We start from the raw sequence: 57,671 nt of genomic DNA, 5'->3' as shown, positions 1-57,671 counted from the left end.
GCAGTATTTGGATGGTCGGCGTGAAATGATGCAGTGGTATGCTGACCATATCGATAGTCTGAGTCGTGGCAAATAAAACGGTATAAAACAGGACGCTCAACCTTCATGGTTGAGCGCCCTTCATTTCATAGCAGTGCTTTAACTCCCCATCAAATACCACCACTGCATTTCATTTTAAATAAACTGATATTTTATTTAATTTGCCATGCGCAATTCATAACGTAAAACCTCGCTATAAATCCTTTAGGTCTGTCTCCTGAATCTTGTATGGCAATTCGCATTTTACTCACCCCATACAGGAAACTGACCCGATGAAAAGATTTCTCATGTTTGTCTTACTGGCAGCACTGCCTTTTCTCGTTGAGCGCTTGCTGGCACTGATTCATCTCATTGTGCTCTCAGTTCTGGCGCAATAACCGCCCTACACGCCTCCGGTGACGCCGGGCGGCTCAATCCCAATACATATTTAACTCAACAAAGGTGCAAAATGCGCATTTATATCGACGACGGTTCGACCCACATCAAAATGCTATGGGAGCTGCATGGCAAAACATTTACCCACATCAGCCCCAACAGCTTCAAACGCGGATGGTCAGCCACGTTTGGCAGCGGTAAGCCGTTTAACTACACTGCTGGCAAAGAAAAATACTCGTTTGACCTCATTTCCCCCGATACTCTTACCACCAGTAATATCGCATGGCAGTACAGCCCTCTCAATGTGGTGGCTGTGCATCATGCTCTGCTGACCAGCGGTCTTGCGCCACAGTGCGTGGATATCGTGGTGACACTACCACTGGCGGAGTTCTACGACGAAGATGCTCAGTACCGGCTTGATAACATTGAGCGTAAGAAACAGAACCTGCTGCAACCGGTGGTGCTGAATAGCGGTCACATCTTTACCATCACCCGCGTTACCGTGCGCCCGGAGTCCATTCCTGCCGGTATAGCGCTGTGCGATCAACTCTCGTCTTCCAACTCGGTGCTGATTGTAGATCTCGGCGGAACGACGCTGGACATATCACAGGTGGCGGGCCAGATGTCTTCAGTCTCGCGTATCTACGGCGATCCGGCGTTAGGTGTGTCTCTGGTGACCGATGAAGTGCAACAGGCATTGCGTAAGGCCGGTATGGCGCTGTCCCGCTACAACGTGGATCGGTTGATAATCAAACGGTTTGACGATATGTACCTAGCGAACAATATCAACGATCCGCGTGCTGTCGATGACATAAAGCAGGCAATCCACAGCGGTATTGCACGATACCGTGCGCGGGTGCTGGAAGCGATTGATCGCTTTAAAGGCTACACCCATGTTGCGGTCGTTGGCGGCGGAGCCTGCATGCTGGCCGATGACATTCGTACTCATGTTAACCTGCGCGAAGATCGTTTCTTTGTTGCACAGGATCCGCAGTTCGCGCTGGTACATGGTTTGAAAGCTATTGGCTGATAGAGGTAGTAATGAATAGAAGAAAAGTACTGATTTATCTGCGCCCTGCAACACATGCCAGCGAGCGCTTTGCAGATGCGCGTATTGAGTCGCATCACCGGGGCGATCGCGGTGAGTTATCACGAACGGCGTTACTTGCAGGTATTGCGCTGGGAGAAATTGACAGCCGGTTGCCGTCGGTACTGGCGGCACTGCTGGCTGACAACACAAGCGCAGAAACCTTGCGTACCATGCTGTCGTCGTTTCTGAACATCCATCCGGGTTCTGCTTCGTCTGCAGCAGTGACGGTTACTGAATCGCCACCTGCAGTAACAGAGCAGCCTACCAGCAGTGTTTCGGCAAAGAATCTGGCGGGCTCTCTGCCTGAATAACTTTACTGTTGATGTTATATCGCCACACCACCAAAGATAAAAAACAGGACGCTCAGCCTTCATGGCCGGGCGTCCTTTTATCGTTATATTTTTTATTTACTTCGACCTGTCGTCTCCCTTAAGCATCTAACTGCATAAAGGAAGAGAAAAATCACTTCATACGATCACGAAGAATCGACAGCGCCATATCAAGCATATTGCTGCCGCCCAGTTGGTGCGCTTCAGGAGACAAATGCTGCAACACAGCTGGAAGATGAGTGCCAATCCAGCCCATCACGTCTTCCTGAGAAATCCCCATACGCTGTGCAAGCGAAGACAGCTCATCGGCGCTGAACACACTGCTGATATGCTCAGGGGTAAGATTTTCAGCCGTCAGCCCCCCTTTTTCCAGCGTCTTAAAGCGAGCCAGCAGCGCCGGAAATCCACCCTCATCCTGTACCCACGACAGGAAAGCCATCAGATTTGGATGTACATCCGTTCCCTGGAAAAAACGGCCCAGAATATTGTTCAGAATACCCATGTTATCTCCCCCCGTTATTCAGTCAGCCATTGGGCTACGCCACCATGGCGCGAACAAGAGCCACTGTGCTGCTTGCTATGACTGAAAGAACCGTCTTTACACCGTGCTGTTGCACCCGGCTCAACCGTGTTTGGCACCGCTGCGGGTACTGACTTTGGTTCTTTTGTCGGAGTCGGAACAGGGGCTGGCTTTTGCTCAGGAACCGGCTGCAGGTTCTGTTTTTTCACGAACCGACCGGTTTTATCCCGAACAGCCGCCGGAGCCGTATCCGTTGGCTGAGTAATGCTATCATCAACCTTTGGTTTACGGAGGCGTGGAGCTTTCTTTGGGGCAGGAGCATCTGTAGTCTGCTGAACATCAACTACAGATTGTTCATCTTTCTTTGCCGGGGACGCTGCCATCGTCACGGTGCTAAAAATGAAACTGCTGACAATAAGCGAAACAGGTAATATGCGCATAGCTAAATTTCTCCGTTATACAAATGGACAAATAAGCCTTAGCAACGGGAGATGCTTTCTGGCAATAAATGCACAGTATTTTAAGGAATTATTTCCCCTGATGTGCCTTACCAAATATCTTCTGTGTCAGTGTGTTTTCTTTTTTTTCTGGAGTTCGTGGATAAAAGCGATCTTTGTAACACTGCCGTTCCTTAGAATCACAATGCACCCCGTTACTGAACGTATATTCGCTCAAATCGACGCTGACACCATCACCGAAGGACTTCTGCAGGTTATCCTCTGCGGTTTTCCCCAGATACAACGCCGTCAGGCCCATCGCAATCCCCTGGTTATCAACGCAATACCCGGCTTTTTTATCACACACAACGCCGCTCGCCGGAGAGTAAATATCCGCAGCCAGTGCTGTTGTTGACATACCCAGCAATACAGCCATCACCAGTAATTTTTTCACAATTCATCCTTTATTAACAAAAAGTTGCACACCCGAAACCACATACCTGATATGGTGCATATTCGCACGGTGATCGATCGCCAATTCGCACCATAGTCGATCATGATTTCGCGGGAATACGCAATTTGGTTTAGCACAGGGAGCATGGTGATAACAATTTATCGCAACCACCGGGAATGCGTCCGCTGACTTTACAACCACTCGCTACCGTCCTGATAACAGAAAAAAGACAAAAGCGAGGATGAAGAATGCGGCGTCATCGGCCATTTCTTTTTTTACTGTTACTCGGGTACCAGGCATCGGTACTGGCATCACCGGTCAGCCATACCCGGCCACATCAGCCGGTACACAAAAAATCGCATGCCCGTATTGCGACCAGACCAATGCCCCATTCTCCCGTTAAACCTGCGCGGACCCGAGTCATCAATACACTGATGGCTCAACTGGGGAAGCCCTACCGCTGGGGTGGAATATCTCCGGAAACCGGTTTTGACTGCAGTGGACTGGTTTACTACGCCTGGCGCAAAAACTTCAATACCCGGCTCCCGAGAACCGCTGAAGGCATGTACAGCATGGCGCAGGCACACCCAGTCCAGTTTCAGCATCTGGAGCCGGGCGATATGGTCTTTTTCGCCATGAAGGGCGGTGATGTTGACCATGTTGGCGTTTATCTGGGGAACGGGCACTTTATTGAGGCACCACACACCGGCCAGAATGTAAAGATTGTTAGTCTGGAACAGGATAACTACCGCCGCCATTACCGGGGAGCCCGGCGACTGCCTGTACCAGGAACTGGTCCGGAAGAAAGTTAACCGAATAATTCAGTCACCACCAGGATCGAAGATCGCAAAGGAGAATCACGTTGTATAAAATAACTGCGACGATTATTAAACCGGGAAACCCTCACGTCACCTGGACCCGCTTTTCACCGAAAAAATTAACACTGGCGCAGTGCGAGTCAATATTTTACGTACCGAAAGAAACGGGAAGATCATTTGGTGAAAGAATCAAAGTGGAAAACTTTCTCTGCGAAAAAATCGACGAATAAAAAAACGGTGGCATTATGAATAACATTCCAGCAATACACACTCTATTCCTTCTCACCCTATGCTGTACAAGAATTACTTCCGTTTCGGCTGAGCCAGCAAAGCCACTCCTTTCTCTCAGCAAATGCCCGTCAGGTTATTTCACCGTGATAACCGGTAATTATAACAAAGTCCCCGAACAACAATGTTTATCTGAAACGCCGGAGACCATTTCTGTCTCTGTTGATGCCACATTTTCCATTACCCTGCCCGCAAATCCAACAACCGGTGCTACGTGGGGGTTAAGGCATATGCCTGATTCAGTGATGCTGTTGTCTGCTGGATACTCACCCTCACCAACAAGTAGCTCTGAAGTAGTCGGCAGTGGCGGTGAATTTTCTTAGACCTTCAAAGTGATGGCCCAAAGCAACGGAACAATCAACCTGGACTATGGACGCACCAGGGAAAAAGAAGCATGGTCAACGCGAATCATAAACCTGCAACCCCAGTAAAATCAGCTCTATTCTGGCAATAGTTGATAAACGACATATCCCTCGTCATCAGGCAACCGTTCAGCGTGTAGATTACATTGAGCCAGCAGTGCAGGAATGCCGCTGATATCGCCGGTAAGCCGTAACGCCATCGGCTTGATAAGTTCGCCCTTTTCGATGAACACCTGATGCAGATCGTCTTTTGGCGTATAGATCGCACAGACATTACCCGCTAATTTGGCTTTTTCTTCCCATTCTTTGGCGGACACCAGCCAGTCTACCCAGCCTATCGTCCGAAGTGTGTCGATCATGTACGTAAAGCGAAACAACGTGCTCTGCTGCGTGAGTTCGCCTGAACTGGCTAGCCAGATATACTCCACTTTGCTGTAAAGCCTCGCTGATGCCCCGTAACGCTTACCCTGTTCCTGCAGCCAGATGATGTCCTGCGCTAACATTCGGGGAAACAGTTTACGCTTCTGCGCCGTCAGCAGCCATTGCATGATGAACATGTGCGTCTGCAGGGCAGAAAGCGCTCTCCTTTCCTGTCTGGCAAGACCAACAGCGATCAGAATACATAATGCAAGGTGCGCCAGCCCTTAAGTCGGCCGTTTGGGGGAATACTGGGAAAATCGTTATCCGTGTAACGTCTAACTATTAATCAATCGCCATTACCCCTGCGATTCACACAATTTAGTGGCGATTCGAAATGATTAGAACATCCCTAATCGTTATAATGCAGGACTAATTATGAGCCTTTGGCTACCAGAAATGTATTAAAACCGGAGTTTTACCATGACAAGCACCCAACAACGCGCCGCACTGCAACGCCAGATCTGGCAGATTGCCAACGATGTACGCGGTGCAGTGGATGGCTGGGATTTTAAACAATACGTTTTAGGCGCTCTGTTTTACCGCTTCATCAGCGAGAATTTTGCCAATTACATTGAAGGTGGAGATGACAGTGTCAAGTATGCAACGCTCCCCCGGAGCGTCATTACCCCAGAAATCAAAGACGATGCCATTAAAACCAAAGGCTATTTCATCTACCCAGACGATTTGTTTGTTAACATCGCGGCTGGTGCTAGTACTAACGAAAAATTAAATACCGATTTGGCTGACATCTTCTCGGCTATTGAAATGTCCGCCAGTGGATACCCTTCCGAGAATGATATCAAGGGTTTGTTTGCTGATTTTGACACTACCAGTAACCGGCTCGGCAATACAGTAAAAGATAAAAATACACGCCTGGCGGCGGTGCTCAAAGGGGTGGCAGAATTAGATTTTGGCGATTTTGAGGGTAGTCACATCGATCTTTTCGGTGATGCCTACGAGTTTCTTATCTCCAACTATGCCGCCAATGCAGGCAAATCCGGCGGTGAGTTTTTTACCCCGCAACACGTGTCCAAGCTGATTGCGCAACTGGCCATGCACAAGCAAACCAGCGTCAACAAGATTTATGACCCGGCGTGTGGTTCTGGCTCGCTGCTGCTGCAAGCCAAAAAACACTTTGACGCCCACATTATTGAAGATGGTTTTTGGGGGCAGGAACTCAACCACACCACCTACAACCTGGCGCGGATGAACATGTTCTTGCACAACATCAACTATGACAAGTTCAATATCCAGCTCGGTGATACGCTGCGTAATCCGCATTTTGGCGATGACAAACCTTTTGATGCCATCGTCTCTAACCCACCTTACTCGGTGAAATGGATAGGCTCAGACGATCCCACTCTGATCAACGATGACCGTTTTGCCCCGGCAGGGGTGTTAGCGCCCAAATCCAAAGCCGACTTCGCTTTTGTGCTGCATGCGCTCAGTTACCTTTCCAGCAAAGGGCGCGCAGCCATTGTCTGCTTCCCCGGCATTTTCTACCGGGGTGGCACCGAGCAGAAAATTCGCCAGTATCTGGTGGATAACAACTACGTCGAAACCGTGATTTCACTCGCGCCTAACCTGTTTTTTGGCACCACCATCGCCGTGAATATTCTGGTGCTGTCCAAACACAAAACTGACATGACCACCCAGTTTATCGACGCCAGCGGGCTGTTTAAGAAGGAAACCAATAACAATACTCTCACTGAGAAGCATATTGAGCAAATCATGCAGGTATTCGATAGCAAGGCAGACGTTAATCATTTTGCCAAATCGGTAAATTTTGAAGATATTAAGGTCAATGATTACAATCTGTCGGTAAGTAGCTATATCGAAGCCAAAGACAACCGCGAAGTAGTCGATATCACTGCGCTCAATGCCGACCTGAAAATCACAGCCTCTAAAATCGACCAGTTACGAGCGGATATTGATGCCATTGTGGCGGTGATTGAAGGTAAGGAGCTGAAGGCATGAGCGAGATGAGCTTTATGGAAAGGCTGCTTAGTGGTATCGAAGTAAAATGGAAACCATTGAAAGAAGTAGCTGAAATTCGTAGTGGTTGGGGGTTCCCCAATATCTATCAAGGGCAATCTGAAGGTATTTATCCATTCTATAAAGTCAGCGACATGAATATCGCTGGTAACGAAACGGTGATGGTTGCAGCCAATAATTATGTCGATGATGTGGTAGTTAAAAAACTTGGTATTAAGCTTGCTCCTGCAGGGAGTGTTATTTTTCCTAAAATTGGTGCTGCGGTTGCTACAAATAAGAAGCGTCTATTATCAGTACCATCCGCATATGATAACAATGTTATGGGACTAATTCCGGGAGAAGAAATTAGTCCTCGATTTCTTTTTTTCTGGATGCAAACAATCAATCTGAGTTCGCTAGCACACGATTCTGGAGCAGTTCCATCTATCCGTAAAAGCGAAATGGAAGTCCTGCCGATTCCCGTTCCCCCGCTTCAAATTCAAGCTGAAATCGTCGGCATTCTGGACACTTTTACCTCTCTTACAGCCGAGCTTACAGCCGAGCTTACAGCCGAGCTTACAGCCCGTAAAAAACAATACAACTACTATCGCGACCAGTTGTTGCGTTTTAAGAAAGGGGACGTAGAGTGGAAAGCTTTGGGGGAGATTGGCGAATTTATTCGAGGAAAGCGTTTTACGAAAGCTGACTATGCCGAAGATGGTATCAGTGCTATTCACTACGGTGAGATATACACTCGGTACGGCGTCTTTACAACTCATGCGCTTTCTCAGGTCAGAAACGATATGACCAAGTCACTTCGCTATGCGGAACCAGGAGACGTGGTGATAACTGATGTTGGAGAAACCGTCGAGGATGTTGGTAAAGCCGTGGCCTGGCTTGGAGATGAAAAAGTGGCTATTCACGACCACTGTTATGCTTTCCGACATTCAATGAACCCGAAGTTTGTTTCCTATTGCATGCAAACAGCATCTTTCATTGCCGAGAAAGCAAAGTATGTGGCCAGAACCAAGGTCAATACATTATTGATTAATGGGTTTGCTAAAATCGCCATTCCTGTTCCGTATCCAAATGACCTTGAAAAATCGCTTGCCGAACAAGCCCGTATCGTCGCTATTCTGGACAAATTCGATGCCCTTACTAATTCCATCAGTGAAGGTTTACCACGTGAAATCGCATTACGCCAAAAGCAATATGAGTATTACCGTGATTTGCTGTTGAGCTTTCCCAAGCCTGAAGAGGTAGTGGCCTGATATGAGCAAGACACTAGCAGAAATCGCCCAGCAGCTTAAAGACGCCAATAAAAAGATACAGTTGATCTATGCCTTTAATGGCACGGGGAAAACACGCCTGTCGCGCGAATTTAAGCAGCTTGTTGCCCCCAGAAATGAGGGAGATGAAGTCGAACAGTCTGAGCTGTCACGCAATAAATTCCTGTATTACAACGCGTTTACTGAAGATTTATTCTATTGGGACAACGACCTGGAGCAGGATGCCGAGCCCCGGCTAAAAATCCAGCCCAATTCGTTTACCGACTGGGTGCTGAAAGATCAAGGACAAGATCGGAATATCATTGCGACCTTTCAGCGTTACACCAACGATAAGCTCACACCGCGCTTTAACGAAGAGCAAAAAGATGAAATAACAGGAGAAATCACTGTAGAAGCCTTCTCAGAAATCACGTTTTCCATTGAGCGTGGCCATGATGAACACTCAGGAAATCTGAAAATATCCAAGGGTGAGGAAAGCAATTTCATCTGGAGCATTTTCTATACGCTGATCGAACAGGTGATTGATATTCTCAATGTTGCTGAGCCCTCCGAGCGTGAAACCAACGCATTTGACCAATTGGAATATATATTTATTGACGACCCGGTCAGTTCGCTGGATGAAAACCATTTGATTGAATTGGCTGTAGATTTGGCCCAACTGATCAAGTCAAACAATTCTGATGTCAAATTCATCATAACCACTCACAATCCGCTTTTTTATAACGTTCTGCATAATGAGCTTAACAGTGACGACGGTGGTTACAAGAAAAAATGGCTTGATAAGTATCGGATGACCAAGCTTGACGACGGCACATATCAATTAGACCAACAACCCAATGACTCGCCATTCTCATATCATCTTTATTTGAAATCAGAACTCGAAAAAGCCATCGAGAGTGGTCAGTTGAGCAAGTATCACTTTAATTTTTTAAGAAATATTCTGGAAAAAACCTCCACGTTTCTTGGCTATAAGAAATGGGGGGATCTGTTGCCAAAAACGGATGACGGAAAAACCAATCCGTATGAGGCTCGGATTATTAATATCTCCAGCCACTCGAAGCATGCGGGCGAAGAAGTGGCCGATCTCACTGAAGACGACAAACGTGTTTTGCGGTATCTGGTTAATGAAATCAATACGATGTATCGCTTCCAGCAGATTGAAAACTAAAGAAAAAGATTTAGGGGTAAAGCATGTACGAATACAAGGCTGTAGCCGAAGCAAATAGCTTTATCGTTCTCGATAAATACGCCAGGGAATGGCAGCTTAATGAAAGCTACCAGAGCGAAGGTGACCTGGAACGGGAGTTCATTCAGGATTTGCACAATCAAGGCTACGAGTATGAGCCTGGTTTAAATACGCCTGAGAAGCTGCTGGCCAACGTGCGCGAGCAGTTGCAGACCCTGAACAACATGCAGTTTGCTGACGGTGAATGGATGCGGTTTGTGGAGACCTGGCTGGACAAGCCGAGCGATGGCATCGTCGATAAAACCCGCAAAATTCATAACGACTATATCCATGATTTTGTGTTTGACGATGGTCATATCCAGAACATCTACTTGGTAGACAAAAAAAACATTGCCCGTAATAAGGTTCAGGTCATCAAGCAGTTTGAGCAACAGGGTAGTCATGCCAATCGTTATGATGTCACCATTCTGGTGAATGGCTTGCCGCTGGTACAGGTGGAGCTGAAAAAGCGCGGCGTGGCGATCCGCGAAGCCTTTAATCAGGTGCATCGCTACAGCAAAGAGAGTTTTAACAGTGAACATTCCTTGTTTAAGTATTTGCAGCTGTTTGTGATTTCCAACGGCACCGATAGCCGTTATTTTGCCAATACTACCCAGCGCAACAAAAACAGCTTCGACTTCACCATGAACTGGGCGAAATCTGATAACAGCTTGCTGAAAGACCTGAAAGATTTTACCGCGACCTTTTTCCAGAAGAGCACCCTGCTCAATGTACTGCTGCATTATTCGGTGTTTGATGTGAGCGATGCACTACTGGTAATGCGCCCTTACCAGATTGCTGCTACCGAGCGTATCTTGTGGAAGATCAACAGCGCCTATCAGGCTAAAAACTGGAGCAATACGGAAAGCGGCGGTTATATCTGGCACACCACAGGTTCCGGTAAAACCTTGACCAGCTTCAAGGCGGCGCGCTTAGCCACTGAGCTGGAGTTCATCGACAAAGTTTTCTTCGTGGTGGATCGTAAAGATCTGGATTTCCAGACAATGAAGGAGTACCAGCGTTTTTCCCCGGATAGTGTGAACGGCTCTGACAGCACCGCTGGCCTCAAGCGTAATCTGGATAAAGATGACAACAAAATCATTGTCACCACCATCCAGAAGCTCAATAACCTGATGAAGAGCGAAAACGACCTGCCCATTTACTATAAACAGGTGGTGTTTATATTTGATGAATGCCACCGTAGCCAGTTTGGTGAAGCCCAGAAGAACTTAAAGAAAAAGTTTAAGAAGTTCTATCAGTTCGGCTTTACCGGCACACCAATTTTTCCCCAAAACGCTCTGGGAGCAGACACCACGGCCTGCGTGTTCGGTCGAGAGTTGCACTCTTATGTGATCACCGATGCGATTCGAGATGAAAAGGTACTCAAGTTCAAAGTGGACTACAACGATGTGCGCCCACATTTCAAAGCTATTGAAAGCGAACAGGACGAGAAAAAGCTTAGCGCGGCGGAAAACAGGCAAGCCTTATTGCATCCTATCCGTATAAAAGAAATTTCGCAGTACATCCTGAATAACTTTCGGCAAAAAACGCATCGCCTGCACGCAGGGGCAAAAGGGTTTAATGCGATGTTTGCCGTGAGCAGCGTGGATGCAGCCAAGCTGTATTACGAATCGTTCAAAGACTTGCAAAAAGACAGCGATAAGCCACTAAAAATCGCCACCATTTTCTCTTTTGTGGCCAATGAGGAACAGGATGCAGTAGGCGATATTCTGGATGAAAGTTTTGACGTATCGGCAATGAACAGCAGTGCCAAAGAGTTTTTAAGTGCTGCCATAGCTGACTACAACGCACTGTTCAAAACCAACTTCAGCGTGGAAAGCAATGGTTTTCAAAACTATTACCGAGATCTGGCCAAGCAAGTTAAGGCTAAGGAGATCGACTTACTGATTGTGGTCGGCATGTTCCTGACCGGGTTTGATGCGCCGACGCTGAACACTTTGTTTGTGGATAAAAACCTGCGCTACCACGGTTTGATGCAAGCCTATTCACGCACCAACCGTATTTTTGACGCAACCAAAACCTTCGGCAATATCGTTACCTTCCGTGACCTGGAGCAGGCGACAATTGACGCCATCACGTTGTTTGGCGATAAAAACACCAAGAACGTGGTGCTTGAGAAAAGCTACAAGGAGTATATGGAAGGCTTTACCGACGTAGTAACCGGTGAGGCAAGGCGTGGCTTTGTGGATGTGGTGACGGAGCTAGAGCAACGCTTTCCCGATCCCTCTGCCATTGAGAAAGAGTCCGACAAAAAAGCCTTTGCGAAACTCTTTGGTGAGTATTTACGCGTTGAGAACGTGCTGCAAAACTACGACGAGTTTGCCAGCCTGAAGGCCTTGCAGAACATTAACATCAATGATCCTGAGGCGGTTGAGGAGTTCAAGACCCTGCATTATTTAAGCGATGAGGATCTGGCGACGCTGCAAACAATTAAAATGCCGTCTGAACGGAAAATTCAGGACTACCGTTCAACTTATAACGATGTTCGCGACTGGCTGCGTCGGGAAAAATCTTCCGCTGAAAAAGAAAAATCGACTATTGATTGGGATGATGTTGTCTTTGAGGTAGATCTACTGAAGTCGCAAGAAATTAATCTTGATTATATTCTCGAGCTGATTTTTGAACACAATCGTAAGAATAAAAGTAAAGCAGGCTTAATTGATGAAGTTCGTCGATTAATACGTGCCAGTCTTGGGAGTCGGGCCAAAGAAAGCTTGGTCGTTGATTTTATTAATCAAACCGACCTGGACAAAATTAGTGACAAGGCCAGTATTATAGATGCCTTCTTTGCTTTTGCACAGGTAGAGCAACTACGCGAAGCACAAGAGTTAATTGGATCCGAGAATCTGAATGAAGAGGCAGCTAAACGTTATATTACCACTTCTCTTAAACGAGAGTTTGCCAGCGACAATGGTACGGAGCTTAATGCCGTTTTGCCCAAAATGAGCCCACTAAATCCCCAATACCTCACAAAAAAGCAAAGTGTTTTCCAAAAAATTGCAGCGTTTGTTGAAAAATTTAAGGGAGTGGGTGGGAAAATATAGATGCTTCAACTCATGATACAAAGTTGTGAGTTGAACAGAATGGCAAGCCTTTAAAGGGCTTGCCATTCTTATATGTTAGCTCAGACCCGATCTGACAGTGACTATCTATTCCATAGTGTCTTATGAATTTTCCCTGTCTGATGGTATTCCCCCACCAGCTCAATGAAATCTTTAAAATCCCGATTCTCTTCCACCAGACGGTTCACTGACTTCCAGTCCATGCTGGCACGTTCACGCGCCGGAATCAACGTCTGGCTATTAGAGAAATCATGCGGATCCAGGAGGAGCACACCAATACCGTGCAACGCACAGAGCATCTGAAGTTCACGCTCCACGCTACGCTGTTTATCTTCGTTAATTTCAGTCGCCACCAGATAACCGAAATGCGCCCAACTGGAATTGCTGACCGCCTGGAAGAAACATTCACGCACATTGCTACGGTTTAGCTGTTTTTTCACCTCAAAAGACCATAGCCGAGTTAAACGCCCTTCACTATGGCGAACACAGTTTTGAACCACATCGTCCCATTCTTTATCCAGGGGCTCCAGTGCAACAATATCGGGATATAGCCAGTGGTTTCCTCCCAGCCCTTTGTTATTGCTTGAGCGTTTATCGTCAATACGACGGCACAATAACCCCTCCTCCTGCGAGAGGTAATCAATCAGGATCGGATACAACGAATACTCGGTAAAGCTAACAGTTTCAACTACTGGTTCAGGGACTACGTGAGCATCCGCCTGTTCAACCACAGATTCTCCCCAATAAAACAATCGTGGTCTTGGTTTATCACGCGTCATCACCTGAGGACACATAGCTTTCGCTTTAACAGTCCGACTGCCACCAACTTCAGCGGTAATTTGGCTTAAAAAAGCTTCGTCACTGGCAAAACGTGGGTTTTTACGTTTTTCAGCCAATTCTGCACCATAATGGTCAATGATTTTTTGTGCCAATTGGCGAGCCGTAAACTGCTTATCGGGATTCGCTTGTAACACGTTGATTATCATCTGGGGACGACTTGTCATATGCCTTCCTGCTTTTGTACACACGGCTTTTCGTATCAGCTATTAAGCAATGCGTGATTACAGTTCCTGTGAATGGGCTTAGTTTACCTTTCAGAGTTAAAGACATAAAGCGCTGACTCCCGGATTATACTTGCCGCTTCAGTCAGATTCCAGTGCCCGTGCATTTCCTGAGCCAGTCCAGTTTCAGCATCTGCAACCCGGCGCGAGAAATATTATACTTAAACACTCAAAGAACCGTTAATCATCTTAGTTACTCAAAAGCTATAATACTGCCAACCATTTCATAATAATTATTTTATTTTTATAAATTTGTTCCCCTCTATTGTATGTTCAACCTCCCAACCCAACTCTCTAAGTTTATCCACAATAAACCACTGAGCCTTATGAACATCCCTAGTATTCGCGTGGTAGGAACAAAACGTTGCATAAGCATCAATTACATATGTCTTTTTTTTGTAAAAAAAATAACTCCGCAGAGGGTGTTTCCTTGATGCATATACAGGGGAGCCTACCCCCTCGAAGCGCTCACCCAACCACGATTCAAACTGATCATTTGTTAAATCATATACTCTGCCATTGAATTCAACCCAATAATGATGCTCCCCTCTCGTCCGGTGACTTCCTTTAACGACATTGATGCGAGACTTGGGTGAAAGCCATTTAAGGAACAAACCGAGATATACTGACGCTCCCTGACATGAGTTTGTTGGAAAGCTATAAAAAAATGGTATTCCCATTTTATCCAACTCATCATGCGTGTTTTCAAAAACCAGACGTAAATCTCTAGAAAACTGGATAGCTATTTCTTCCACACCCCCTCCTAACCGTTAATCATAAATAACTAAGAACTAATTTTCATTTAAAAAATCACAAAAGGTGCCAGGTGATAATAATTATTAATAAAATATATTGACTCAACGATACTCCTTATTAAAGGACGGTTCTCTGTAAAAGAAAACCGCCCTGATTCATGACTTATTTAACCAGCGTGCTGACCGCTTTTTTCTTTGCCTTTCGCACCGCTTTCTTTTTAGCATGTTTTTTGGTGGCCTTTGTGGCTTCTGACTTCACCGTGGTACTCTGCGCATACTGAATGGTCTGACTCAATGGTGATACTGGCTCTGAAGCAAAAGAACCCGCAGCGAAAAGGGACAGCGCAGCCCCCAGCAGAACAACCGATAACTTTGACATGGCAACCTCTCCGGTATTTTCAGGAAATATCCCCCCGAAAAATGGAACCGGGAGCCCCACAGAGTCAACACGGATAACCGACGCCATGTCACCCGGATTGATTTTTTATTTTTTTCTGTGATTTCATTCTGAATGCTGAGCCATCAAGCTGACGGATACCCATTTTTTCCTGCGCAACCGTGGCGGCCCTGCTAAAGGCGCTGATATTCAGTTGCTCTGAAACCGGTAGCGCAATGTTTGAATAGCACTGACGCCGCTTCTGGCTGACCCACTGCCGTTGCGCATCGGTATCGCACAGGTCCATCACCGCCAGCCAGCGGGTTGCTGCCCGTCGCCATAACCCGGCTTTCTCCAGTTTCTCAGCGACTGCATCACTGACCATATCCTGCTCTCCGTATTTCTGTTAATGATTGTTCGTCGTTCTGGTGGGACAGCCTGCCCTCCGCCAGTTGTACCAGCACCGACGGTCGCAGTGCTGAGATATTCCGGCCACTGAACCGGAATGCCCCCATATCGACCATTTTGAGGATTTCCCGCGTCACCGTTTCCGGCGTGACGCCAATGTAATTCGCGATATCGCACCGCAGCACCGGCAGGCGAAACTCCCGGCGTATGCATCCAGGATAACCATAACGAACCGCGAGGTCGTAAATAAAATGCGCCAGCTTCTCACCGGCACTCATATGGCTCAGTTGATGGAAGCGTGCCTTGTTCAGGCGTAAGTACTCACTCATCAGCTGGTAGATGTGTCGGCGTTCACCACATGCCTCCATAAACCCGCTTAATTGCGTCGCAGGCAGGCGATGAACGGCGCAGTCATCAATCACCTGTGCATATCCCCGGTGCAATTCTCCGGAAAGTTCATCCAGCCCCAGGTATTCACCGGGCAGATAAAAACCGGTGATGTGTTCATCCCCGCGTGAGTTGATAAAAAACGTTTTGACGGCCCCGAATTTAATTAGCCAGAGTCCACTGCACTTGTCACCTGTACGCCACAGGTACTTCTTTTTACCGTATTGCAGGGACGGTCTCTGCCTGATGGCATCGCTCAATGGGCTTCTGTACATACTGCTCTCCGCTGGTTTACCCAACCCGCCGAACTTTCCGGCTTCAGCGTAAAATCCAGCACGACAATATCCCGCAGCACCGGTCGAAAAATGGATTTCAGTGCATCATGGGCCGGATGTGGCAGATAGTGCTGGCGGGCCGCTTCGTCCGCAAACGTCATCAGCACACAGTGGGTATGACCCGCATTTTTACCTTCAGGGCTGTCATTGATGCCCCATTCCACGCGGGTTATCCCGGTAACCTGTCGGGGTATACGCAGGAAAGCCTGCCTGACCGCATTAATCTGCTCAGGTGAAGCCTCATCAGTGAATGTGATAAACAGAATGTGTCGAATCATTTTTGATTCCTGCAGAAACGGGGGGAAGGGTGAACAGCACATGTTCAAGGTCGTCTGGCATGACGCGAATAATGCCCTCGCCGGGAATATCGATTTCAGCAACCAGAAACAGGGACAGCGATATCATCACAGGCAGTACCAGCAGATAAAGTCCGTGCCGCCGGTCCGCGTGTTGCCTGCCCGCCATGCAACAGGCCACCATGGCAAACAGAAGAATTATCAGCCATGCTGCATCCGGGATTTTCCGTTGATTCACGGCAGTGGTCTGCTGCTGTGACCCTCTCAGCTCACTCAGGGAGGACAGCAACGGCACCATGAGCGGAGAGGTATTGCGCAGGGTCTCCGGCACAACCAGCTCCCAGAGTTGCTGCTGGCTCGTCTCCGACTGCCGGTTCCAGACCCTTCCGCCCTGCAGGGTGCTGTCCCTGAAAAAATGAATACGTGCGTCCAGATATTTTCGGAGCAGTCCCTGAGCTTTCTGCAGCGTGGGTTCCGGTAACAGCTGCGTATACTGCCAGGCTTGTTCAATGGCCTGCGCCTCCCGGACCTGCGACTGCTTCAGCATCACAAAGCCGTTTATCGCCGCCGAAAAGGCAAATCCGATAAGCAGCAGGGATAGCGCCAGCGTTCCTGCAGTGATAACAATATCATTGCCTGTACTGGCATTTCCCCGGGAATAATGACGAAGATAACGGCCAATATACGACGACATAACCAGTAATGATAACATCACCGACAGTAATAAAATATCATCGACTGCCGGGAGCATGAAGTAATATGCCATCATATTCCGACCTCACAGACCAGCCACTCTGGTTTAAAACAGTTAAAATAAAAAAATATTGCAACCCGGTTATTTAATGGATGGCAGCAGTACGTTATTGCTGATAATTTAAATGGCACTTTCAATATTCGTGGTGTATTTATTTTATCTGACAATATAAAAACGTATGGAATATGAATATTCCGTGTTCAGATTCATGTGCTGGTCGTATTATTCCTTTGTCTCCGAAGCAGTCGTCCCCGGGCCTTCTCCACCGCCCGGTTGGTCCGGTCAGGAAACAGCGTCGCCTGCTGTTCAGCAATACTCAGGTGCATATTTTTCTCCAGTAGCGCCCAGTCCTCATCGCTCCAGGGGCGAAATCCTGCCTGACTTTCACGAGATTTTTTCAGGCCGAGCCGCCTCGCCATCAACCTGACGGCAACCTCATTCCTGTCTGGCAACTGCCGCATGACTTCAATACCGACCACCGGGTATTGTGCTTTCAGAATACGAAGTTCATCTTCACGCCAGAAGCGACCGCTCTGCACGCCTAAAATGATGGCCCGTGAAAATATCGCGCTGACGCTTCTGCCCGGCAGCAGCCGGGTCAGCTCTTCAGCCTCAACCCCCTGCGAGTAGTGATGGCGGATAATCTCCATTTCCGCTTCGCTCCAGGGGCGGCTTCTCTTGCCGCGACAGCCCAGTCTGTCGGCCATCAGTCCTACCGCCCCCGGGGTACGTTTCAGAATGGTGGCAAGCTCTGCCACGGGCATTGTGCCGTAGTTATTTTCCAGAAAGGATAAATCCTTCACCGTCCACAGTAAGAAATGATTATCGGGTTGTGTTTTATCGTCGTGTGTCATGGGGTTAACTTTCCTGCCTGTACGGTCAGTGCGTAACGGTTCTGCAACTGGCGCAGATGCTGCGCGGCCTGTAGCACCGTCACAGTCTGACTGCCGTCGTTATTTTTTTGCTGTGACAGCTGGCGCAACTGCTCCTCCAGCGGCACGTTCTGGTTTAACAATTACTACTCTTCGGTTCTCTGACAAATAGGTTGGCCTGTCTGATGCCCTGATGGACAAAACCATGACACATTGCCATCCGTTACCGTAATATTACCCATGCCTGAAACCGATATTGTCTTTGGATCCAGACTATCCAGTTTCATTATGCCAGCACGAGAAAACCAGACATTGTGTCCGTCCGTTAATACATTTTCAGAAAGAAAGTGGAGTGATGCTACCTTTATCTTTTTTGTAAACAGATAACTGAGTTTCCCTGATGTGTAAAACCCATTATTATCTACAGCAAGTGGAAAAGATAAACATCTGAAGGAGTTCGGTTCCACTTCGGGTCTCTTTTTCCTTTCATAATACCACTTACCATCAATTTTTGCCCATCCGTAACTGCTTGTACATGTCTGAACACTTTTATGGTATGGGATTATTACATCATCCATCGCTGAGAAATAATAGTTTAATTTATCTTTTGCCTGATTGTTAGATAAGGCCACAAACGTTCTTACATCCGCTCCTTTGATAATATTCCCGTCTGCAGTAAAGACAACTTTATTATCGGTATAGTAAGGATGCTTTAATGATCTGAAGGTATTTTTATTGACTGGAAAACTCATTTCCTTGCAGTTAACCCATGATTTACCCTCGGTCAGTAAAAATAAATTATCAAAGTGAGCGTTGTCAGGATCGAATGATGCCGGAAGTCGGGTAGCATTACAGAAATAGTGTCCGCCGGACTGAATGACATGGGTATAATCACCACTGTAAATAACATTAAAGCTGTCTGTTTTTGCCCCCTCCAGTTTTTCCGGTTCCGCATTACTGTCCAGTTGATAAGTCAGTATATTGTTAATGGCTTTATACGGATACGAAATGGCATGAGCCTGTAGGGCAAATATCATAGAAAAAAAATATAAAAGTAGTTGAAAATACTCTTTTGGAAAAAAGCATAAATACATCCTGTTAAAATATTAATAAACACCTGATAATTATGTTCAAGAAGCAAACAAAAATTGATCATTCATTATCTGATGAAGGATCAATAACATTGAAATTTTTACATAATTACTGCATCGTTTTTTCAAGATCCTGCCAAAGCGCACTCGCCGTTTCCTGGTATCCGTCAGAAGTTAAATGAACCAGGTCAGGCCGCGCTTTCCCCTTGTCAGCCCAGCGCTCTATAGAACAATCTCCTCCCATAAAGGCAAACCAGTCCCAGAACAGCGTATGTTCGGACGCAGCCACTTTTTTCTGAACCTCAATGATCGTCTTTAACACCGGCGACTGACGGGCTGAACAACCTGATGCACTTTTGTTCATGATGCTGCTTCCTGGTCCTACAAGCAGTATCGCCGCATCTGGAACAGCCTGACGAATTTTTCTGATCTGCCTGAGCAGCGTTTGCTGATATTCCTCTGCTGACATTGAAATATTAAATGCTTCGTTAGTACCGAAGGCGAGAATAACCAGATCAGGCGTCAGATTGCTTAGCGTTCCGGGCCAGTCTGAGGCCCATTTATCAAGCATCGAGATCTGAGCCCCATTGATACCAAGCGCACTGACAATCACACCGCCTGAATGACGGGATGTCAGCCAGAATCCAGCCAGTTGAGTGCCATTTCCTTTCATTGAAACTGCAAATGCATCGGCAACCGGCACCGCACGGGATAACGTCCATCTCCCCTGGGTACCGGACAGGGTTACTGTCTCTCCCCCCAGTTGCAACATTGCATCTCCCGTTGAACGGTACAGTGCCCGGGCCTGAAGCTCCGTTTCTCCGTCAGAAATGGTGATACGTTCTGAGTTGTTTACCGATGTCGGCGTTGCAATGTTTCCTCCGAGCGTAAATGCCGGATCTTTTGTTTTTCGACTGGTTTCCAGTTGCCAGCCACTTGCTTTGCTGTAATTTACATGGCTGTACCGATTTCCCGGAACTCTCATCGGGCTGATGAATCCCGGTCCACCATTCCCATAATGACGCTGATACAGGCTTCGAAGTTGGCCTGAAAGAAAATCAGCAGCTGTATGTGAGTCACCAATGACAATAATGTGGGTTGTTTCAGTATTACTTCGTTTTAGTTTTTCTGACAAGTCAGTAAGTTGTTTTTCACCATAGTTGATCATCCGTCCATTTGTCCCTGTTTCGAAAGAGGTGACCCGGCGGTCAGGATTGCCTGTACTCTGGCAGGAGGTGATTACCGTGGCTGCCACACATAATGCAAGCAGGCAGGGAATAAAAATACGTTTATCTTTCATCAGTTGACAGACCTTCTTGCTGTTCAAAATGAATGTGGGAAACAATAGCTTGTGCAATCAGATTCTCTCCGGCAGGGGTATAATGAATACCATCATCAGCCCGTACCCGTGTCATTTTTCCACGAAGTAAAATATCAGGAGCGTAAATATCAGGGCTATAATTAAATATGTCATTCACATCAACGAGGAGACCACCATATTTTTGAACTTCAGAAGAATACAAAGTGTTCAGATATTTCATGCCATGACTCAGTTTTGACTTCCTCATTGAAGGAGGCATAACCCAGATCACCGGAATATGATATGCCTTCGTCAAATCCAGGATCTGATCTATACGACCACGGTAAACCCGCTCCCAGTCATCACTTTCAAATTTAAGAAAAGGTTTTCCTTTTCCGGCAGGCATATCCCAGGGATCATTAGGACCAAGGAAAACGACCAGTAGACCAATCGATGGGGTCTGACGCAGTGTTTCTGCGGTCGTTGCAGGCCAGTTATAGAAGCCTGGGTATGCAAGACCAGTACTACGACGACTCAGGTTGATCCCGGTGACCTGATGTTTCTCCCGTATAATTTTCAGCACTCTCGGCGCAACACCTTCCATCATGGAATCACCAATCAGCAGTACTTTTTCGGAGCTGCCCAGAATAGCTTTATGCATTCCGTCAGTGCCACTTTCATAAAGAGGTCCTTCAACCCCAACTGTCTCTCCTCTGTCTGGCGAGGTGGATGCCGGAATTCCGGCCAGTATGTATGACTGATTATTCGAATCGTGTGCTCCGGTGACTCGTCGGCTCAGTTGCAGTAGTCCAGACGGTTCCTGAGAAAGGGGGAACGATAATGTATCCCTGGAGCTATGCTCTGCGGGAACCACAGATAAATCATTCTCTGATACTGAGGTATCCTGCTCCTTGTTGTTGTTTTGTCCCTGATTTTCATTGTGCAGGGCACTGATAAACGTATGCTCAGAAAGCGTGGCAGCATTCATTAGTACTGCCCCCTCGCGCCAGTAACCTGTGGTGACTGTGTCCCATGGGGCATCCTGATGAAAATGAAGTGTCCAGTACTGACTGAGGTTTTGCTGATATAACCAACACAAACTGATAAAAGTTACACTCACGACAATAATAATCTGCAACGAACGGCTCAGTATATTTTGATAATCAGAAGCTTGCATAAATAAATCCGGGAATACCTGAAGGAGAAATAAAAAAAGTTATAGCCAGTACTGGCACAATGATCAGTGGTAGTGCATACCAGGGTAACCCGCCAATAATGATCCCAGTCTGTTTTCTCACATTAACCAGGACTGGATAAAAAATAATGAGCGAGACAAATGCCAGAAGTGCTGACAATGTGCTGGTAGTCGGCATCGTATGCCATGCCGACAGAATGTTGTCACAGATAAGTAACGCATCGTTTATGGATGATGCCCTGAAAAATACCCACGCCAGACAGACAAAAAGAAAGGTCATCAGGCGTGCGAGAGCTGCTGGGAGCATAAAACCGGTTCTTTCTGAAACGTAGCGCCGCCAGAGGTTATTCACTACCATACCAGAACCATGCAACGCCCCCCAGATAATAAACGTCAACCCGGCACCATGCCAGACACCGGACAGCACCATTGCTACAAAAATGTTCACCTGCGCACGCAACCAGCCTTTTCTGTTTCCACCAAGGGGAATATAAATATAATCACGGATAAATGTTGATAAACTGATGTGCCAGAGTCGCCAGAATTCCTGCAAATTACTGGCTCGATATGGGTGGTTAAAATTTTCGCCCAGCCGGTAACCGAGTAACAATGCCATACCTGTAACCAGATCTGTATAACCAGAAAAATTAAAATATATTTCCCATGCCCAGCCAAATACCCCCAACAGACAATCCCAGCCACTTGCTGCATCAGGATTATTAAAAACATCCGTGACCAGATTATCGTTTAGCCATGAACTAAAAAGAAACAGTTTGATGATGGCAAGGACGATTAAAAACAACGCTTTTTTATAATGAAGGATATGCCGTTTTTGATTTTCCAGTTGAGGGAATAACTGTACGGCACGGTTAACCGGACCTGCGGTAAATGTCGGTAAAAAACTCATGTAGAGCAGGATGTCCATCCCACGAATATTCCTGAGTTCACCACGAACCACAGACATGACCAGCGATATGGAGTTAAATAAATAGAATGACAACCCCACAGGCATCAGTATAGTCAGAACAGGGAGAGGGAAATACTTTTGCCAGCCTCCAGTTGCAGTCTGTATCCATTCACTTACAGGTGAATAATACTTGAAGGCAATAAAAAAACTTAACACAACAAAAAGCAGAAGCGGGACTGCAAACTTTCTTGATTTTTGCCCATGAGCCATACCAGTCATAAATAAAACAAGCACACTATAAATAATCAGAATAATAAAAGATCTGACATTTATCGATGCAATAAATCCGTAACCAGCCACCAGTAACAATACATTCTGGATTTTACTCCATGGCTGGCATAACCAGTATGCCGCAAAAAAAACAATAAAACAGAATAAAAACTCCGGAGAGAAAAATACTGACATAGAAATCCTTAAGTCGGTTCTGGCTGACACCTTCCGACTCATTTAAACCATATTGGGTGATATTCACGGAACTGTGTTGTTGACAGTATTCCTGATAAATGCGTAACGAAATATAAGCTGATTCAGATGCTGTGCAGCCTGCTGTTCCGTCGCCGTCTGACTGCCGTCGTTATTTTTTTGCTGTGACAGCTGGCGCAACTGCTCCTCCAGCGGCACGTTCTGGCTCAGGGTTTGCGTGATGGCAAACACCGACGATTTCAGCTCTGAGACCGTGATGTATTTTCCCCGCTGCATATCGGTGCTGTTGAGCCGGTTCGTCAGCGACTGCAGTTGTACCATGGCCTGATGCCAGCCCTGCAGACGGGCTTCCGGCAGGGCATTCGCTTCCACCTGCTGTTGCCACTGTTTCGCCAGCGCAGCGGTTTCCGGCTGATGCGGCCACAGTCGCTGTGTCTGCGCCACCAGCGCGAAACCGTAGTCCTGCGCCCATGACGGGGAAAGCTGTGCCAGTTCATCCAGCTGGTCGCGGGTCCGCTCCGTCGCCATCCGGCCCTGCGCCTGCAGCGCGGCGGCATTGCCCTCAATCATCGCTTCCTGTTCTGAGGCACTCAGTACTACCGGCAGGGGAGAAAGCGAGGTGTCAATCAGCGTCTCCGGCTGGTTGTTCTGCCAGCTCAGCCAGCCCCAGGCGCTTATCGCCGTGACCAGCAGTGTTGCCGCAATACCACCGGCAAATCCCGACCAGATGCCGCGACGATGGCGTTTCAGTATGGAGGTCTGCGTGATCCGCTGCGTGCCGTCATCACGGACCACCAGCACCACCGGGTCACTGTCGCCATACGGCTGCACAGTGTGGTCCGGAACCGGACTGGCGGTGTGCTGCCAGGCGGACTCAACAGTGGCGGGCAGTGGCGCATCTTTCGCGTTCTCCAGCCGGACCACCGCCGCGTGCATCCAGTGCAGCAGTGCGTCCATTTTACTGACCTGGCGCAATTCGAGCCGCTGCAGCAGGTCGCACAGGTGGCGAAACTGCTGCTCCAGACGATAGACCACCGGCAGGTCCTGGTGACCGAGCGTAAAGCGGCGCAGGTTCAGCATCAGATGGTCGCTTAGCCACACCAGAACCTCCTTACGAAACGGCATCTGCGGCGGCCACATCACGCTCCACTGGTGAGAAATCAGCGAATCGATGAGTTCCAGCCCTTCAGACAGCCCGGCGAGACCGGAACGCTGCAGGCGGGCACCGCAGAACCAGGCGGCAGTCTGCAGGTCGGTGCCGTTGTGGCGAAACAAGGTGACGCAGAGCTGCTCCACGTTGCGCCAGTCCACATCGGGGCGAGCGGGGTGGGTCAGCTTGCTCAGTTCATCACGCACCTGGGTGTATTCAGACCATGCACGGGGATCCTGGCCCGCATGTACGGGCAGGTTTCGGGAAAACATATTCAGACGTCCTTAATTCAGGAGAGGAGGATGCGTTGTTGTTTCAGGTGGCGGAGCAGCACTTTACCTTCCGGCATAAACTCGGTGCCAAAACGCACCAGCCCGCCGTCGTGCAGCTCTGCTTCAATGGCATAGCGCAGTTCACCGGGCTGGCTCTGTTCCAGAATGACCACGTTAATGTCCTGAATACGCGGCTCGTATTTCAGCAGCACTTTTGCCAGCGTGGATTTGAGTTCATGGACGGTGCCGGGCATGCCCTGCAAAATCAGCGTCATATCCGGCAGACCGTAGTCCGGCAGGTGCGCCACGGAACCGGCCCGGGTACTGAGCACCCGCTGCAGATTATCCAGCACCGACATAATGTACTGATTTTCTTCGCTCACATGATGCAGCTCAAGTTCTCCTGCAAAATTACCGAATAAAGTTTCATAAAGAGAATAGGACATAAATTAAACAAACCATTATAAAAATAGCGATATAATAAAAAATGATGTTTTATTTACAGAAGAGTAATTTATAAAGCCACGACATTTCACCGGGAGAGTCGTCCTTATCGGATGGATTATAACTCTGCCAGTCGTTCTCTGGTGATTCCCAGGGGGCCGGACATCTCACCTTTTTCTCGTAAAAAAATATTTTACCTTTAAGACGCTCACGGTTTCGGTACGCATAACGTAGCTCTGAGGCGGTAACCGATTGCCCGTGAGGAGGGATCTTATTTATCACGCAGTTCATATCAAGACCATCCAGGATAAAATGCAGATGGAAGTTATCCCCCCGTGCGACCATTTCAATACCAAGTTTACTTCCCCGCTTCCATAATAACTTTGGTGCATACCCGGCAATACCAGGTGCATCGGTATATAGCGTATGATAATCATCCTTTCCGTAGTGCTTCCTGACCTCTTTATAAATTTTTTTTATATTAAATTTAGGGTTTACATCTCCGACGGAGAAATAATCGCTCCAGAGATACTTACTGTCAGCTCCGCCCGTTTTTTTGGTCACCGTTTCCTCAATATCATCCGGGACCCGAAGCACACGCATCAGTGATTTACGCTTTCCTCTGAGCCGAATGAGTTTATCCTGACTGACAGATTCTGTTACTGACTTACTCACGTTGTTATTATAAACGTCGATTACCAGAGGCGGACATTGCTTGTTCTCAGGTGAATATCCCGGGTATATGTCATGAATATATTCTGACCGGGGTTTTTCCAGTCCATAAATAAGATCACCCCGGCTGGCATCATAGTTTCCGGAGAACACTTCCGTTGTGTTTTCATTCCCGTGCCCAGCAACTTCCCCCCCCTCTGGTAAAGAGGATGTCCCCGGGATCGATTCACTATTCTGAATATCAGACAAAGCCCCTGCAGGATACGTTGAACTCTGTTGTGGTAACGAACTGGCGCTGCAGTTCATGGTGCCGGATGTTTTTTGGGTATACGTATGTACGGTGCCAAATTCAATCTTCCCCTCCTCCAGCGTCAGATAGCTGCTCCCACCGATAAGCGTGATGCGTTTCTTACCGGTCAGGGTGATATCATCGCCAGCACTGAGGCTCATCGCCTTCTGTGCCGACAACTGCATACGTCCATGCTGCACCTGTGCCACAACCGGCCCTTCCCCCGACTGCAGGCTCAGTGCCCCCATGTGCGCAAACAGCCCGAGGCCCGAGCCTGCCTGTGCCGTCATCGCTCCCGTCACCCCGAGGCTGATATCCCCACCTGCATTGACCGCCACATTTTTAGTCGCCGACAGTTGCAGGTGCTCACCGCTGGTCAGCGCCATCCCTTCCGGTGCCGACAGATGCAGCATCCGGTCTAAGGTCTGCAGTCGCGTCTCCGACATCTGTACCTGAGCGGTGATATCCGCCTGCAGCGCCTGAGCCTGTTCAGCGGCAATATCCAGTTGCTGGCGCTGCTGCAGGCAGACGTCAATTTCACGCAGCGCATCAGCCTGGTCCAGCACCTCACCGACGGCTTTATTCTGCCCGTCGGCGGTCACCAGCAACCCTTTTGCCACCCGGATGACACCGTATTCGTCGGTGCGCAGCTCAAAGCCGGTCCCCCGGGGCTGGCGCTGTGCATCCGTCATCTTCCCCTGATTCAGCTGTGTCGCCCCATACGGGGTGGTCAGCGCAATATGCTCCTGCGCCTTCTGGTCTTCCATGCGCAGCTCGTTGCCACCGCCGGTACGCAGAATATTCTGGCTGCGGTTATCACGGGTTACGATGTCAGGGTGTTCAGAATCATGAAAAGCGTGCGCAATATAAGGGCGATCCGGGTTGCCGCCATGGAATGCCACCCCCACTTCCGTACCGTCCGTCAGGGGCATGTGCCAGCCATATGTATCTCCGGCAAAGGGTGAAGCCCGCCGCAGCCACGGATACGCGTAGCCCGGTTCGCCCTCATCCGGATGAAAATCCATCCGTACCCGGTAACGCCCGGTGCTATCAATATGCGCGTAGCGGTCATAGGGGGTAACGCTTTCCACCCGGCCCGGCAGCGTGCCGGTGATGTGAGGACGGGGACATTCCGCAGGCCGGAAGCCGTACGCCTCCCGGTACGGCATGCCCCACAGCGACACGTACAGCCGTGAGTCACGCGCCCCACGAAACGAGGTGAAGGTCACCAGTATGCCTTCATTCAGGTCATGCAGCCCCGCTCCCACGGGATTTACCACCTGCCCCGGACTCAGCCAGTAAGCGTTACTGAACAGATGAAGGTAAGCCAGGTTATTCAGCTCGCGCTCATGGCGGATGCGGGCATAAAATCCCCCGGTTTCAGGGGCGGGGGCGGTACCCTCTCCGGGGTGAAGATAAGACTCGCTGTCGCGGTAATGCCCGCCCGTCGTCACGCCCGCAGCACGCACAGAGGCAGTGGCATCCATGGGGGCACGTGCGGTACGAGGATTGTAATCACGAACCGGGACGTTCCCCGTCGCCACGTTGTGCCAGGTACGCAGCCCCCAGCAGCAGAGTTCAGCACCATCATACAGACCGGACGGTTCATGGTATGGCAGAGGCTGCTCAGGCCGGTACTGCTGCTGGCTGTCACCAAAGACCGTCACATCCAGTCCGGTCACATCGTGCATCATCTGGCGATACCAGATCCCGACCTCCGCCAGAATACGCTGCACAAACGCCAGGTCCGTCTCCTGCCACTGGGTGATGAGTTCGCGTTCCGGGTAGTCGCCGGTCAGCTGAAAATCAAAGTCGGAACCTTCCAGACCGTGCGAACGCAGTATCTGAGCCACCAGCTCCGGTACGGTGACATTCTGATAAATGGCGCAACGCCTGGAGCGCGACAGCAGCGCCAGACGGGACCCAAGAGTCACGGCATAGTGGGACTGGTCTGCGTTTGTGGAAAGCCATTCCAGTCCCGTGATAACCCCCTGCACCACTTTGTGATGGCGCAGACTGAAACTCGCTGACTTCAGCAGCACGGCTTGCGCATCCACCGTTCGGTGGGTGGTAAACTCAATGCGCCATGAAAACGGCCTGCTCAGCGCTTCTGTCCCGCGAAATCGCTGAACATCAGCCCTGACCGTGCTGTCGCTTATCACCAGTTGATACGGGTTCTGTTCGCGACCGGTATTCTTATCATCCACCCTGTTTCCCCTTCAACGGTACCAGGCTCAGACTGCCGTCACCCAGTTCAACGGTCCGGGCCTTGTCCGGATCCAGTTCGTCACGTCGCAGCACCAGCCGCCAGGTGTTGTGCTTCAGATCCGGCTGGCGAAACAGCGCCACCACCGCCACGTAAGCGGCATTTTCGTCCATCGGCATATTCAGCGTCACGTTGCCGCCGGGCATCACCAGCAGCGAACGGGAGGCCAGCATATCCTCTTTCAGGACAGGGCTGTCATCACGCAGCAACGTCTGATAATCAGCGGAGTCCAGGCTTTTCCGGTCCTTCAGCTGATACACCCTGACCATGGTTGCCAGCGGCGTCTGGGCCTCATCGGCATTCAGCGCCGCACGGGGTGACAGATCCAGATGCAGTGTTTTGATTTTTTTGTAAAACAGCGAGGCAGCCATGCTGCGCGTACCGTCATGGACACTCTGGGCCAGACCGCATCCGCTCAGCAGACAGCACAGCAGCGGGGGCACTGCCCGCCAGTGATTCATAATGTTCATGGTGTTTCCTGGTCAAAGCGATACTGACCGTCGCTGGCCGGGTGCCGTGCAGCCATGCACAGACCCTCATAGCAGCCGGTATTGACGGTGATGTCACGGGGAGGGGGACTTTTGCTCTCCTGGCGCCCCAGCACGCCGGTCTGACCGAGACGGACCCGACGGGCGCGGTCAGGGTCAAGCCGGGGTTCCGGTAACAGGGACAGGGGCACACGAAGCTGCAGACGGACATCGCTGCGATACCCGAGGTAAACCCGCAGCAGAACCAGCAGGTCAGTGTGCAGTGCTCCTCCCGGCAGCCAGCCCGACGCCTCTTCACGGTTCGTAGTACTGAGTGTCACCCGCACCCGGCTGAGGGCTTCCGGCGCGGTATGCCCCAGCACGGGACGCGCAGACAGCATAACGCGGTTTGCCTGCCCCAGTCCGCTGCGCACGGCAACCGGAACATGCACCACCTCATAATCACTTACCGTCGTCTGCGTCTGCGGTGCCAGCAGGCTGACCAGGGCGCAAATACCTTCGGCATTACGGGTCGGCAGACGCATATTGCCCAGCAACGCCAGAAAGCGCGACACCGGGGTGGCAATCCGTCCGGCGGTGCCGGGGATCCCGAGCCCGACCAGTCCCAGCAGACACTGTGAGGTCGCATCGGTACCGCCCGCTTCAAACGTGGCCGGGTACGCATATTTGCGCCAGATCCGGTAATACTGCGTGGTAATACGGTGGCTGAACATATCCAGGAAGGCGGTGACGGCTTCAACCCCTTCCCGCCGGGTGGCAATATCATCCAGATAGTGCGTCGGGAGCGGGGAGTCAACACCGTATATCCCGAGGAAAGTTGTCCGCACCGAGAGTGGCGCATCCGGATCCTTCTCATCATCCTCCACGACCCGCAACTCGCTGACCGGAAATCCCATCCCCGGCCACGGGCGAAAGCGAACCGGATCGTTTCCGGGGTGACTGGTACTGCCAAGCAGCGGCGCGTCGGGGGCAGCCAGCTCCAGTAACCGGCAGAAACGGTAGAAATTAACCCGCCAGATCTCGTCCCGCAGTTGTTCCGTCAGCCGGGTACATGCTGACTGTGATTCTCGCGCCATCTCAGTCGTTCTCCTGTGGGCTGCAGCACCAGCGTCAGCTGGTTGAAAAGATGAATGTCGGCATACAGGCTGAAGAAACGATGTAACAGCTCACCGAAGAGATTCACATCCCCTTTACCGGCAAAATTTCCGGTGTCCAGAGTCACTTCAATATCAACCCCCCGTAGCATAAAACCCCGTTCAAAGCGGCTGATAAGGCTATGCCTGACATCCACAATGGCCTCCAGACGGCGGCGGTTCATTTCATCGTCGCTCCAGTCATACAGCGCCAGCGTTCCCCGCAGTACCTCCGGGTTATCCATCATACTGAGGAAGTTTGATCCCAGATGACTCATAACCCGCCAGTGGAACCGGTCACGGGCAGGGGGATACAGCGGCAGCGTGGGCGCGGTCAGGTTCAGAATTTGAACGGGGATCTTTCCGGCTTTCACCGGCCTGTCCAGACGCGTGCTTCTCAGCGCCATGCGGGGCAACTGACCGTTGGTCCCGGTCATTCTCATCGACAGTGCATCGGTTTTTCTCGCCAGCTGGTCAGCATCGAAGGCGTCCCCACCCAGAATGAGCCAGGTGTCATACAGGCCAGAGGGGCCGCGTTTCACCCGGGTATGAAAGTAACGTTCCGGAGCGCCATGGCGCATCATTCCGCCACGGTGACGAAAGCTGGTAAATGGCACATAGCGCTGTTGACCATTTTTCACCGTACCGTGGATTTCATCCACGCTGTAGATCTCGGTATGCCCGTCCTGGATCCGCAGGGGACGCAGCAGATATTCATTTTCCAGTGGATCCAGAGGCATCGGATCCGCTTCCAGCGTGAACAGGTTGATGACCGGCGCACAGTGCAGGCGAACGTTACCGGTGCCGAACGTTAACTCTGCAGGCCAGGCCTCGCTGAGCACGATATCCACCTCAAACCACGTACTCTCTGGTGCCAGCACAAGCTGCTCCAGCCCCCGTAGCCCGACAAACATGAATTTTTCCCGGAAGCTGAAATACTCCAGCAGCAGCTGATAGCCACTGAACGCAGACGCGCCCTTCGGCCACAGACGATCGTCGTCATCAAAGCCCAGCGGTTTACACCAGCCGTCAAAGGGCTGTCGCTCCGCTGTCCCCGCATGGCGGACATACATCGCCTGAACCTGACGCGTCAGCGCCAGATGCAGGGCTGAACTGACCGGTGCATCCGCACAGAGGTACAGAACAACCTGCTCCATCTCCGCCTGTGTCAGATCAGCCCGGGCGGGGCATTCAAAGCGCAGCCGGATGGCAGAACGACCGTCGGTTTCCGTCTGCAGACGGGCTTGTGCCAGATGCAGGGGCTGAAGCGTCAGCGCCCGGGTGGTCCGGTACTGGCAGGCCGTCTGCCGTGGCCCCACCGGACTGGAGAGCACGGAAAACCCTTCAGGCAACCGTTCCGCCTGGCGCAGCTGTTGCCACGGTGGCGCAAACTCCACCACCGACAGGGAAGGGATGGTGCGCAGATAATGCGGCCACAGCAGACTCACCAGGCCTTCCGTCAGTTCGGGTAAATCGTCATCCAGCTTTTCGCGAAGACGCCCCATCAGAAACGCAAATCCCTCCAGCAGGCGCTCCACATACGGCTCAACGGCGCCGGGTTTATCAAGATGCAGCATCGCCGCCCTGTCCGGATGGGCGCGGGCAAACTCTTTTCCGGCCTCGCGCAGATAGCGCATCTCGGCCTCGTAATAACGCAGGGTTAAATCATCCATTCCTGTCTTCCTGATAGCCTGTCAAAAAAGGGTCAACTGCAGAGCACCATGGCCCGGGCAGGATCGAGGTTAACCAGCGAGGCCAGCAGGCTGTCCATCTCCGGAGCCAGCCGTGCACGCTCACTGTCGTGACGCCCCGCCCGCAGGCGAAGCAGCTTCAGACGCCGGGCAAGCACTTCAAACAGCAACCCCGGCTCCCAGTCCGCCAGCGTCAGCTGCGGTGCCTGCGCAGCCAGCTCGCCCAGCAGATGCATTGCCATGTCATTTCGGCCGTACTGCTCCGCCACGCGGGCCATCAGCAGGCGCACCAGCCACCGGCCCCGTGGAGTCTCAAACCCCGGACGGGTCTGCAGCCACGCCAGAGCGGCCTCCGGGCCGTCGCTGTCCCCCTTCGCGATCGCCTCCGCTTCCAGGGTCTGTATGTCCTCATCCACCGCAACCGTCGTCGCGGCAGGCTCATGGCCCGGATGCCCGGAGGAGGCATTCACGTGTTCCGCTATCCAGTGCAGAGTGACCTCATCAGCAAACGGACTGCCGTCATTCCAGGCCAGCGTCTCAATACCGGGCAGTCGTGTCAGAAACAGCCGTAAATCCGCCAGCACCGCCTCTGCAATGACCTCAGGTTGTTCCCCGGCCTTGCTCAGCCCCTGCCAGAGATACCACTGCAGATCGAGCCAGAAATGATTGACGCCTTCCGCAAAAAACTGATCGGCAAGGGTCACCAGCGCCGACCAGCTTTGCTGACGGTAAAGGCGGATCAACTGTGCCCGGTAATCGGCACGGGGGGGATTCAGCCGGGTTGTACCGTCCGCCGCCAGCGGAGGCAACTGCTCAACGGTGTCCCAACGGATGGTTTTCATCAGACGGTGTGCGGCCAGCCAGCCTGACGGCTGTTCGCCCAGCCAGCGTGACAGATGACGGGCCTGATCGAGGACTTCCCTCGCGGACAGTTTTCCCGGTACCGCGCCCCCGGAAAAGGGTTGAGGAGCAGGAGACACCACCTGATGACTGACATTCTGGGGCAGCATCGCACCCGCGCCGCCCGCACGTTCAAGCTGTACACGCAGGGCCTGGCATAACCCCGTAAAGACAGGTCGTTCCGCTTCCGGCCATTGACTCACCGACTGGTGTAACTGCACCAGGGCCGTCGCCACCGTGGCCGTGTCTTCCGCCACCACGCCCGGGAAACGCCCGAGACCGTCGATAATGCGCTCACTGTTGAGCCATTCCAGCGATGCCCGTCGGGCATTCGCCCGCTGAGGATGCAGCTGAACGCCGAAACGTGACACCAGTCCGGCAAGCAGCAACAGTCCTTCACTCAACCCCCGGAGCCCTTCATCCTGCAGGCGGGCCAGGGTATACCAGGTCGCCACGCGGATATCTTTGGCCGTATGGCAAAGGAACGATGCCGCCCGCAGACAAAGCTGCGGCAGATCCCCGCCCGAGGTTTTGTTTATCTCCTCGCGCATCCACAAAAAATCGTCCTCGTAGGCCGGATCTTCGCCCGCTGGCGCAACGTCGCCAAAAGCCTGCAGCCACTCTTCCAGCCCCGAGAGCGTCTCCTGTGCAACCAGCAGTAATCGCTGCTGTGTCTCTGCATCAGGTGCGCTCAGGCGAAGCAGGTGTTCAGGGGTATTCACTCGTCGTCCTCCCCGGATAAAAGGGACGCATCATGCTTATCGGATACCGCATCATGTCCTCCCGCAAAAATCGTTTCCGGCAGCCGAAAGTTCCTCAGTTCCAGTAATGCCAGGGGCCCACCGCCCAGTTCACTGCGCAGAACCATACTGAGCGGGTGACCGTCAGTCGTCAGCCAGAGAAGTTGAGTACGGCTGCTGTCCAGCGGCGTGGTTCTGGCCTTCTCCAGCAGGCGGATAAGACTCCATACGCCCTGCTGGCTGTCATACAGCTGAAGCCCCCCGTTATGGTTACTCTGCCAGCTCAGCGTCTCGCCCGGACTGTAGGTGTCACCCGGCCAGGCGAAGCTCTGCCAGCTCTCCATCTGGTTAAAGTAATCCAGTTGCTGTCCGTCCACCGTCAGCTGCATCCGGGCCACGTCTTTCGACGGCCGGGGCAGGAGTTCAAAATGAACCCCGGCGTCACCGCCCGCAAAGACGATGTCGGACAGCGCGGTCAGCTGGTTCACCGCCGAAAGAAACGCCGGGTTGATACGCATCCCCTGGCTTGCCGCAGGATCCACCACCCAGCGGTTGCCTTCCAGACGCAGCATGCCCCCCAGATTCGCGTGCAGGAAGGTGGAAATCCGCCCCGTGTCCGCCCGTAAAAACTGTGCCAGCATCGGTAAAGAGGCATCACTGCCGGTGGCACTGAACGGATAGCGTCCGGTAAAGGCGGTATTCCAGGGCCTCACGATGGCGCTCTGCCAGCGGGCGTTCAGCCCGCCCGCCGCCGGAGCCAGTACCTGACGCCAGGCCAGATCCAGCGGCTGCACAAACAGGGCCTGCCCGAATCCGCCCCACGCCTGCCCGAGGCTCGCGGCCACCAGGCTTCCATAATCCCGGGTATCGGTCAGATCGCCGGATTTTCCCTGAAACACCGCCCGGGCCAGCCCCTGCGCCATCTCCTGCGGATCGGGTGCGCTGGTCACCTGCTGCAGTTTCAGCCGCAACTGCGTGACGCGGGTAAGCCATGTCCCAAAGCTGAGCGTGTCACCGCTGTCGACGCCCTCATGCCCCCCCATCAGTCCCAGCAGGGGACCAAACACGCCATCAAGAGGACCTTCCGGCCCCCGGGCCTGCGCGGCGAACTGCTCGCCGTCCGTCACTTTCCCCATCAGCTTTTTCGCTGAGTCCACCAGCGAGTCTGCCAGCGCACCGCCTTTCTGGCCGGTTTTTCCCTGGTAGCTGAGGGTGTTCATCAGCGCCACCAGGGGAGACTGCCGGGCATCGGACAGCAGGTTAAGCTGCCCCATCGCGCCGGACAGTGACGAGGCAGGATGCCAGCGAATGCTGTTGAGCATGCCGAGCCAGGCGTTACCAAAATCGGTAAAATAGCGTTCCGTCAGCCTGGCCTTTAACGCCTCCGGCGACACCTCACCGCCAGATTTGTGCGCCTTGTCGGTCAGCACCCAGTCAATCTCATCCCGGCGGGATTTCACGACATTATCAATGGCGCTCTGCACCTGTGACTCCCAGGCCTGACGGGTGAACATCCCCGGCACCACCTCGTCTGTGGAGAACAGGGAAGACGCATCCGTATCGCCGGTCATATCGGCCAGCGTCAGGTCCGGCCAGTTGCTGGCAATCTGTTTCAGCATCTGCTGGTACAACCCGGAGTCCGCATTGTGTTGACCGATTTGCTTAAGCAGGATCTGGCGCACCGTCCCCACCAGTTCGCGATTGGGGGTCACCGCCCATTCAGGATGGGCCGCCAGATTCTGTCCCCAGAACGCCGCCAGCGAGGGTGCCAGCGTCTGCCAGGTGCCCGCAGGCACGCCATCACGCTGCGGCCAGGCCGTCAGGATATATTTTGCCATCCAGGCAGCATCCGCTTTGTCCGGCCGCGACATCATCAGATAGTCTTTCAGCAGCCCGTAAGCCTGCTGCGCCTCCTTCGTCCGCGCATCGCTCGCAGGCGGCAAACGAACAAAGGCACGAAGACGGGCGATGAGCTGTTGTGCGGTGGCATCACGCATCAGCAGGGTATTATTGCGGGCATAAAGCGGCCACAGAGCCGCAAGCGTATCGTGGTCCTGATTGAGGCCAAAACGGGTGTACCACGGCGCTCCCCGGGCTTCCCGGTACTGAAGACGGGCAATAGCCTGCTGCAGCGCCATCTGGTGATGCAGTCGAACGGCCAGCGAACTGTGGGTATCCGCCGCCTGGCTGGCGGTCTTCTGCACCAGATAAATTTGTGTACGGTTCACGGCAAGCGACAGACCGGTGCCCGCGCCCCACAGCACGATGAGCGCCAGCAGAAATGCTTTCCCCCGGGTTCTCCAGTCCGCCGTGATTTTTCGGGCACGAACCACCACGCTGTCCTGTGCAATGGTCTGCCATCCCGGCGAGGACATCGCACTGTGAGGAAGCGATGCGGTACGGGTCTGTGCCGGACTGAAGACGAGGCCACGCAGACGATAAGGTGCCGTTGCACCCAACACCCCGGTCACCAGCGTCTTAATATCGCTGCGTAAGGCATCCCGCAACCGGGACGACAGGCTCAACAACCCGTCGTGGCGCAGGTCATTCAGCACCGCCGTCATCCCCACCTGACGCAGACGGGGAACCAGCGCATCCACCTGTGACAGTAAGGCTTCCGGTGTGCATCCCGGTCCCGACAGAGCCGCAACCGCCTGGCTGGATCCTCCCTCAGGAAACCCCTGATGCGCCAGCGGCAGCCACAGCCAGACCGGAGCCTGCCAGCCCAGGAGCTGGTCGGCTTTCTGGCGGTAACGGATGCAGGCATCACGCGCCTGTTCATCGGGGAAAGCGTCCGTATGCACTATCTGGACAATCCCGGTCACCGGCTGGCGGGGACGAAGTTGTCTGAGCACGGATAAGACGTTTTCATCCGGCGGCAACTGCGCATCGCCACCGTAAACCAGCAGACACCCCTCCGCTTCCTGCCAGTGCTCACTGCTCAGCCTGGGGGCAGCGCTCTCCGTATCTTCCGGACTCCCCGTCACCAGGAAAATACGGACCTTCTTTTGCCAGCGAGGGCCGTAGCGGAGCTGAAGGTGATCGCGGATAGTTTCAACACAGAGACTTTTTTCACGACTTCCGACCTCGGGGAGGTCGGTTAATATAACCCCGACACCCTGCTTCCGGTTTGCGCCCCACTGATAATACAGACCGGATTTACCTGAAGCATTGAACATCTGTTCAGTCAGCCAGCCCACTAAAAACCAGATAGCAGCCATCAGCGAACAACAGGTGAAGATCCGCTGACCGTCCCAGGGACCAAGCCCCGTAGTGGACACCATTGTTTCCGGAAAGGCATAAAACAAAAAAGCCACGATCACCGTCAGAAAAAACAGAACAGCAACAGTCGTGCCAATCAGTGTTTTCACTTTTACTTTAGACATTCCCTTGCCGTTCCTCGTGCATTTTTTCTTTAGTGATAACCATGACCCAAATCTCATCAATATCAGCTGCTGGCTGGGCGGCAATAAGCTGGGGTCCCCTTGTCTCACAAACTGCTTCCGCCAGCCCTGCGGCAACCCACAGAGCCGCCTGACCGCAATACCCCAGGACAGGATCGAAGCAAACGTTGTTTTCTGACAGACTGTATGTCAGTCCATTTTCTTCACAGGCCGTATTCCAGCTCGCTCCCGTCTCCAGTAGTGGGCCACTACTCCACCCGCCCTGTAACGCGCAGGCATCAATTCCGGCCCACAGCAGGGCTCTGTTCAGGGTTTTCACGAGGGTAGTATTACGACCTTTTTCAGGTCTGTGGAGACGAGGGGCGTCAGGAAATGCCACCGATTTGCGGTTGCAGAGCACCATCATGGTCACAGCATCAGCCTCTCCCGCCCGGGGAATGGACGGAAGAGAAAATGTGACAGCAACAAGGATCCCCGGCACCTCATGACATTGATCCAGCCAGAAATCAAACGCAGCCGCCCCTCTTTCAGAGAGAAGATGAAAAGTGCTACCGGTCACCTGCAAAAATTTACTGATGAGAAGAGGCTTAACCTCAGACTCCAGGTCAGTGTCACAATCCAGCGCCAGCCAGCAGGCGATTCCCCGGGGAAGATGTTTTACCACTCCAGCCAGACTCGATGACAGTTTGTTCACTGCGTCATCCAGCGCTTTCGGCAAATCCTGTCGAAAATCAATCATAGCGGCATAATTGACCGGTGCGGAACTGCCCCGTGATGGTGACAGTTCCGCGACGGGGGCAGCTTTGCTGATGGCAGACAGTAACTGCCCTGGTTTATTTCCGGCAGCAAGCTGGATACGTGTGGCGAGGATCCAGGCGCAACGTTGCCCACGACGAACCTCCTGGTCAATAAGCGCTTCACGTGCCACATTTCGGGACTCAGCGGCAACCTGCTGAATTTTGTAACCAAAACGCCGGACTGAAAAAATCAGGCCCCAGCAACAAAAAGGTAATCCCAGCGCGGTGAACCAGAAAACAAATCCTGTACGTTCTGACGTCCATCGCCAGAGCGTCAGTATAATTCCACTCAGCATGACAAATGCGAGAAACAGCAGCCAACGCCGGGTGTCTGGACGCCGGACCTTCGCCGCTTTCTCCGGAATAGCATCCAGCCAGACAGGCATCTTCAGCCCACCTTAGCCGGGGTGAAGGAGCTAATCAGTGTACAACCACAGCCACATTTATGGCCGTGAAACGCCACGGGAACACCATGATCAAGATAATCAGGGTTACCCTCAATAATCGTGGTAGGACCATGACCGTTAACCGGGCAGGAAACTTTGTCACCTTTACGGGCTACACCAACCCCACCAAATTTCATTGTTTCTGAACCAGTGAGAACCGCACCACCGTGGGTGGTTTTATCACCCTTACGAATAATAGGTAACATGAGTAAATTCCTTATTAAAAAATCAAAAAAAATGCGAATAGATTTCATTGTCTCACCCTGTGCTTACCAGGTGTTTTTAAAATCGATTTGACTCAACAAGGTTGATTCAACCCAGCCCGTGATTGTACGCCCTGATTTTGTTTGATACGATACTTTGCTATACTCTCCTTCTATTCCTAAAAGATGAACATAATCTCCATTAATGATAAATGTTTTAGTTTGTCTCATATCTGAGTCTTTTTTATCAAAGAAATACACCCGTTCCTTACTTCTAACCCGATAAACAACATCACCTAAAAGACAGTATTTTTGAGCTTTCTCATATTCTCTATTATAAGTTAGTTTGATTGGTTTTTCTGGATCGATAGTCGTGTTAAGTAACTCGCCATTACTCTTATCAAACACTATCCACCCTATTGTTCCTGTACCATCAGTATCAACCTCTAGTTTCGCTCTAATGATTTCACTATCATCCTCATCAATTATTAAATTTACTTTTCGCGGCTTAACACCCCAGTCATTGAATGGATAATTACTACTTCTCACTAACTCAGTAAAGTATGAATAACACTGTTCTGGAGTTGCTGAATATGACACAGACAAAGGAAGCAAGGAAAGCAATGGAATTATTATTTTGATATGAATTTTCATTTATCCTCTTTATTGATTTCATCGATAAATGGGTGCCTCATTTTAGAAATTGCAGTTCTATAATGTTCTTGTACTGAAGGATCTCGTGAGTGCCAGCGCGCCCAATTACCACCATTTCTGTTTATATAATCAACTTTATACTCCATTGCAGCTAAAACTGATGGGAAAATTATATAACCTTTTTTCCTGCTTGTTACTTGCCGATTCCCACCATGACCACTTAACCCTTTATTTTCAAAAGCCCACCAAATTCCAATAGGTGTATATTCTGGATGTAATGAAAACAGTGACTCATTCCAACCATATCCTGGTGGTTGAGGATTTCTACCTGATACCTCCATGCCACCCGCACCACATCGTTTATACTGCGTCGATTGGAAGTGACCATTATCATTAAAAGATATTTCACATTGGGTTCCATTTTTTATTGAGTGAACTGTGGGCAAGTCGAAACTGTTGGCCATGCCATACATAGGCAAAAATGAAACTATCAAAGACACAGTTTTTCTCATGTTAACCTCTATATCCAGGGGAAAAGCATGAATTACATTTTTGTTAAACCATGCTTTTTCTTGCACCCTAAAGTCAGGTGATGTACAGGCTGCTAGGACTTCCTCTATGTAATATGCTTTAATACTATCAGTATTGTAACTCGTTAAAACCTAATCCATTAAAAGTTGTTTTCTTTATGAATGAGCGATTTCAATCGCTATGCTGTTTTAGCTTTTTTTCTGATGGTCCAATGCCGGTACCTGTTGGTGCCAACCGATTAGACTTCATCCACCCCTCTACGTCTTTGCCATCTTTTGTGAAATACATTATATATGTAAAGTTATTATAATCCGCATATCCGTTCACAAGATCACCAGGAATTATAAATAAGTTTTTGATTGCACATTTTTCATTCGGGGCAAAATAGAAATAAGCCCGCCCTTTCCCTGATACTTTATAACCAGAATCACTACTTGGGATTATAGCTCTTTCTATATCTGCCTTGGCAGATACGCTTGAACAAAAATCCTCGGCATTGGAAATTAATGGTACAAATGAGAGTAACAATACAATTAAAGCTTTCATTTTATAAGCCCCTGACTTTTCATAACACTAATCAATGAATTTGCATAATTTGGATCTGTAGCATATCCAGCCTTTTGTAAACCTTTAGCCCACTTAATGGGATCTGAACTATTAAACAAAAAATGATATCGAGGATTCTTTTTAAAGAAATCGGCTCTCCCTTTGATGCTGTCAGAATAAGAATCGTAAGCTTGAAATTTATCTATTATTCTAACTCGCTTCCCATTTTCCACTTCATGAGTATAGTCTTCAACATAATCTTGGTTACCATGAGCTTTAATTCCAAAGATGTTGTAGCTATATTTTTTAGACTTAATGTCAGTAGGGACCGATTTACCATAGCCTGTTTCTAAGATAGCCTGTGCTGTTGTTATTGCTGCGGGCACGCGCGACGTTTCTTCATTTTCTTTAGCCTCTGCAAATACATATTTAACAAAATCCTTCCCTGTGATTTTCCCGATGTGTTTGGCTCGCGGCATTAAGAAACCTAAAAACATTACTGGATGCATATGCCATAGTGATGGCCCAAGTTTTAATTTACTGGCATCCTGCATCCAGGCCATCTTGTCGATAAAAGCCTCACTATAAGCCTTCCACTCCGGTGCTTCTTTCTTTAACGGTTCCAGAAATGACTGCCATATTGCATCGCCTTTTTTGTGATACCAGTCGCTCGGATGCTTAACTATCGCTTTTTGCACAACATCCTGGTAGTCCGGTCGGTGAACCGCCCGCAGGTATTCACCAGAAGAGTAATACGGTTCCCCGCTGTCAATCTTATTCAGCAGGTACTGGTAACCGTGTTTTGCCATTGCATGGCTGGGACGCGGATCGTTTTTAGCCACTTCCAGAATCCATTCAATAATACGCCGCACCAGCCCCACTGGCTGGGTTTTACCATCAAGGTAATCAAAACTCGGAGGGTCTACAATTTCCGTTCTGAAACCCAGTTTCCACAGGTCATACTGAGATAATAATTCCAGTTGAGCCAGACCTTTAGGGACATAGCCATTTTCAGGGGGCAGTTGCCAGTATTCCTCTTTTGTCGTGTCATCCGTCTCTGTTCTCAGGTCGCTCAGTTTCAGCAATCCGGACCGGCTGGTCACCCGACCATCTTCCGCAAACGTTCCGGCCCGGATATTTTTGCTGTACAGCTCCAGATCCGGCGAATACTTCAGCCACAGCGGATGTTCAGCACCGACCTTTTCCGGATTGTTGAGAAACTGCGGCAGGTTCTCATCCATACTGAAGCACTCAATATGCACCTGATAACGCGAAACATAACTACCATCTTTCGGCGACTGATAATATCCCAGATGCCCAACCGGATCACCCGCGTGGATAGCGAAAGGCTCCGGACATACGACCTGGTCAAATATCATGCTATCTTTCGCCGGTGGCATCAAGGAACGCCACCATGCAGGCAGCACCACAGAACCGGCCCCCGGAGCGATATTGTGGTTATCAACCAGCATCCAGTACTGCTGTCCGGCTTTAAGTGATGTTTTTACATTGTTTTTTTGTGCTTCTTCATTCAGCCCCTGGTAAGTCACCAGACCGTATTTGCGCTGGTTGAAGCCCATCACGTGCAGACTGTCGTCAGACTCATCCCATTCGACAATGGCACCTTTCGGGATCGTTCCAGCCCGGTAACTACTGTTTACTGAATCCGGGTTATGGCTTGCCGCAACCATGAGCCAGTCAGGGTGATAAACCGACAGTGCATTCTGAACTGTCCAGAGGGGTTTATCCTGCTGTTTGTCATAAGCTGAATAAGGAGCCAGATGCATATAGAGAGTATAAAAATGCAGGCCACTTTTTTCTGTCTCTCCCAGCTGAATATAGTGACGTACCAGCAAAAATGAGCCGGAAAACAATAGCGGCCCGGATTCCCATGGAATATCGAGATAATCCTGGCAGATCCGGTAGGCAACGACTTCTCCATCAGCCATACAACGCACAGCCTGCTCCCCTTTGTACGCCACAGGGAAGTCTGTGTGCTCTGATACCGCTTTGCCACTAAGTGCACACCAGGGGGTCGTGACCTGCGTGATATGGATCCCTGGATGCCACATCCCACTACGCCCGACAAGAAAAAGTCCCGTAGGCTCTCCGTTCAGATGAGCAAGCACATCCTCCTGATGACTAAACGCATTTCCCCTGCGATCGGCAGGAACCGGCCATACAATTTTGGGTATAACAGACACGATGTTTTATCTCCGTCAGTCGTGAAATGACTTGCTGTCGATATGCTTCACTTCCGTCAGCGTGGATACGCCGAACTCTGAGGTATCTGCAGAAAGACTCGCTCCCGGGCCAGGAACCAGATACTCCGCCACCTTCATGATCATCTTCCCTTCTGAGCCATGCTCAATGCCATTCTCACTCAGCTTCAGGTAAGAGCCGCCGCCGTTCAGCGTCAGCGTTTTCGGCGTGCTGATGATGATTTCATCGTCGGTACTGGTGATGGTGACCTGCTTCTCCGCGCTGAGCGCCATCGTATTGTGCTGGGCCTGGATGGCGATATCCCCCTGACCGGCAATCAGTTTCACACCCTCTTTATGCGCGAAGAGCCCCAGCGACGTCTCTGCCGCCACCGAGACGTTTTTCATTGCCCCGAGGTCAAGGTGCTGACCGGCGTTGACCATCACATTCTGGCTGGCCGTCAGTTGTACATGCTCACCCGAAGTGAAGGCCACGCCACGGGGGGCGCTTGCCAGCAGTACCGCTGACTGCAGCTGTTTGAGCCGTTCATCGAGCAGCGCTCTCTGGGCCCGGATATCACAGGTCAGCGCCTGAGCCGCCTGTGCCGCGTCATGCAGCGCCTGCATTTCGTTATTTGCCTGCGTTATCTGACCGACCGCCGCGCTCATCTCCAGCACCTGACCCTGCGCTTTTGGCTGCTCGTCAGCACTCAGAAACAGTCCCCGTGCCGCACGAAGGGCACCGTATTCGTCGGTGCGCAGCTCGAAGCCGGTTCCCCGGACCTGGCGCTCAGCGTTGACCAGATGCCCCATATTCAGCTGGCTCTTGCCATATTCCGTCGCCAGTTTGATGTGCTCCTGCGCCTGCTGGTCCTCCAGACGCAACTTGTTGTTGGACGGGGTACGCAGCACGTTACGGGTATGGTTGTCCTGCGTCACCGGGTCCGGGTGCTCTGAATCATGCAGGGCGCTGGCGATATAAGGCCGGTCCGGGTCGCCTGCATCAAAGGCGACCGCCACTTCCGTGCCGTCCAGCAGCGGGGCGTGCCAGCCGTATTCATATCCGGCGTACGGCTTCGCGAGCCGCAGCCAGAGGTACGCTTCTCCGGCACCGCTGTCGCTGCGGTCCACGTTGAGCCGGACGCGATAGCGCCCCTGCAGGTCCAGCCAGGCATAGCTGTCGCCCGTGGTTTCACTTTCCACACGCGCCACCAGCGTTCCGGCAACCACCGGGCGGGCGACCAGAGGAGGACGAAAACAGACCGTTTCACTGTAGGGAATGGCATCAAAGTCCAGAATAAAGCTGCTGCGTCGGGAGCCACGACTGCGAATACGGGTGATGACCATCCCCTCTTTCAGGCTCTCCGGCAGGGAAACGTCGCTCTCCAGCACCTGGCCGGGTAACAGCTGCGGGCTGGTCGAACGCCCGGTGACCTGGTGCTGTGCGTTCAGAATCCGTTCATGGCGCAGCCGGGCATAAAACGCCCCGGCCTCCGGGGTTGCCGTATCGCCAGCCGACAGAAAAGGCTCCGCATAGTGGTAGACCTCGCCTGTCGTGATACCGTCGTCACCGCTGAGGCTTTCCGTGCTGTCCTGAGGTATCAGCGCCTGCCGGTAGTTGTAATCACGGGTGGTCACGCGGCTGCTTACCACCTGATGCGAGGTGCGGACAGCCCAGATGCTCGCCTGGCCGTTATCACTGGTCCCCGATGGAGAACGTAATGGTAGCCGGGTCCCGAACAGATACTGCGCCTGGGTATCCATGAATACCACAACATCCATCTGGCGTTTCTCATCCATCTCCGTACGCCAGAAAATCCCGACCTCAGCCAGAATGCGCTGCACAAACGCCAGGTCCGTCTCCTGCCACTGGGTGATAAGTTCGCGCACCGGGTAGTCCAGCGTCAGGCGAAACGCAAAGTCCGGGCCTTCCAGACCGTGAGAGCGCAGTATCTGCTCCACCAGCTCCGGCACGGTAACATTCTGGTAAATGGCGCTCTGGCGGGTGAACTGCAGCAGTGCAATACGCGGCACCAGGGTCAGCTGGTACGTCGTTTCATCCGCCGAGGTGGAAAGTCGTCTGAAAGACTTCACCACGCCGTGCAGGGTACGCAAGGGGGTGGCGGCCCTGCCGTTAAAATCCGGCACCTGAAACGTAAATGACGCAAATTTCAGCAACAGCGCATCGCAGGCAATATCCGCAGCCCCGCAGGTCACCCGGATATGATAATGCCAGGGCGCACTGAGGGATTCTTCTGCCCTGAACGACAGCACGTCCAGAAAATGCGGGCATTCATGCACGTCCAGGCGATAACGGGACTGGCTGATAAGCGTCTGAGCGGCCAGGTCTGCCAGACCGGTCAGTATCTCACTCATGGTTCACCTCTTTTTCCGGGGCCACAAACGCCATCACGATACCTTCCTCATCATGCCAGCCGAGCGTCAGGTGCTGCGGCTTCTGTCCGGCAGCAAGATGATGCAACAGTTGCTGGCTCAGCACCGGCAGTATCTGCTGGCTGAGCAGGCTGTCGATATTGCGCGCCCCGGTGTCCGGCAACAGGCAGGCTGCTGCCAGCGCGTCATACAGGCTTTCGTCAAGGGTGGTGGTGATGCCGTAGTGACGGGCGAGCCGTTGGGTGACCTTCTCAAGCTTCATCGCCACGATGGTGCGCAGCGGCGCTTCGCCGAGCGGGCGATACAGCACCGTCTGAAAACGCGCCAGCAGCGCGGGCTGGAAGTGGTCGCGCAGCAGCGGTCTGACCAGCGTGTGCAGTTCGGCGTCCGTGGTCTGCGGATTTTCTGTAAGCTGCTGCATGATGTGGTCGCTGCCGAGGTTCGAGGTCATCAGGATAACGGTGTTGCGAAAATCGATTTCCCGGCCTTCGCCGTCGCGCATAAAGCCCCGGTCAAACACCTGGTAGAACAGGTTCATCACGTCCCGGTGGGCTTTTTCCACCTCGTCGAGCAGCACCACGCAGTAAGGGCGTTTGCGTACCGCTTCGGTCAGAATCCCGCCCAGGCCGTAGCCGACGTAGCCCGGCGGGGAACCCTTGAGCTGCGAGACGGTGTGCGGCTCCTGGTATTCCGAGAGGTTGATGGTAATGAGCGATTTTTCACCGCCGTACAGCACGTCCGCCAGCGCGTGGGCAGTTTCGGTCTTGCCGGTGCCGCTGGGGCCTGCCAGCAGGAACACGCCCTGCGGGCCGTTCTCCGGCGTCAGCCCGGTTTTCGACGCCCGCAGACGCTGTGCGATGGCGGCGAGGGCAGCGGCCTGCCCCACCACACGTTCAGCCAGCAGGTTCTCCAGATGCAGCAACTCAGTCTGTTCGTCTTTCAGCAGCGAGGATAGAGGAACACCGGTCCAGTCAGCGATGACTTCCGCCACCATGCGTACATCGACGTCCGGACACAGCAGCGGGCTGTTCTCCTGCAGGGTGTGCAGTTGTTGTTGCAGCTCTGCGGTCTGCTGTTGTGATTCGGGAGCGTTGCGGCTTTCCAGCAGTTGCGTGACCAGCGACTTCTCTTTCTGATGGCGAGCTTCCAGTGTCCGCTGTTCGGCGGTAAGCTGGCGGGTCTGCTGCGCAATCTCCGCTAACCGGGTATCTGATACTGACTGCCCCACCGCCTGGTCTTCCAGCAGGGCCTCCTCTTCCAGCACCAGGGCATTCTCCTGCGCTGCCAGCCGGGTGAGGGCTTCCGGGACCGTATCGAGGCTCATGCGTACGCGGGCGGCGGCGGTGTCCAGCAGGTCCACCGCCTTGTCCGGCAACTGGCGTCCGGTGAGATAGCGGCGCGAGAGGGTAACCGCTGCACGGACCGCCTCATCGCTGATATGTACGCCGTGGTGCTCCGCGTAGCGGGACTTGAGGCCCCTGAGCATCAGGCAGGCGGTGTCATCGTCCGGTTCATCGACTTTGACCATCTGGAACCTGCGCTCCAGCGCAGCGTCGCGCTCGAAGTACTGTTTGTATTCGCTCCAGGTGGTGGCAGCAATGGTGCGCAGCTCGCCCCGGGCCAGCGCCGGTTTCAGCAGGTTGGCCGCATCGGCCCCGCCCGCCTGATTGCCCGCCCCGATGATGGTGTGAGCCTCGTCGATAAACAGCAGCACCGGTAACGGGGACTGTTGTACCGCATCGATGATGTTTTTGAGGCGCTGTTCGAACTCGCCTTTGACACCGGCCCCCGCCTGCAGCAGGCCGAGGTCAAGGGTGCGCAGGATAACCGGCTTGAGCGACTCCGGGACGTTACCTTCCGCAATGCGCAGCGCCAGCCCCTCCACCAGAGCGGTCTTGCCGACGCCCGGCTCGCCCACCAGAATCGGGTTGTTCTTGCGCCGACGGGAGAGAATATCTACCATCTGGCGGATTTCATTGTCACGGCCAAATACCGGGTCGATTTTACCGTCCCTGGCTTTTGCGGTGACGTCGGTGGTGAAACGGTCCAGAACTGCCAGTAATGCCGTGGTGGGTTTGCCTTCTTTTATTACGGGCGCATCTGCACCCACAGGACGCCCGACGAATTCCACATTACCGTTTCCGGTATCGCCGCCGTCACCCGCCATCAGCGCCGATTCTTTCTCCTGTTCTTCCGGACGTTCATCGGAGTGCACATCGAGCAGCGGTCGCAGCTGCGTTATCTGTCCGGCGGTCAGGGAGAGCAGCGGCCAGAGGCCGTCGCAGTGCAGCAGCGACGGATGGCTGCGGAACGCCATCAGCAGATGAATACTGCGTATCTGCGTTTCGCCCGCCAGCGAGGCGCACAGCCACGCCTGACGCAGCAGTTCATTAAACTGCGCGGACAGCTGCGGGCGGCTTTTCACCGACCGGGGCAGACGGTCCAGGTACGTCAGCAGGTCCTGCCAGACGGTGTCCATGTCCCACTCATAGCGGCGGGCCAGCACGGTGAGGTCGCCTTCGCCCTGCTCCAGCAGTTTGAGCAGCCAGTGCTCGGGGTGGATTTCCGCATGGGCGCGGGTCTGGCACAGGGTGGCCGCATCCTCCAGCGCCCGGGCGCAGAACGGGTTAAGGCGACGCAGCAGTACGGCAGGATTTTCCATATTTATTTACTCGCAGTCGGTGACCTTCGGGCACGCTACCGCCCCTCGCTGTGTCCTGGTGTTCAGGAGCCCGTAAGCGCATCAGGTCAGATTTTTGTGTTGTAGTTTTTTGCAGAGCGTCCGTGCGGACAGGCGTTCAGCAAAAAAAAAGCAGACAGGGATAACCCCGCCTGCCGGTGTGTTACGCGGTGGCGCGTTCGTTCCAGGAATCGGAATGAATGATGTTGCCGTCCTTGTAGGTCCAGGTGATTTTTTCGTAGCGCAGTTCAAGCTGCTCCAGGTGGTTGTGCTTCTCGTAGGTCGGGTCCTTGATGTCATGCATCACCGGATTGACCTTCACCACCTTCACGTTTTCCAGCAGGGTGTTGAAGTACTCCACTTCCTGACCGGCATCGTTGATTTTGTACCATCTGAACTCGGCTGATTTCAGGGTCTGGCCGGTGGTCACCGCCTTGTACAGGTACGGGCTGGAGGCGTCGATTTCCTTGGTGAATTTAAACGGGGTGTGGATACGGGTGCCGGTCAGCTTGCCGGTGTTGTTGTCGGTCGGGATGTACAGATTATGCTCCTGAGCCACCACCTCAATGCTGCCCTCGCGGTCCTTCACGTCAACGGAGCCCTTGATGTCCGCCCCGCCATCGTCCTTCAGCCACAGATAAACCGGAATTGCCATGTTGTTGATTCCTTATTGATTACGTTGAGAAGCGCCACCACCCTGTGATGGCACCGGTTTTAAGCCCGGTATCCGGCAGGCATCGGCCTGCGGTACCAGACGGATTTCAACCCGACGGTTGGCCGCCCGGCCCGCCGTCGTGTCATTGGTCTGCAGGGGACGCGTTGCCCCGTAGCCCTGCACCGCAAAACAGCTTTCCGGCACGCCGCCGGTGTCGCGCATCCAGTCGCGCACGGCTTCAGCACGCTTCAGGGACAGCGTCTGGTTAAGTTGCTGGCTGCCGGTGTTGTCGGTATGCCCGCTGACCACAATCAGCCAGCCGGGCCTGGCCTTAATACCGACCAGCGCATTCACCAGCACCTTCGTGGAGCCGGATTTCAGGGAAGCCTCGCCCGGCGCAAACAGCGACAGGCTATCCAGGCGTATCGTTTGCGCTGGCGTGGCCGATGTCCGGGAAGGCACCTGCGCAACCTGTGGCGCAACAGGTACCACACCATCCGTCACCTGCTGCAGCGCCAGCAGCAGCGGCTCTCCGACATACAGGCCCAGCCCGTAGCGAAGCGGTGCCCCCTGACGCTGCCAGCGCTCAAGCAGCAGCCTGCGCTGCGTCACAGCAGGTAACACCTGCGACCGGCTGGCTGGGGGTTGTACACGCCACCGGGTGAGCACATCCCGGGTGCTGTTAATCAACTGAGCGTTGTTAACGGTGGAAAATGCCAGAGCAGCCAGCAGGCAGCCCGTCAGAAAAGCCAGCGTATAACGCGCGGCAACTGAATGACCGACCGGTGACGATGCGCGGGCAAGCACCGGCAACAGCGCATCCACGAAGGTCATGGCTTCGCAGGCAGGTGCTGAGGTAACGTGGTAACGTACTGCCGCCGCACGTATCAGCCAGCGCTGCCAGAGCGCGGTGTCTTCAGCCTGTTGCGCGTTCAGACGAAGCACCACAGCAAGGGGAGAGACCACAGGAAAATAGTCATCAGGACGTGTCAGCTCACTGAGCAGAATATCCCGGCAAAACGCCATCGCCTGCGACAACACCGGGATGCAGGCCAGGTGATTATCCTGCTGCTGCCATTCACTGAAGGCATACACTTCACCATCATCTGCACAGGCATTCACCTCTGCCCCCTGAACCATAAACCAGGGCGTGTCGGGGCCAGCGAAGCGACACTGCAACACCACCGGCAGCAAAACCGTGTGCGCATCCTTTATCCGCTTAATCTGCTGGCGCAGGGTTTTCAACGACAGCCGGAGGGTCACCTCATCTTCCTGTCCGTCCGGCTGGCAGCAGTACACTACCGATAACCGCCCCGCCAGGGCTGGCGAGTGTCTGAGCAGGCGACTGACCTGAGCTGACAGTGTCCCCGGTGCCCCGGCCAGTAACCAGCACCCGGTGGATGTCCGGCGAAGCGACTGCCCGGCGAACATCGCTTCCACCCCGTCGCCGCAGACCAGTACCACCGGTCCGTGCACGTCAATACCCGCGAATTCATCATCAGGTACTGCCGCCTCCGCCGTCTGTCTGTGACGAAACGCCCATCCCATGCCCGCCATCATTGTCAGTACGGTTAACAGACTGCGACTCAGCACTGAAAGCGGCACAAATCCCCACAGCAACCACATCGCCGAGCAAAAGCAAAGTGCAGCAGACAGCGCCATCCGGGAAATCAGCAATACCGGCATCAGGAGGTGAACCCCGACAAATGCGTCGTCAGCAATGACTGCAGCCAGAGATGGCCGCCCCACCAGGCAAGCCCGGTCACCAGCAGCGCCATAACCAGCCAGAATCCGAAGGAACGAAGCCACCCGAAGCGATAACGGGCACGGTGATGCACCACCAGAGAAAGATCTGAGGGTAACGGGGGCACTCGGGCCGCCAGCGCCTTCAGCACCGCGTCCCGCTGAGACACATCCTCATCTTTACGGGTGTACAGTCCCTGAAACCCAAAGGCCAGCACGCGGTGATAGCAGGTCAGCACCGCCTCTACCGGGGCGGGCTGATGCAGCACTTCCGTGATACGCTGCCAGAGCGTGCCTCCGGCCCGCAGGGTGCTGAAATACCGGCTCTGCAGCGGCACCGCTTTCCATTCTTTCGGTACGGCCTCAGGGCGTGGTGACGCGTCACCGGAAATGTCATTATCACCCTGTATGCTCGCGTGATGCCTCAGCACCGCTTCATCCAGCAGCGCACACTGTGCGAATGAAATATGCTCAATGCTGGTCCTGTCGTACCCCGCTTTTTCCAGCACCTCTCGAACCCGCTCAATCTCTCCGCAGCAGCGCTGGTACAGGATTTTGCCTTCCGGGACCGCCGCACCATGACGCAGCATCGTGACAATCAGCCAGGTCCTGGTCATCACCTCGTCAATATCCACCCCACTCATGAACGCAGCACCGCAAACAGTTCAAGTTCCACATTGCCCAGCACCGCCGGGACGTAGAACAGACAAACGCCCTGCTCCAGCATGTCGCGGGCCATCGGGTTATCCATATCGAGGGCAAAATACTGATTTTCCATACGGACAGGCAGGGCCGCAGGCACCCGGGTAACCGGAACTAACGGGATCCCGTCGAGGGCCACACTGGATATCGTATTCACATCATCGGGGCTACCGGCCTTGCACAGATCGGGGAATTGTTCTGCCAGTTGCCAGAGCGGAATATCCGAGCGGACAGACAGCCAGAAATCCGCCTCTTCGCGCAGACGAATATCATGCAGCGTTGCCTTCCACGTATGGTCATCAGGCCGTGACATCTCCAGAACCACCACCCGTGACGGCAGGCTGGTTTCCAGTAACTCCGCAATCAGATCAAATAACGGTGGAAACGTTCGCGCCGGATCGTCGTGGTGATACTCCGGGATCACATCCGGATCGTGCTCCAGCGAGAACGTCAGCATGCTCCCGGCCAGACGGGTCAGTTCAGCCCAGACCACCTCGGCCTGACGCTGTGGCTTCTGTTCATACCGGGTCAGCACGCGGGTATGAGAGTTCAGGGCATTGAGCAACCAGAACAGTGACACATCCGCTACCGCAAAATCAGCCAGACGGGCGTTACTTTCACGCCGCATGGACATCAGCCGGGCCCGTCGGGAGCGCAGTTGCCGGTTCAGTAATGACAGACGCTCACACATCGTCGCACTGGCAGAAAAAAGTGCGAGCGGCGGAATAAAATCCGGATCGCTGTGCCAGTGTCCCTGCTTATCCCGCACCAGTCGGGCTACCGGGCAGGTCTGCCATGCCGCATTGTCTTCATGCGCATACCGGATGGACAGATTTAAACGGGCGACCGCAATGGTTTCTTCTTCCTGACCAAACATATCCGGTACCGGGATCCACGCTTCACGAAAGCGCAACGGCTGACCGCTCATGGCCCCCTCTGTCTGCACGTTCACCCTCCCCGGCAGCATCAGGGGTAATCCCAGTAATACCGTTACCGAATCCCGCCCTGAAAGTGCCTGTTCGTCCAGTTCCCGGACATCCGGCCCCGGATCGATGTCCGGCACATCCACCAGCGTGCCATCCTGCAGCCAGAGACGCAGCGCAGTGAACTGAATACGCCCGAAAGAAAGCAGACGTTCATCCAGCTCAGCACGCTCAACGCCCCACGGGTACGGCGATGCCAGTGCTGACACACCCGCCCGAATAAAAGCGTCCATGGCCGACTGCTGCTGAAACTGCTGAGGGGACAGTAACACCCCCTCATTCCATAACGGACGAAAAATCTTCATGACATCAACCCGTTATGCTTTGCCTTTCGGCATCTTGCTGACGAGAGACAGATTGACGTCCATCCCCTCAACCTGGAAATGCGGGACCGCAAAGAGTTTCACGCGGAAGAAGCCCGGGTTGTCATCAATATCTTCCACCACCACTTTGCCTTCGCGCAGCGGGTGCGAAGCCTGCAGCGCATCGCCCGGATCGGTCATCTCGGTCACCAGGCCGCTCAGCCAGCGGTTCAGCTCCTGCTCCAGCACGCGACGATCTTTGGTGGTGCCGATGTTTTCGCGCTGGATCACCTTCAGGTAGTGCGCAATCCGCGACATCAGGAAGATATAGGGCAGGCGGGCGTTGATACGGCTGTTGGCCGTGGCGTCCGGGGTGTCATACAGCGCCGGTTTCTGCGTGGAGTTGGCAGAGAAGAAACAGGCAAAATCCTTGTTTTTATAGTAACTTAGCGGAATTAATCCCAGGTTTGAAAAATCAAACTCGCGGGTTTCGGAGATCATGATCTCAGACGGGATTTTGACCTGACTGCCGGTACCGAGATCGAACAGATGGATAGGCAGATCTTCCACGGCACCACCGGCCTGCGGGCCACGGATCTGCACACACCAGCCGTTGTTCGCGAAACTGCGGGCCATGTTGGCGGCAAAGGCGAAAGAGGCATTCGTCCACAGGTACTTGTCGTGGTCCGGACCTTTGACTTCTTCCACGTAGTTGAAGCTGCGTACCGGGACGGTGTCCGGGCCATACGGCAGTCGGCCCAGCACGCGCGGCATCGTCAGGCCTATGTAGCGAGAATCCTCGCTTTCCCTGAAGCTCTTCCATTTGATATACTCCGCACGATCGAAATAGTTGGTGATGTCCTTAATGGCCGCCACCTCTTCGATCGTGTTTTTCATGAAGAACTTCGGTCCTACCGAGCCAATGAACGGCATATGGGCGGCGGCGGCGACTTTAGAGATGTTACGCAGCAGGGCAATATCCTGCGACGAGGCATCAAATTCATAAGCCGAAATCAGCGCCGCAATGGGCTCTCCTCCGGGTTGGTCATATTCCGAGCAATACGCGTGCTGGTATAATCCACTCTGGATAATTTCCGGCGCATCCTCAAAATCTTCCCGCAAATTGTCCTTGGACAAATCCAGCAACTCTACGCGGATATTTTTTCTAAAATCCACTTTAGTGACCAGGTGCTCCACGCCGCGCCAGAGGCTTTCCACCTTCTGAAACTCAGGATGGTGGAGGATTTTATCCAGATCCTGGCTGAGCTGGCGATCCAGTTCGCCAATCATCTGATCCAGCAGGGCTTTATCCAGCTTATCGACTTTTTGCGTACCGGACTGACGCAGCTGCTCCAGAAAGATACCCAGAGCGGCGGTCACGCGCTGGCTGGCACCGGCTTCAGCCATATCGGCTTCATCGCGCCAGGCGCTGATGTCGCTGAGCTGGTCAACGGGGGCAAGATTGATTTTTTTGAGTAATGACGCGTAGACCCCGGCAGACTGCTCCTGCTCCAGGACGTCTGCCGTCGCGGCGGCGGTATTTTGTTCTGCTGACATAATCGTGTTCTCGTGCAAAATAGGGGATCAGATGTCCTGTGGTGCCAGGGCGGCAATTTCAGCGCGAAGTTCGTCGCTCAGAGCGGGGTTGCGCAGGATGTCCAGCAACTCACGGCGGAAGCCCGCGTCATCTAACAGATTGGCCCGTAGGTCTTTCAGCAGATTGCGCATCATTAACATCGCCTGCAGCCGGGGCACCTGGCGTGCAATGTGCTCAGGGGAGAAATCCTTCATCTGGCGGAACGTCAGATTAATCTTCTCTTCCGTTTCTTCGCCGTCCTGTGTATGCTTCACATCGAAGCTGACGGAAGGTGCGAACTCTGCCACCACCTGCTGAATGTTCAGCTTATTGATATTGATCTTATTCCTTTCTGACAGCGGAGCCGTTTCCCGGCCATTGCTGAAGTCTCCGGCAACCACCATTTTCAGGGGTAATTCCTGCTTTTTCTGTGCGCCTCCGGTATGTACATCCAACTGAAGATTAATTCGCGCTTTGGGTATTTCGGACTGATAGCTACTCATGGCACATCCTTCGCGTTATTTGAGAATGATTAGAGAAGCGCGGATGTTAGGAAAGGGGGAACAGGAAAAGCAATTTTACGGAATATTTAGCTGTCTTAAGCTATACGTGCGGAATTTTACACCAGGATGGAAATTTCCTTTTATTTTATTAAACACATCGAATAAATACCTTGCACAAATAAAGCTGCCGTTGGCTGACATCATCCTGAAAAGAATAAAAACCAGGCAATTTTCGGGTGTAATTAATCCCATTATCACTTACGGCATCACGTTATGTTTTTGCAACCAAATGTGAATTGCAGTTAATTGTGACACACATCACACGAAAGCCTTTATCACGACGGCTTTAACGTCATCGTCCTGCCCACACAACGACATCTCTGGAGTGAACCCGGGGAGATTTCTCAGCGTCTGGAATATCGCTTGGGAATCAATGATCCGTGGAAAGGGAATAAACCGGGATCCGGCGGATCGTACCGGTGAGATTATCAGACACCTCTGTTTCGGAGGTCGCGATCGTCATACCCGCTTTGCGTAACCGCTGCACATCGGCGGCGATCCGCTGAATGCCAAACCAGAACAGCCCGTCGAATGCGGTTACCTGTAGCCCGCTTTCCAGCGCCAGCCTGAGGCGTTCGCGTGGCGCTTTCACGTCTTTCGCAATCTGCTGATAAGGCGAGGCCGTTACACCAGTGGGATCCAGACGCCGGATGCGAGTGACCATACGGTACTGAAACTCGTCCGGTATCGCACTGAGATCGGAGCACAGACTCCAGACGCAGCCAAAGCGCTTCCCGTTAAAAAGCGCCTCTTTCTGACTAAGCTGTAGTTCGTCGCGCAGCCCGGCGATCAACTGGGGCGTGCGGATTAACAGCAGCCGAAAAGGCAGCTCGAAGCTGGTAACGTAATCGACGTTCAGCAGGGCAATGCGCAGACGTTCTGCTGCTCCGGCTTTCAGATGGCGACACTCTTCCAGCACATCCGCCCACTACCGGGTCAGACGGGGCGTTTCATCAGCGCATAAGAACTGGTACTTCTCGATCTGGTAGTCAATTCGCCCCACGGTCAATCTCCTCTGTGTTAACAGGTAGCCGCCTGCTCTTCGGAGACACCCGCATCTGCTGCTGGCAACAGTGACAGCAAACGCCATCCCGCGTGTTGCTCACCCGTCGTGTAACACAGCTCCCGCGCATCCCCCACAACGCGACTGTCACCAACGACGATAAAATCCACCGGCGCGGACTGCTTACCCTCTTCAGTAAAATGGCGCTGCAGTTCGGATTTTCTCACCAGTAGTGCTGACTCGCCTGCGTATTCAGTAAACAGAACCCTGGGCACCCATTCTTCATCAGATACCACCGCATTCACCCAGCCCTGCGCCCGCAGATATTCGATAGCGTGCGTTAGCCTGAAGAGGTCAGACTGCCTCGCCAGCGGCTCCGTGCAGGACTGGTGGAGATATTCCAGCCGCTTTAACAATCCGGCGGCGGGACCTTTCTGGCGTCCGAGTCGGAGCAGGCTGTCGATGTCGGATGCCACAGAACGCGGAAAACGCCGCTGCTTTTGCACATCAGCAAGCCAGCGTACTAAAAAGGTGTGGATGGTCAAAGGCGACAGCGCCTGGCCGTCCTGCTGAGCCATTCGCAAGCCCACCAGCGCACACCATGAAAAATGGGCGAGAGCGGCGAGGGATTCTTCGGGAGGTAATGCGGTGTGATTCTTTTTCATGCGAAGAATTATAACGAGGACACTGCTGACGGAAAAGTTTGTCAGTTGGGTATTTTTGCAGAAACCTCCGGGCAGCCTGGCCGCCCGACGTTTGTATTCAGTGAGTTGCTTTCCCCACAACACCACCGGCAGCGGCACCCAACAAGCAGCCCGTCACCGCTTTATCGGCAGACATACCTGCCGCGCTGAAAAGCGCAACAGTCACCATAAATACACCCGTTAACCGTTTCATATCCGCGTCTCCGTTGTTATTACCAGCCCTGATATCTGAAAACGGGAGCAACATGAGCGCATGTGCCCGGCATGCGACAGGCCAGAATATGCAGGACCAGGCACAGGTGGACAATCTGAAAAGTAACTGCACGCCCTCTTTTGTTTCATTATTGATAACAACTGGTTACCAAAATATATCCTCTCTTACATGTTCAGGTGACTCAACTCACATTCAGAAGGGGGCTGACTCCCTGACACTGCACACATGATTACTTCAGGGAACAAGAATACATGAAGAATGAACGACAGCCTCTCCCGGCAAAATCACAGGGTGCCCGGACCATATTCAGCGTGACCAGCGGCAATTTTCTCGAAATGTATGACTTTATGGTATTTGGCTACTACGCCAGTGCCATCGCCCACACCTTCTTTCCCGGCGATAACCCCTTTACATCACTGATGCTGACGCTGATGACCTTCGGGGCCGGTTTTCTGATGCGCCCGCTGGGGGCAATGGTGCTCGGGGCATATGTGGACCGCCATGGTCGCCGCAAAGGGCTGCTGCTGACGCTGGCGCTGATGGCCGTCGGTACACTGAGCATCGCCTGTATGCCGGGTTACAGCACCCTGGGGGCGGCAGCTCCGGTGTTAATTCTGTGCGGGCGTTTGCTACAGGGCTTCTCAGCGGGGGCTGAGCTGGGTGGCGTATCCGTTTATCTCTCGGAAGTGGCACCCGCAAACCGCAAAGGCTTTTACGTCAGCTGGCAGTCCGGCAGCCAGCAAATGGCGGTGATATTCGCCGCAACGCTGGGACTGCTGCTAAACCATACGCTCGACAAAACCCAGGTCACTGACTGGGGCTGGCGTATTCCGTTCGCGGTGGGCTGTATTCTGGTGCCGTTTCTGTTCCGGATACGGACGATGATGATGGAAACCGATGCGTTCAGCCAGCGCAGACAGCATCCGTCGATGAGAACCATTGTCTGCTCCGTTGGCAGGAACTGGAAGCTGGTACTGGCGGGTATGCTGATGGTGGTCACCACCACGGTGCTGTTCTATACCATTACGGCCTACACCCCGACATTTGGTAAAACCGTGCTGGGCCTGAGTGACAGGGCGAGCTTCCTGGTCACACTGTGCGTGGGCGTATCAAACCTGTTCTGGTTGCCGGTGATGGGTTCACTCTCCGACCGAACCGGACGCCAGCCCCTGCTGCTGACATTCAGTATACTGACGCTGCTGACCGCCTGGCCGGTACTGCACTGGCTGGTCACCCATCCGGGGTTTGCGCATCTGCTGGAAGCGGAGCTGTGGTTGTCATTCCTGTACGGCAGCTATAACGGCGCGATGGTGGTCTGTCTGACCGAAATCATGCCAGCGGAAGTACGGGCAACCGGCTTCTCACTGGCCTACAGCCTTGCCACCGCGCTGTCTGGTGGCTTCACGCCAGCCATCTCCAGCTATCTGATTCACATTACGGGGGATAAGGCGATGCCAGGAGCATGGATAACGTTTGCGGCGTTGTGCGGGCTTACCGGTACGCTGCTGATTAAGTCGCAGGTAAAGCAGTACCGGATGCGCAATACGCCAGGTGTCGCTATAGCAGAACAGTAGTACCGTTCTGAATACGCTCAGTGCAAACTGGCACTGAGCAATAATCGTTCGCATCACACCGGCAACGCTATCGCGCATCATCCCGTATCGCTCATTCTCCTCACTCACCGCCTCCAGGCGCTGCTTTTTCCAGGTCTGTGCAAAGCGGGCTGCATTACCTGCCGTGTAGTGCACGGTGTGGCGAATGTTACGATGCCTCAGGTCATCCTGGATTAACCGCGTATCTATCCCTTTTTCGGCGAGTTCGTAACCGCAGGCATGGCGCTGCATATGAGAGTGAACCCGTACCGCCAACCCGGCTAATGCGCCTGTTTCAGCGATGCAGATGGGGCTGTAGTCGCTTTTCATAATCATCCCGACAGTCTGCATCACAAAAATGCACGCCCTTCAGGGGGGCCCAACAATTGTGACACAGCCCGGTCAGCGGCAGCGACGCCCGGGTTCTGCTGTGAAGCAGTTGTGACAGTCTCATCTTTTCGGCCAGGCAAGCCTGATCCACCTCATCCATTACTCATTCCTTAACATTGATATCTGGTATCCAGATCACTGCCCAGGCTGCACATACCCGCCCAGGACAAACCACAACAGCAGAACCACCGCCGCCACAAAAATGGCAACGGGAAACAACCATCCGATTTTCATATCCATCTCCTCCATCTCCACACCCTGGACAGTGCCAGGCCGATAAATTCCAGAATTAACCCGCGACGACGGGCGCCCGGGCGACCGGCGTCAGCAACACGGTCAGAGCAATGATGAGTATCGGGGAAAGGTATTGCATGCGTGCAGCACAGGCAGTAGCTTTAGCATTCTGGTTGTGACAGTGGA

53 protein-coding genes and 2 pseudogenes (1 of these 55 running past the window's edge) are annotated in these 57,671 nt (G+C 52.7%); 11 read left to right on the top strand and 44 right to left on the bottom strand.

Annotation, left to right across the window (positions count from 1 at the left end; translation table 11 throughout):
* The 3 genes from VF709_RS22625 to VF709_RS22615 all read left to right on the top strand — a co-directional run.
* On the top strand, positions 1–76 hold part of the coding region annotated (locus VF709_RS22625) for a tyrosine-type recombinase/integrase (RefSeq protein WP_440232346.1) (this coding region is incomplete at its 5' end). Its footprint begins 771 nt before the window's first position; 76 of 847 annotated nt are visible.
* Between the two features lie 411 nt (positions 77–487).
* On the top strand, positions 488–1,444 hold the full coding sequence (parM, locus tag VF709_RS22620; protein ID WP_440232345.1) for a plasmid segregation protein ParM domain-containing protein: 957 nt from the start codon (positions 488–490) through the stop codon (positions 1,442–1,444).
* 11 nt (positions 1,445–1,455) lie between these two features.
* Positions 1,456–1,815: a plasmid partitioning/stability family protein gene (locus VF709_RS22615; protein ID WP_440232344.1), complete on the top strand. Its 360-nt coding sequence runs from the start codon at positions 1,456–1,458 to the stop codon at positions 1,813–1,815.
* Positions 1,816–1,966: 151 nt separating this feature from the next.
* Here VF709_RS22615 and VF709_RS22610 read toward each other — a convergent pair whose 3' ends face one another.
* The 3 genes from VF709_RS22610 to VF709_RS22600 form a co-directional block, all read right to left on the bottom strand.
* Entirely contained in the window at positions 1,967–2,335 is a 369-nt protein-coding gene (locus VF709_RS22610; protein WP_440232343.1) for a YidB family protein, read from the bottom strand.
* Between the two features lie 14 nt (positions 2,336–2,349).
* Positions 2,350–2,793: a DUF3761 domain-containing protein gene (locus VF709_RS22605; protein ID WP_440232342.1), complete on the bottom strand. Its 444-nt coding sequence runs from the start codon at positions 2,791–2,793 to the stop codon at positions 2,350–2,352.
* Positions 2,794–2,881: 88 nt separating this feature from the next.
* Entirely contained in the window at positions 2,882–3,244 is a 363-nt protein-coding gene (locus tag VF709_RS22600; protein ID WP_440232341.1) for a YcgJ family protein, read from the bottom strand.
* Positions 3,245–3,678: 434 nt separating this feature from the next.
* Here VF709_RS22600 and VF709_RS22595 point away from each other — a divergent pair, with 434 nt between their 5' ends.
* The 3 genes from VF709_RS22595 to VF709_RS22585 are packed head-to-tail and all read left to right on the top strand — an operon-like array spanning position 3,679 to position 4,673.
* Complete coding sequence (locus tag VF709_RS22595) at positions 3,679–4,056, top strand: C40 family peptidase (RefSeq protein ID WP_440232340.1); 378 nt, start codon at positions 3,679–3,681, stop codon at positions 4,054–4,056.
* Positions 4,057–4,106: 50 nt separating this feature from the next.
* Complete coding sequence (locus tag VF709_RS22590) at positions 4,107–4,292, top strand: DUF1187 family protein (RefSeq protein WP_440232339.1); 186 nt, start codon at positions 4,107–4,109, stop codon at positions 4,290–4,292.
* A gap of 15 nt (positions 4,293–4,307) precedes the next feature.
* Entirely contained in the window at positions 4,308–4,673 is a 366-nt protein-coding gene (locus tag VF709_RS22585) for a protease inhibitor I42 family protein (protein WP_440232338.1), read from the top strand.
* Positions 4,674–4,789: 116 nt separating this feature from the next.
* Here VF709_RS22585 and VF709_RS22580 read toward each other — a convergent pair whose 3' ends face one another.
* The gene (locus VF709_RS22580) at positions 4,790–5,329 is read right to left on the bottom strand and encodes a DUF2913 family protein (RefSeq protein ID WP_440232348.1); all 540 of its coding nucleotides are present in this window, start codon (positions 5,327–5,329) and stop codon (positions 4,790–4,792) included.
* Between the two features lie 223 nt (positions 5,330–5,552).
* Here VF709_RS22580 and VF709_RS22575 point away from each other — a divergent pair, with 223 nt between their 5' ends.
* The 4 genes from VF709_RS22575 to VF709_RS22560 are packed head-to-tail and all read left to right on the top strand — an operon-like array spanning position 5,553 to position 12,685.
* A complete protein-coding gene (locus VF709_RS22575; RefSeq protein ID WP_440232337.1) occupies positions 5,553–7,109 on the top strand; it encodes a type I restriction-modification system subunit M in 1,557 nt (518 codons plus the stop codon).
* A complete protein-coding gene (locus VF709_RS22570) occupies positions 7,106–8,377 on the top strand; it encodes a restriction endonuclease subunit S (protein WP_440232336.1) in 1,272 nt (423 codons plus the stop codon). Before VF709_RS22575 ends, VF709_RS22570 begins: the two co-directional genes overlap by 4 nt.
* A 1-nt stretch (position 8,378) precedes the next feature.
* Positions 8,379–9,563: an AAA family ATPase gene (locus tag VF709_RS22565; protein WP_440232335.1), complete on the top strand. Its 1,185-nt coding sequence runs from the start codon at positions 8,379–8,381 to the stop codon at positions 9,561–9,563.
* A gap of 23 nt (positions 9,564–9,586) precedes the next feature.
* Complete coding sequence (locus tag VF709_RS22560) at positions 9,587–12,685, top strand: HsdR family type I site-specific deoxyribonuclease (protein WP_440232334.1); 3,099 nt, start codon at positions 9,587–9,589, stop codon at positions 12,683–12,685.
* Between the two features lie 101 nt (positions 12,686–12,786).
* On the opposite strand, the gene VF709_RS22555 is transcribed toward VF709_RS22560, so the two are convergent.
* The 38 genes and pseudogenes from VF709_RS22555 to VF709_RS22370 form a co-directional block, all read right to left on the bottom strand.
* The gene (locus VF709_RS22555; RefSeq protein WP_440232333.1) at positions 12,787–13,707 is read right to left on the bottom strand and encodes a COG2958 family protein; all 921 of its coding nucleotides are present in this window, start codon (positions 13,705–13,707) and stop codon (positions 12,787–12,789) included.
* Positions 13,708–13,997: 290 nt separating this feature from the next.
* Positions 13,998–14,519 carry a hypothetical protein gene (locus tag VF709_RS22550; RefSeq protein ID WP_440232332.1) on the bottom strand — a complete coding sequence of 174 codons (522 nt, stop codon included), beginning with the start codon at positions 14,517–14,519 and terminating at the stop codon, positions 13,998–14,000.
* 163 nt (positions 14,520–14,682) lie between these two features.
* A complete protein-coding gene (locus VF709_RS22545; RefSeq protein WP_440232331.1) occupies positions 14,683–14,985 on the bottom strand; it encodes a hypothetical protein in 303 nt (100 codons plus the stop codon).
* A 1-nt stretch (position 14,986) separates the two neighbouring features.
* On the bottom strand, positions 14,987–15,280 hold the full coding sequence (locus tag VF709_RS22540) for a PerC family transcriptional regulator (RefSeq protein ID WP_440232330.1): 294 nt from the start codon (positions 15,278–15,280) through the stop codon (positions 14,987–14,989).
* Complete coding sequence (locus VF709_RS22535) at positions 15,270–15,965, bottom strand: cyclic nucleotide-binding domain-containing protein (RefSeq protein WP_440232329.1); 696 nt, start codon at positions 15,963–15,965, stop codon at positions 15,270–15,272. Before VF709_RS22535 ends, VF709_RS22540 begins: the two co-directional genes overlap by 11 nt.
* A complete protein-coding gene (locus VF709_RS22530) occupies positions 15,947–16,303 on the bottom strand; it encodes a Dabb family protein (protein WP_440232328.1) in 357 nt (118 codons plus the stop codon). The genes VF709_RS22535 and VF709_RS22530 overlap by 19 nt, the downstream gene beginning before the upstream one ends.
* Complete coding sequence (locus tag VF709_RS22525) at positions 16,269–17,090, bottom strand: hypothetical protein (protein WP_440232327.1); 822 nt, start codon at positions 17,088–17,090, stop codon at positions 16,269–16,271. The genes VF709_RS22530 and VF709_RS22525 overlap by 35 nt, the downstream gene beginning before the upstream one ends.
* 191 nt (positions 17,091–17,281) lie before the next feature.
* The gene (locus VF709_RS22520) at positions 17,282–17,929 is read right to left on the bottom strand and encodes a hypothetical protein (RefSeq protein ID WP_440232326.1); all 648 of its coding nucleotides are present in this window, start codon (positions 17,927–17,929) and stop codon (positions 17,282–17,284) included.
* On the bottom strand, positions 17,926–18,090 hold the full coding sequence (locus VF709_RS22515; RefSeq protein ID WP_262768500.1) for a VasL domain-containing protein: 165 nt from the start codon (positions 18,088–18,090) through the stop codon (positions 17,926–17,928). The genes VF709_RS22520 and VF709_RS22515 overlap by 4 nt, the downstream gene beginning before the upstream one ends.
* A gap of 3 nt (positions 18,091–18,093) precedes the next feature.
* Positions 18,094–19,041: a hypothetical protein gene (locus tag VF709_RS22510; protein ID WP_440232325.1), complete on the bottom strand. Its 948-nt coding sequence runs from the start codon at positions 19,039–19,041 to the stop codon at positions 18,094–18,096.
* A gap of 106 nt (positions 19,042–19,147) precedes the next feature.
* Positions 19,148–20,338 (bottom strand): SGNH/GDSL hydrolase family protein, encoded by a 1,191-nt coding sequence (locus VF709_RS22505; RefSeq protein ID WP_440232324.1) that lies wholly within the window; start codon positions 20,336–20,338, stop codon positions 19,148–19,150.
* Positions 20,328–21,515, bottom strand: a complete 1,188-nt coding sequence (locus VF709_RS22500; RefSeq protein WP_262768506.1) for an SGNH/GDSL hydrolase family protein — start codon at positions 21,513–21,515, stop codon at positions 20,328–20,330. The genes VF709_RS22505 and VF709_RS22500 overlap by 11 nt, the downstream gene beginning before the upstream one ends.
* Positions 21,502–22,905 carry an MBOAT family O-acyltransferase gene (locus VF709_RS22495; RefSeq protein ID WP_262768508.1) on the bottom strand — a complete coding sequence of 468 codons (1,404 nt, stop codon included), beginning with the start codon at positions 22,903–22,905 and terminating at the stop codon, positions 21,502–21,504. Before VF709_RS22495 ends, VF709_RS22500 begins: the two co-directional genes overlap by 14 nt.
* A 63-nt stretch (positions 22,906–22,968) precedes the next feature.
* Positions 22,969–24,345 (bottom strand): VasL domain-containing protein, encoded by a 1,377-nt coding sequence (locus VF709_RS22490; RefSeq protein ID WP_440232323.1) that lies wholly within the window; start codon positions 24,343–24,345, stop codon positions 22,969–22,971.
* A gap of 17 nt (positions 24,346–24,362) precedes the next feature.
* Positions 24,363–24,791: a type VI secretion system baseplate subunit TssE gene (gene tssE / locus VF709_RS22485; protein ID WP_440232322.1), complete on the bottom strand. Its 429-nt coding sequence runs from the start codon at positions 24,789–24,791 to the stop codon at positions 24,363–24,365.
* A gap of 49 nt (positions 24,792–24,840) precedes the next feature.
* Positions 24,841–27,957, bottom strand: coding sequence for a type VI secretion system tip protein VgrG (gene vgrG / locus VF709_RS22480; protein WP_440232321.1), 3,117 nt, complete (start codon positions 27,955–27,957; stop codon positions 24,841–24,843).
* Positions 27,950–28,486 (bottom strand): type VI secretion system lipoprotein TssJ, encoded by a 537-nt coding sequence (gene tssJ, locus VF709_RS22475; protein ID WP_440232320.1) that lies wholly within the window; start codon positions 28,484–28,486, stop codon positions 27,950–27,952. The genes vgrG and tssJ overlap by 8 nt, the downstream gene beginning before the upstream one ends.
* Positions 28,483–29,580: a type VI secretion system baseplate subunit TssG gene (tssG, locus tag VF709_RS22470; protein ID WP_440232319.1), complete on the bottom strand. Its 1,098-nt coding sequence runs from the start codon at positions 29,578–29,580 to the stop codon at positions 28,483–28,485. The genes tssJ and tssG overlap by 4 nt, the downstream gene beginning before the upstream one ends.
* A complete protein-coding gene (gene tssF, locus VF709_RS22465) occupies positions 29,544–31,310 on the bottom strand; it encodes a type VI secretion system baseplate subunit TssF (RefSeq protein WP_440232318.1) in 1,767 nt (588 codons plus the stop codon). Before tssF ends, tssG begins: the two co-directional genes overlap by 37 nt.
* 32 nt (positions 31,311–31,342) lie before the next feature.
* Complete coding sequence (tssA, locus tag VF709_RS22460; RefSeq protein WP_440232317.1) at positions 31,343–32,950, bottom strand: type VI secretion system protein TssA; 1,608 nt, start codon at positions 32,948–32,950, stop codon at positions 31,343–31,345.
* Positions 32,947–36,354, bottom strand: a complete 3,408-nt coding sequence (locus VF709_RS22455) for an ImcF-related family protein (RefSeq protein ID WP_440232316.1) — start codon at positions 36,352–36,354, stop codon at positions 32,947–32,949. Before VF709_RS22455 ends, tssA begins: the two co-directional genes overlap by 4 nt.
* A complete protein-coding gene (locus VF709_RS22450; RefSeq protein WP_440232315.1) occupies positions 36,347–37,555 on the bottom strand; it encodes a hypothetical protein in 1,209 nt (402 codons plus the stop codon). Before VF709_RS22450 ends, VF709_RS22455 begins: the two co-directional genes overlap by 8 nt.
* 2 nt (positions 37,556–37,557) lie before the next feature.
* A complete protein-coding gene (locus VF709_RS22445) occupies positions 37,558–37,821 on the bottom strand; it encodes a PAAR domain-containing protein (protein ID WP_440232347.1) in 264 nt (87 codons plus the stop codon).
* Between the two features lie 63 nt (positions 37,822–37,884).
* Positions 37,885–38,472, bottom strand: a complete 588-nt coding sequence (locus VF709_RS22440) for a hypothetical protein (RefSeq protein WP_440232314.1) — start codon at positions 38,470–38,472, stop codon at positions 37,885–37,887.
* Entirely contained in the window at positions 38,469–39,050 is a 582-nt protein-coding gene (locus VF709_RS22435) for a hypothetical protein (RefSeq protein WP_440232313.1), read from the bottom strand. The genes VF709_RS22440 and VF709_RS22435 overlap by 4 nt, the downstream gene beginning before the upstream one ends.
* A gap of 124 nt (positions 39,051–39,174) precedes the next feature.
* The gene (locus tag VF709_RS22430; protein WP_440232312.1) at positions 39,175–39,549 is read right to left on the bottom strand and encodes a hypothetical protein; all 375 of its coding nucleotides are present in this window, start codon (positions 39,547–39,549) and stop codon (positions 39,175–39,177) included.
* Complete coding sequence (locus VF709_RS22425; RefSeq protein WP_440232311.1) at positions 39,546–41,753, bottom strand: glycoside hydrolase family 73 protein; 2,208 nt, start codon at positions 41,751–41,753, stop codon at positions 39,546–39,548. The genes VF709_RS22430 and VF709_RS22425 overlap by 4 nt, the downstream gene beginning before the upstream one ends.
* Positions 41,754–41,768: 15 nt before the next feature.
* A complete protein-coding gene (locus VF709_RS22420) occupies positions 41,769–44,126 on the bottom strand; it encodes a type VI secretion system Vgr family protein (RefSeq protein WP_440232310.1) in 2,358 nt (785 codons plus the stop codon).
* Positions 44,119–46,806 (bottom strand): type VI secretion system ATPase TssH, encoded by a 2,688-nt coding sequence (tssH, locus tag VF709_RS22415; protein ID WP_440232309.1) that lies wholly within the window; start codon positions 46,804–46,806, stop codon positions 44,119–44,121. The genes VF709_RS22420 and tssH overlap by 8 nt, the downstream gene beginning before the upstream one ends.
* A gap of 181 nt (positions 46,807–46,987) precedes the next feature.
* The gene (locus tag VF709_RS22410; protein WP_373226632.1) at positions 46,988–47,479 is read right to left on the bottom strand and encodes an Hcp family type VI secretion system effector; all 492 of its coding nucleotides are present in this window, start codon (positions 47,477–47,479) and stop codon (positions 46,988–46,990) included.
* Between the two features lie 12 nt (positions 47,480–47,491).
* Entirely contained in the window at positions 47,492–49,228 is a 1,737-nt protein-coding gene (locus VF709_RS22405; RefSeq protein WP_440232308.1) for an OmpA family protein, read from the bottom strand.
* A complete protein-coding gene (tssL, locus tag VF709_RS22400) occupies positions 49,165–49,866 on the bottom strand; it encodes a type VI secretion system protein TssL, short form (protein ID WP_440232307.1) in 702 nt (233 codons plus the stop codon). The genes VF709_RS22405 and tssL overlap by 64 nt, the downstream gene beginning before the upstream one ends.
* A complete protein-coding gene (tssK, locus tag VF709_RS22395; RefSeq protein WP_373226635.1) occupies positions 49,863–51,212 on the bottom strand; it encodes a type VI secretion system baseplate subunit TssK in 1,350 nt (449 codons plus the stop codon). The genes tssL and tssK overlap by 4 nt, the downstream gene beginning before the upstream one ends.
* A gap of 12 nt (positions 51,213–51,224) precedes the next feature.
* Complete coding sequence (gene tssC / locus VF709_RS22390; protein ID WP_440232306.1) at positions 51,225–52,766, bottom strand: type VI secretion system contractile sheath large subunit; 1,542 nt, start codon at positions 52,764–52,766, stop codon at positions 51,225–51,227.
* Positions 52,767–52,793: 27 nt separating this feature from the next.
* Positions 52,794–53,288, bottom strand: coding sequence for a type VI secretion system contractile sheath small subunit (gene tssB / locus VF709_RS22385; protein ID WP_440232305.1), 495 nt, complete (start codon positions 53,286–53,288; stop codon positions 52,794–52,796).
* A 430-nt stretch (positions 53,289–53,718) separates the two neighbouring features.
* A pseudogene (locus VF709_RS22380) lies at positions 53,719–54,351 on the bottom strand (helix-turn-helix domain-containing protein).
* Positions 54,352–54,368: 17 nt separating this feature from the next.
* Entirely contained in the window at positions 54,369–55,016 is a 648-nt protein-coding gene (locus tag VF709_RS22375) for a DUF2913 family protein (RefSeq protein ID WP_440232304.1), read from the bottom strand.
* 97 nt (positions 55,017–55,113) lie between these two features.
* Positions 55,114–55,248, bottom strand: a complete 135-nt coding sequence (locus VF709_RS22370) for a hypothetical protein (RefSeq protein WP_440232303.1) — start codon at positions 55,246–55,248, stop codon at positions 55,114–55,116.
* A gap of 272 nt (positions 55,249–55,520) precedes the next feature.
* Between VF709_RS22370 and VF709_RS22365 the strand changes: the two genes are divergently transcribed.
* Positions 55,521–56,843: an MFS transporter gene (locus VF709_RS22365; protein WP_440232302.1), complete on the top strand. Its 1,323-nt coding sequence runs from the start codon at positions 55,521–55,523 to the stop codon at positions 56,841–56,843.
* Between the two features lie 114 nt (positions 56,844–56,957).
* Here VF709_RS22365 and VF709_RS22360 read toward each other — a convergent pair.
* Positions 56,958–57,164: pseudogene (locus VF709_RS22360) on the bottom strand (tyrosine-type recombinase/integrase); the annotation flags it as partial.
* A gap of 222 nt (positions 57,165–57,386) precedes the next feature.
* Entirely contained in the window at positions 57,387–57,485 is a 99-nt protein-coding gene (locus VF709_RS22355) for a YoaK family small membrane protein (protein ID WP_332629623.1), read from the bottom strand.
* Positions 57,486–57,671: the final 186 nt, after the last annotated feature.

Source organism: Enterobacter sp. Lyrl_3 (genome assembly GCF_051948675.1).
GTDB lineage: Bacteria > Pseudomonadota > Gammaproteobacteria > Enterobacterales > Enterobacteriaceae > Enterobacter > Enterobacter cloacae.
The sequence above is the reverse complement of the archived record's forward strand: the minus strand, read 5'-3'. Positions and strand labels throughout refer to the sequence as shown.

Bases quoted from the DNA above. Each gene is read 5' to 3' on its own strand.
- VF709_RS22525 (WP_440232327.1), bottom strand. From the start codon at position 17,090: ATGATGGCATATTACTTCATGCTCCCGGCAGTCGATGATATTTTATTA.
- tssE (WP_440232322.1), bottom strand. From the start codon at position 24,791: ATGTCCTATTCTCTTTATGAAACTTTATTCGGTAATTTTGCAGGAGAA.
- VF709_RS22595 (WP_440232340.1), top strand. From the start codon at position 3,679: ATGGCTCAACTGGGGAAGCCCTACCGCTGGGGTGGAATATCTCCGGAA.
- VF709_RS22535 (WP_440232329.1), bottom strand. From the start codon at position 15,965: ATGTACAGAAGCCCATTGAGCGATGCCATCAGGCAGAGACCGTCCCTG.
- VF709_RS22490 (WP_440232323.1), bottom strand. From the start codon at position 24,345: ATGTTTTCCCGAAACCTGCCCGTACATGCGGGCCAGGATCCCCGTGCA.
- VF709_RS22370 (WP_440232303.1), bottom strand. From the start codon at position 55,248: ATGAAACGGTTAACGGGTGTATTTATGGTGACTGTTGCGCTTTTCAGC.
- tssL (WP_440232307.1), bottom strand. From the start codon at position 49,866: ATGAGTGGGGTGGATATTGACGAGGTGATGACCAGGACCTGGCTGATT.
- VF709_RS22555 (WP_440232333.1), bottom strand. From the start codon at position 13,707: ATGACAAGTCGTCCCCAGATGATAATCAACGTGTTACAAGCGAATCCC.
- tssK (WP_373226635.1), bottom strand. From the start codon at position 51,212: ATGAAGATTTTTCGTCCGTTATGGAATGAGGGGGTGTTACTGTCCCCT.
- VF709_RS22545 (WP_440232331.1), bottom strand. From the start codon at position 14,985: ATGGCGTCGGTTATCCGTGTTGACTCTGTGGGGCTCCCGGTTCCATTT.
- VF709_RS22365 (WP_440232302.1), top strand. From the start codon at position 55,521: ATGAAGAATGAACGACAGCCTCTCCCGGCAAAATCACAGGGTGCCCGG.
- VF709_RS22455 (WP_440232316.1), bottom strand. From the start codon at position 36,354: ATGTCTAAAGTAAAAGTGAAAACACTGATTGGCACGACTGTTGCTGTT.
- VF709_RS22440 (WP_440232314.1), bottom strand. From the start codon at position 38,472: ATGAAAATTCATATCAAAATAATAATTCCATTGCTTTCCTTGCTTCCT.
- VF709_RS22420 (WP_440232310.1), bottom strand. From the start codon at position 44,126: ATGAGTGAGATACTGACCGGTCTGGCAGACCTGGCCGCTCAGACGCTT.
- VF709_RS22540 (WP_440232330.1), bottom strand. From the start codon at position 15,280: ATGGTCAGTGATGCAGTCGCTGAGAAACTGGAGAAAGCCGGGTTATGG.
- VF709_RS22505 (WP_440232324.1), bottom strand. From the start codon at position 20,338: ATGAAAGATAAACGTATTTTTATTCCCTGCCTGCTTGCATTATGTGTG.
- VF709_RS22355 (WP_332629623.1), bottom strand. From the start codon at position 57,485: ATGAAAATCGGATGGTTGTTTCCCGTTGCCATTTTTGTGGCGGCGGTG.
- VF709_RS22530 (WP_440232328.1), bottom strand. From the start codon at position 16,303: ATGATTCGACACATTCTGTTTATCACATTCACTGATGAGGCTTCACCT.
- tssB (WP_440232305.1), bottom strand. From the start codon at position 53,288: ATGAGTAGCTATCAGTCCGAAATACCCAAAGCGCGAATTAATCTTCAG.
- tssC (WP_440232306.1), bottom strand. From the start codon at position 52,766: ATGTCAGCAGAACAAAATACCGCCGCCGCGACGGCAGACGTCCTGGAG.
- VF709_RS22575 (WP_440232337.1), top strand. From the start codon at position 5,553: ATGACAAGCACCCAACAACGCGCCGCACTGCAACGCCAGATCTGGCAG.
- VF709_RS22430 (WP_440232312.1), bottom strand. From the start codon at position 39,549: ATGAAAGCTTTAATTGTATTGTTACTCTCATTTGTACCATTAATTTCC.
- VF709_RS22450 (WP_440232315.1), bottom strand. From the start codon at position 37,555: ATGCCTGTCTGGCTGGATGCTATTCCGGAGAAAGCGGCGAAGGTCCGG.
- VF709_RS22570 (WP_440232336.1), top strand. From the start codon at position 7,106: ATGAGCGAGATGAGCTTTATGGAAAGGCTGCTTAGTGGTATCGAAGTA.
- VF709_RS22610 (WP_440232343.1), bottom strand. From the start codon at position 2,335: ATGGGTATTCTGAACAATATTCTGGGCCGTTTTTTCCAGGGAACGGAT.
- VF709_RS22375 (WP_440232304.1), bottom strand. From the start codon at position 55,016: ATGAAAAAGAATCACACCGCATTACCTCCCGAAGAATCCCTCGCCGCT.
- VF709_RS22565 (WP_440232335.1), top strand. From the start codon at position 8,379: ATGAGCAAGACACTAGCAGAAATCGCCCAGCAGCTTAAAGACGCCAAT.
- VF709_RS22605 (WP_440232342.1), bottom strand. From the start codon at position 2,793: ATGCGCATATTACCTGTTTCGCTTATTGTCAGCAGTTTCATTTTTAGC.
- tssH (WP_440232309.1), bottom strand. From the start codon at position 46,806: ATGGAAAATCCTGCCGTACTGCTGCGTCGCCTTAACCCGTTCTGCGCC.
- tssJ (WP_440232320.1), bottom strand. From the start codon at position 28,486: ATGAACATTATGAATCACTGGCGGGCAGTGCCCCCGCTGCTGTGCTGT.
- VF709_RS22445 (WP_440232347.1), bottom strand. From the start codon at position 37,821: ATGTTACCTATTATTCGTAAGGGTGATAAAACCACCCACGGTGGTGCG.
- tssG (WP_440232319.1), bottom strand. From the start codon at position 29,580: ATGGCGCGAGAATCACAGTCAGCATGTACCCGGCTGACGGAACAACTG.
- VF709_RS22585 (WP_440232338.1), top strand. From the start codon at position 4,308: ATGAATAACATTCCAGCAATACACACTCTATTCCTTCTCACCCTATGC.
- VF709_RS22510 (WP_440232325.1), bottom strand. From the start codon at position 19,041: ATGTATTTATGCTTTTTTCCAAAAGAGTATTTTCAACTACTTTTATAT.
- VF709_RS22500 (WP_262768506.1), bottom strand. From the start codon at position 21,515: ATGCAAGCTTCTGATTATCAAAATATACTGAGCCGTTCGTTGCAGATT.
- VF709_RS22615 (WP_440232344.1), top strand. From the start codon at position 1,456: ATGAATAGAAGAAAAGTACTGATTTATCTGCGCCCTGCAACACATGCC.
- VF709_RS22495 (WP_262768508.1), bottom strand. From the start codon at position 22,905: ATGTCAGTATTTTTCTCTCCGGAGTTTTTATTCTGTTTTATTGTTTTT.
- parM (WP_440232345.1), top strand. From the start codon at position 488: ATGCGCATTTATATCGACGACGGTTCGACCCACATCAAAATGCTATGG.
- tssF (WP_440232318.1), bottom strand. From the start codon at position 31,310: ATGGATGATTTAACCCTGCGTTATTACGAGGCCGAGATGCGCTATCTG.
- VF709_RS22410 (WP_373226632.1), bottom strand. From the start codon at position 47,479: ATGGCAATTCCGGTTTATCTGTGGCTGAAGGACGATGGCGGGGCGGAC.
- VF709_RS22560 (WP_440232334.1), top strand. From the start codon at position 9,587: ATGTACGAATACAAGGCTGTAGCCGAAGCAAATAGCTTTATCGTTCTC.
- VF709_RS22520 (WP_440232326.1), bottom strand. From the start codon at position 17,929: ATGACACACGACGATAAAACACAACCCGATAATCATTTCTTACTGTGG.